Source organism: Lactococcus sp. S64, assembly GCF_016516525.1.
Lineage (GTDB): Bacteria > Bacillota > Bacilli > Lactobacillales > Streptococcaceae > Lactococcus > Lactococcus lactis.
The window spans coordinates 1-57,671 of the sequence record NZ_JACVUQ010000011.1 but is presented as its reverse complement, the minus strand read 5'-3'; the positions used below and the strand labels follow the sequence as shown (position 1 = coordinate 57,671).

The window sequence follows — 57,671 nt, the reverse complement described above, 5'->3', positions numbered from 1 at the left end:
GCTGTTGCTTTACTCACATTCCTGACATCAATTTACGGAGTTAGCTTCTTTACATTCCTTGTCTCAGCCTCTGGTTTAACAGGATTTATTGCTTGGATTGGGATTGCAATTAGCCACTTCCGCTTCCGCCGCGCCTATGTCGCTCAAGGAAAAGATGTTAAAAAATTACCTTATCATGCAAAACTATTCCCATTTGGTCCAATCTTAGCCTTAATTATGACCGTTTTAGTCACACTCGGCCAAGACCCAATGCTTCTTTTTGGTAAAACTTGGGTGCAAGGTGTCATCATGTATGCCGCAATCCCACTCTTCTTCATCCTTTACTTGGGTTATAAATTTAAAAACAAAACGAAACTTATCCCCCTTAAAGAGGTTGATTTAAGTCGTCATAAAGATTAAAAAAAGTCGCTCAATGAGCGGCTTTTTTATTAGTTTAATCATTAATTTCAACTACTTTTTCACCAAAGAGTTCTTTAGCTAAGTTTACCGTTTCATCCGGCTCTTTTTCATCTTCTTCATCTTCCTGAACATTTTCAGATTTTAAATTAGAAACATATTCTGCTCGAACTTCTTGCCAGTCTTGTTCAGCAAGAGAGATAATTTCTGGCGCAAATCCAACAATTGAACTCAAGAGATTCCCACAAAAAAGTTGCAATTCTTCATTTTCACTGACTCTTTTAGCAAGATTCTCATGAGGAAAAGTCACCACAAGGAAATTTTCTGACGCAGCGACAGGGGCTGTATTATTAAGTAAAGCTCGGTCTGCCGGTTTAGTTACCGAAGCAACAAGTTCTGGCCACGCACTTAGAGCAGCTTTTCTAGCTTCATTTGTCGCCTCAGCCAAAGCTTTATAAATTAAATCTTTGTTAATTTGGCGTTTTTTAGATGCTATTGGTTTCGGACTGCCTTTAACTTTTTCTGTCAGTAAATTATTTTGTGAATCTGAATTTACCTGAATTTGACCAGCTGAAATTTGAGCTTTCAATTGATTAATTTCGGTTTTTAAAGTAGCAATTTCGGCTGTCAGCTGATTAGGGATTTCTCCTTGCGAAGCTGTCAGTAAATTATTTTGTCCAATTTCAGCCAAACGCATGGTCATGACGTCTGCCGCAATTTTTGTTTGAGTCGTTTCCTTTATCGTTTTCAAACTTTCAATTGCAACATCAATCCATGAAAAAATTTGACCCCGGTCATACTGAGAATTTTTATCCAAGAGTAAATCCCGAAGGTATGCTAATAAATCTTCCGTAAATCGAAGCATATTTTTTCCTTCAGCAAAAATCTTATCAAGTTCCGTCAGCGCTTTTGCTTCATCATGCTCAAAAAGTGCTGCAACATATGTTACTAAAGCATCTGCAGCAATCGACCCTGTGACAAGTAGTGCATCATTTTCTTCTAATTTTCCTGATGAAAACGATAAGGCTTGGTCTAATAAAGAGAGGGCATCACGCATTCCACCTTCAGCTGCTTTAGCAATAACATCGAGTGCTTTACCGTCGAATTCAAGTCCTTCATCAGCCATTATTTTTGCTAAATAAGTCCGAATATCTCCTGTTGTGATTGATTTAAAAGCAAAACGTTGAACACGCGAGATAATGGTTGCTGGAATTTTTTGTAATTCAGTAGTAGCCAGGACGAAAACAACATTTTCTGTAGGTTCTTCTAGTGTTTTCAAAAGTGCATTAAAAGCCCCTGTTGAAAGCATATGCACTTCATCAATAATATAAACCTTGTAAGTGGCTTGACTAGCTGCGTAAGTTGATTTATCTCGAATTTCTCGAATTTCGTCAACCCCATTATTTGATGCCGCATCAAGTTCAATGACATCATCTAAGCTTCCTTTGGTGATTGAGTCACAAATAAAGCAATTATTGCAGGGCTCTCCATCCACTTGATTAGGACAATTTATTGCCTTAGCAAAAATTTTAGCTGCTGAGGTTTTCCCTGTCCCTCTTGGACCAGAAAAAAGATAAGCATGTGAAATTTGATGATTGACAATCGCATTTTTTAATGTTGTTGCTACAACTTCTTGCCCCACCATTTCATCAAATCTTTGACTTCGATATTTTCTATATAATGCTTGATATGCCATTTTTCTCTTCCAATTTTTTACTTAGTATTCTTTTCATATCCGCTTGTTTCAATAGAAATCTTGCCCAAGACTATAGTTTAAGTCTTTTAAAATTTCAGTTGAAGCATCACGTGATTGAATCAATTCATCAATATCTTGTGATTGATAATTTCTGAGGGCCTGTCTGAGGGCGAACATTCTTGCTCGATTAATCGTTGCCTCATCTGCTTCGGTTGCCGCAAAAAATATTTTACGTGCTTTTTCATCAAAAATCGTCCAAGCAATTGCTAAATCAAAAGCTGGATCACCAATAACAGCTTTGTCAGTAATTTTGACGTTAACTAACTTTCCGTCAGTAACTTTTAAATTTTGCGTAAGCAATTCTCCCAAAACCCAAACAGGTTTCTTGGACCATTTTGTTTTTGCTGCAAAATCAAATTTTTCTTGCAAAAGGTCAGCAGGAACAACTTTTTGATAGACTTTCAAAAGTTCTATCATCTCAGCTTCAAAGAAAATCAAATCAGAACCAGCAAAAGCATTTTCAAAACTAGGTGACTTTGCATCTGTTGTTGGTAGCCGATGTAATTGATAGAGAAAACTTCCTAATTCTTGCGCAAATTCACGAACATCTCCAATATTACCTGGATTTACAGATGTTCCTTCTTTTTTCCCAAAACGGTCAGCAATAAATTTTTTTACTATTTCACTCATTTTTTTCTCCGATACCCTTTAAAATTTTGATTTAACCTACTTCAAAAAATTTAAAATCAGTCATTTCACATAAAATGTTAGCAAATTCTTCAAGATATTTTTGGTCGATTTCATCGTAAAAACCAATTTCTGAACTGTCTAAGTCAAGAACCCCAACTAATTTACCATCTTTAACCATTGGAACAACAATTTCAGACATTGCTCGACCGTCACAAGAAATATAATTTTTGTGTTTCTTTACATTTTCAACAATAATGGTTTGGCGATTTTGAGCTGATTCCCCACAAACCCCTTTGCCCATTATAATTTCAACGCAAGACACAGACCCTTGAAATGGCCCTAAAATTAATTTTTCACCATTGTAGAGGTAGAAACCTGTATAAACTTGCTCAGGCAAAAAGCTCCAAAGTAAACTACTTGCATTGGCTAAGTTTGAAAGTGTATAATTTTGTTCACTAAGAAGCGCTTTTAGTTGCAAATTAAGCAACTCATAACCTTCGATTTTTTCTTCTTTATTCATCTTGTTGCTCCTCAAAAATAATATAATCCATTATATCATTTTTTAAAGGCAAATTTTAGATTAGTTTTGATATAATAAAAACCATGAATAAACTAGAAGAACTTCGGAACAACATTGACCAAGTGGACCAAGAAATCGTTCAGCTTCTTGAGAAACGTATGACAATTGTTCAAGAAATTAGCCAAGAAAAACAAGCACAAAAAATTACTATTTTAGATAACTCTCGCGAACAAGCCGTATTAGATTTGGCTCGCCAAAATATTAAAAATTCTGCTTATCAAGAAACAATCATTAATACTTTTAAAGATATTATGAAAAATTCTCGCCTTTATCAAAGAGAAAACCGTGAACAATAAGAAAAAGTTACTGACAAAAATTCTATCACTCCTATCTGCTTGCTTACGCAACTTACAGACTGAGCGATAATTTTGTCAGTAACTTTTTTTATAATTTAAATTGTCCAGCTAAACTGTCTCGCAACATCATGTATTCTAATTGCGGCAAATCAAGCAGAACCAATTTACTATTTTCTAAAAGATTATTTTCTTTCAAGCTGTTAAGAAAACCTTTAATTTCTGTTGTTCCCAAATAGAGACACTCAACAAAAATAATATGTTTTTCCTTGGTCATCTGACCGATAAATCGCGAAAAATCTTCTGGAGTCAGTGCCTGATCAATATCTGAACGACCAACTACCACTAAATCCTCGTTTTCATCTTTAACTGTAGCAGCAAGCTCTTTAAAGATTCCAGAATTTATCTTTTGATCTTTACTTTCCGCTTCAATAGACTCTTCAATTTCAGCATATGCGCCTCGGTCAATCATCGCGACAGTTGCAATTTCACCATATTTTAAAGCAGTCAGTGAATCTTTCAAATCATTGAGTTCCATATTTTCCTATGCAAATCTACTTTTAGTAAAAAGTATTAAGATTCGCTTCCTTTCTCGCATTAAATTCATAAAACCTATCTCAAGTTTACACTGACTTTGTGAATTTTTCAAAAAATATGGCTCTTTTTGTGATTTCAACTTTGATTTAAAGTTTTATCAGTAAAAAATAAGTGCCATTTGCTATAATAAAACTATAACAAAGAAAGGACTTTTTATTATGAAATTTAAATTTAAAGGAATCAATTATTACGAGGACTCAGAAAACAATTATGTCGGTGCCACAAACACTTGCTCAATCGTCAAAGAATTCGCTGATTTCCAAGCAGCTATTGACTATGTTGCTGAACACAAAGGATTCTTGATTGCCGAAGACGGAAAAACTGCCTTCAACGTTTTGACAATTACTGAAAACAACTAAAATATTTAAATGGTCCAAAAAATCACTGACAGGCTTTGTCAGTGATTTTTTATATCAATTAATAAAGTTCTAAATAGTTATCAATTTCCCATTGCGATACGAATTGTGCATAGCTTGCCCATTCAATGCGTTTTGCTTCAACAAAGTTAACCAAAACATGTTCTCCAAGCGCTTCAGTCACAATTGTATCTTCACGCAATGCTTTAACGGCATTGTGCAAAGTAGATGGCAAATCTGTAATACCATGTGCTTTACGTTCTTCTTCTGTCATTACGTAAATATTTGATTCGATTGCTTCTGGCGCTTCCAATTTATGTTCAACACCGTCAAGACCAGCTGCCAATAGAACAGCCAATGCAAGATATGGATTTGCTGTTGGGTCAACCGCACGAAGTTCAACACGAGTTGACAAACCACGTGAAGCAGGTACGCGAATCAAAGGCGATCTGTTACGTCCAGCCCAAGCGACATAAACGGGTGCTTCATAACCAGGAACCAAACGTTTATATGAGTTAACAGTTGGGTTTGTAATTGCTGTAAAGTTATAAGCATGTTTCAAAAGTCCAGCAATAAAGCTATGTGCAACATCTGAAAGTCCCATATCTCCTGTTGGATCAGCAAAGGCATTGGCACCATCTTCTGTAAATAAAGACATGTTACAATGCATCCCAGAACCGTTGATTCCGTGAACTGGTTTTGCCATAAACGTTGCATGTAAACCATGTTTACGCGCAATTGTTTTAACAACAAGCTTAAAGATTTGAATATTATCACAAGCTTTCAAAGCATTGGCATATTTAAAGTCAATTTCGTGTTGACCGATTGCTACTTCGTGGTGAGAAGCTTCAACTTCAAAACCAAGGTCTGTCAATACATTTACGATTTCACGTCTTGTGTTTCCAGCGAGGTCAGTTGGTGCAAGGTCAAAATAACCACCTTTATCATTCACTTCAAGTGTTGGTTCATCATTTTCATTAAGTTTGAAAAGGAAGAACTCTGGTTCAGGTCCAAGGTTAAAGCTCTTGAAGCCCAATTTTTCCATTGATTTAAGGTTACGTTTCAAGACACCGCGTGGGTCTCCAGCGAAAGGTTCACCTTCTGGAGTGTAAACATCACAAATTACACCTGCCACTTTACCATACTCATCTCCCCAAGGAAAAACAATCCAAGTGTCAAGGTCTGGATAAAGATACATGTCTGATTCATTGATACGAACGAATCCTTCGATTGATGAACCGTCAAACATCATTTTGTTTTCAAACAATTTGTCCAATTGTTCATCTGTAGCTGGAACTTCAACGTTTTTAAGTGTTCCAAGAATGTCTGTAAACATCAAACGCAAGAATTTAATATCCTTTTCTTTGACGTCGCGACGAATGTCTGCTGCTGTGATTGTCATGCTTTACTCTCCTAGTTAAATTTTCGCTGTAAACTTAGTTGACAAATAAAGTAAACTAAACTTACATCCGCGGTTGGGTAAAATGAGTGGGATCAGGAGTTCCGAATCTACCTTGTTGGGCAAATTCGCGTTCAAGTGCATGGTGGACTTCTCCGATAGATAAAGTTTGAGCCTTCTTAGCATCCCTTTTGGCATAAATTTCTTTGATATCTGCAATATTATTACCTTCTTTCAATAAGTCAGCAATATCAAATAGAGCATCTATGTCATTGAGCGAATACATGCGACGATTACCGTCACTTCGCTCCGGGAAAATAAGCTCTTGCTCTTCGTAATAACGAATCTGCCTTGCGCTTAGGTCAGTGAGTTTCATGACAGTTCCTATTGGAAGTACCGCCATAGAGCGTCTTAATTCACGTTCTTTCACCAAATCTCGCCTCCATGCCTTTCATTATAGACCTTGTTATTGGCAAAGTCAAGTTTTAATGTGAGATTTTCTCACATCGGTTTATTTTATTTGAAATATTTTATACAATTTCATCCAATAATCTTTGACAACCCGTCTTAACAAGTTGATAAGTTTCTTGGAAATCGCCCGTGAACCATGGATCTGGAACACCTTGTTCTAAAAGCATCGTGATTTTTTGACTCGTTCCTTCTGGTGCCATTTTTCTAAGATTTTCTAAATTGGATTCATCCATTGCGATAATTTTATCAAATTCATAAAAATCTTCACTACTGATTTTTTGACTTCCTTTTTGAAGGTCAAAAGCAATCTTTTGTTCTTTTAGTTTTGTTTGGGTTCCAGAATGAATTGGATTTCCATGCTCCCAAGAAGAAGTTGCTCGACTTTCAATCAAAAAATTTGATTCATTTCCTGCCTTTTCAACTAAATCTTTCATGACAAATTCTGCCATTGGGCTACGACAAATATTTCCTAAACAGACAAAAACAATCTTTTCCATGACTTCCTTACTTTATATCATTTATAAATTAACTAATTTTGAGCATTTATTCTATTATACCCTATTTCACAAGATATTACTGACAGAATTCTAAAATGAAAAAGTCTGCCAAAATTTGACAAACTTTTTTACTGACAGACGAACTAATCTTTCTGCTTAATTTTTTTCTTTTTTTCCTTCAATTTTTTATAAATTTTATTGTTATCTACCAAAACTTTACTTTCATTATTTTTAAAAGAATTTTGGAGTTGTTCAACCTCCCGAAAAATATCACTTTTAGGTTGAGGGGCAGGTGTAATTACTGACATAAGTTCTCCTTATCTTTCATTCGACTTATCTCTTAATCGGAAACAATTATTAGAAAATATATAAACCAAATAATGTAGTATTCTTTCGCATTAATTCCCTTTCACTAAAAAAATACATCCATATAACCGATTTCTTTTGCCGCTTCATCAAAATTTGTCACCAAAGTCAGTCCTTTTTCGGACAATAGATAAGCTTGGTCACAGAAATGTTCAATTTCCTTGAGATTGTGTGAGGTTAATAAAACAATTTTTTCTTGAGCGATTTTTTTCACTTCTTCATAAACTAGGACTTTTTTGGAAACGTCAAGCCCACTGAATAGCTCGTCAATGATTAAAATATCACAGTCGATAGAAAATGATAAAATTGTCGCAAAAAGCTCTTTCATTCCTAAAGAAAATTGGCCAATTCTCTTTTTCGCAAATTTATCTGCACCAAAAGTAAGACTTAACTCTCTTGCTCTATCCTGTTCACTATTTTTCAAAATTTTAAAATAATCATGCATTTTTAAACTTTCTTCAAAAGATTCTACATCGGGAAGATAAGCGACACGCCCATTTTCTATTTCTCCTTGAGAAAATCCAATTTCTCCTGAAAGAATGCCGAAAAGTGTACTTTTCCCAATCCCATTTCGTCCAATCAGACCGTACAAACCATTTTCAGAAATCTCAAAATTAAGCGGAGCAATGTCTGGTATCTTTAAATTTTTTATTTTTAATATCATGAGATTCTCCTTGTTTTTTGATTTTTAATAATGAAGACAGAAATGAGCAAAAATAATACACTTAAAGAAAGTAGATAGCCAGCCCCGATTAATATAGAATATTTTCCAAAAAGAGCACTAGGATTTCCAAAAAGTTTTAGAGGTTCAAGATAAGAAAGTGGCACAAAACGTCTAATTGAAATTATCCAAGAAACATTTCCTATCATCGAATATCCCATGACAAATAGAGCTATAACCCCAACAACAACCATACTCCGTTTTACAAAAACAGAAATCAAGGCACCTAATGAAGCCAAGAAAAAGATGACAAAAAACAGATAGAGGATACTTCCTAAATCCAAAATTCCATTTGGAATTGTGAGATTAGTCAAAGTAAATCCTGTTTTCAAATCCGAATCACCAAGATAGGCGGGATAATTCCATGCTCCAAAACCATTCACCACCCCAATTACCAGAAAATAAATGATACTAGAAATAATAATCCAAGCAAAGGTCGCTAAAGTTCCAGATAAAACTTTTATAATTAAATTTTTCTGCAAATCAATTCCCGCAAATCGATAAAATCTGTTTTCTTTTGATTCATAACTAGTGGCGACAAGGATTGAAACCATGGAAGCAAATAAGACAATGAATAGACTACTCGTTAAAATTGGAATGAACTGCTGATGAAAATTTCCAAAAGCATGAGATTGCATGGTAGGCATTGCTTCAAAATCTAACTTTCTCTCTTGAACTGTCTTGATATACTTAATTTCTGCTTTCAGGAATTTATCTTGACCAGATGATGATTGGTTACCATTTTGTTTAAAATACAACTGGTCAATTTCTTTTTGTAAATGATAATATTCATTAATGTCATTGACGCCTATAGCTGCGATTTGTTTTTGATAGATGTTATCTTTTTGCTTTAAGTCACTCAATGTATTATTTAGATTATCATCTTCTGCCTTCACTTTTGTGGTTTTTAGGCTTTCTTCAGTAGTTTCAATGTTATCCTGAACTGATTTTTCATTAGTCTGTACCTCTTGAACAAGGCTAGTGATGTTATTTTTAAAAATATTAGTAAAAGAAATTGTATTATATACACTATAAACTATGATTAAGGAAGAAATCAAAGCTAATAAGTATCTGTTTCTTTTGTTTAGAATAAACTTTTTTAATTCAAATTTGAAGTATTTCATTTAATCACCTCTCAATCAAAAATAATCATTAAATAGGAGTAAGTGAGGTAGCTTACTCCTATTCCATCAATAATGATAATAAGTAGTTACTTGTTTTGCCGGTTGACTTTGTCCGACAGAATTTACTACCGTGTAGTAAATTGTACTTGTGGTGGTTGTATAAGAACCTCCATGAAGGATATTCACATAATCATAATAATCCGTTGTTCCTGTAGAAACATTATTTAGATAGTAAGTAACTGAACTTGTTTTTACATAGATGACTTGAGTCGCAGATACAGAAGTTACCCCTATCGCACCTGTCGTAACAAGTAAAGTTGATAAGACAAAGATTTGTTTTTTCAAATTCATTTTCATAATTTACCTCTTTCTGCCCAAATTCAGAAAGAAATTATCTTTTCTGAATCAAGCTGATGATATTTTTCTCATGTTGAGAGCTTCCTTTCATTTTTTACTTTGTTTTCTTGGCTGCGCTCAGTAGCTTGCGAATTTGTCCATTGGTTTTTCCTCGTTTGTTTTTATTTTTGTCTCCTTAACTTTATTGTAGCACCGATTTCGAAAGCACAAAAAAAAGATTCAAATTGAATCTTTTCCTAGAATATCACTTAACCATTGAGGAAAATTATAGTTTTTCACATATTTATCATAGAGTTTTTGGTAGGTTTTTGCTAAATTTATACTTCCTTCCCAATCAAAAATTTCGATGACCTTTTTCATGCTATCAATTCCCAGAAGTCGTTCTTCGCCTTGACCATAAAAAATACAATAATAACCTTTAGTAAAGCGATAAATCAATCTAGAATATGCGTCTTTTTCATGACAATATGCTTTGACCAGAGCCAGACATTCTTGCGCTTCCTTTTCTTTCCCTTCTTGGATACAAGTCACTGCTCCGCGACAGGCGATTTGACAAATAATTTTGCGATAACGTGTGCGATTGGCTAACCTTTGATGATGATGGCTCAAATCTTGAATAATTGCTTTTATCATTTCTGACGAAAATTGCTCAATGGTATCTGACAAAATGAGAAGTTCATAAAAACTAAATATTTCAATTCCTAAAATAAAAGAACTTAACTCAACCACTTCGTTTTCTGGCAACTTTTCTAAGCGTGCTTTGGCACAAAGAGCAATCAAATGTTCGCCAATTTGCTCACATTGCCAGGCAATGTCTTTTAGTTCTTCAATATTATTATTCGTTGCCGCTTGGTCGATTTTACTAAATAATTCTTCGTAAAAACTATGTTTAAAATTATTGAGATAATAATCATATTCAGAAAGTTCCAAGTGAAGAAATTCAAGCAAAGCATCAATTTGATCAAGATTTAAATAACCTTCTCCACTAAAAAAACGAGAGAGACTACTTTTAGGAATTCCTGTTTTTTTGATAATTTCATTTTTCGTGATTTCTTTAGCTTCACAGAGTTCTTGAAGTTTTAAACCATAGTATTGATTAACCATTTGTCTTGTCTCTCCAGTCGTAACTTTATGGTCATATTATATACTTTTTTCATTATTGTTACAACGGCAGGAATTTATGTAATATAAAAAAGCCCGTCAAGCTTTGACAAACTTTTTTACTGACAGATACTAACTGTCAATCTTCTTCATTATAAACGTAACCTAAGTGTTCATAGGCTCTTTGGGTCACCTTACGTCCCTGTTTAGTTCTCATCAAAAATCCTTTTTGAATCAAATAAGGTTCATACATATCCTCGACCGTTTCACGGTCTTCGGCAATGTTTACCGCCAAAGTTCCAATCCCAACAGGACCACCGTGGTACATTTCAATCATTGTGCGGAGAATTTTTTGGTCAATATAGTCCAAACCAGCGGCATCAACATCAAGAATAGACAAGGCCTTATCGGTAATTGCTTTATCCACTCGGCCATCCCCCATTATTTGAGCAAAATCACGCACTCGTTTAAGTAAACGATTGGCAATCCGCGGAGTCCCTCGACTACGTAAAGCAATCTCTAAAGCGGCATTATCAATAACTTCGACTTCAAAAATATCAGCTGTTCTTTTAACAATTTCTTCCAAATCACGCTCTTGATAATACTCCATATGACTTGAAATTCCAAAACGGGCACGCAATGGATTCGAAAGCATTCCAGCTCTTGTTGTTGCCCCAACTAGAGTAAATGGCGGCAAATCTAAATGAACCGAGCGTGAACCATCACCAGAACCAAGCATAATATCAATGTAGAAATCTTCCATAGCGCTATAAAGAACTTCTTCAACTTGCATTGGCATCCGATGAATTTCATCAATAAATAGCACATCGCCAGGTTCCAATTCATTCAAAATCGCAACTAAATCTCCTGGCTTTTCAATGGCAGGACCCGCTGTTTGTTTAATATTAACTCCCAACTCATTGGCAATGACAAATGCCATTGTTGTCTTACCAAGTCCCGGAGGACCAAAAAGTAATACATGGTCCAAAACTTCTTCACGCATTTTTGCTGCTTTAATAAAGATTTCTAATTGTTCTTTGACTTTATCTTGACCAATATATTGATTAAAAAATTGCGGACGTAGAGATTTTTCAATACCGTAATCTTCTTCCATTGGCTCTTTGTTTAATATATCGTTCATCTTATCTTGTAATTCTCCTTTTAGAGATGATTTTTGATGACTTATGAGAAGCTGTCAGTAAATTTTACTGACAGAAAGACTTGAATGACTATTTTTGATGTCTGTCAGTTCTTTCTTCAAACTTTTTTATTTCATCATAAGTTTTAAGGCTGATTTGATATATTCTTCGCTGGTCAGACCTGTTTCTTGAGCTAATTTTTTCTCAATTTTCTTCAATTCTGTTGCTTTATAACCCAAAGCTTGCAGCGCTTCAATCGCTTCTTCCAAAGCAAGATTGCCAGCAGGTCCAGCATCAAGAAGAGAAATACCTACAGTTCCTGTCGCATCAAATTTCCCAGCCAAATCAAGCACCATCTGCATGGCTGTTTTTTTACCAACTCCTGGAAATTTAGTTAAATACTTGATATCACTATTGTCAATAGCAGTGATTAAACCTTCGTTATCAGCCGCCGCAATGATGGCCAGAGCTGATTTTGGCCCAATCCCAGAAACACTGATCAGACGTAAGAATAAAGCTTTTTCGGCCTCGTTAACAAAACCATAGAGACTGTGGGCATCTTCACGAATGACTTGATGAACATAAATTTTTACTTCTGTGTTCATCAAAGCAGACCAAGCGTAAGGGTTAGCTACACTGATAAGATAACCAATTCCTGCTACATCAATTACAATATTTGTTGGGGAAATTTTTACTAATTTTCCATTAAGATATTCAAACATCTTTTTACTTTTCTATTTTTGATTGACAAACTTCCTTATTCAAGTCTGTCAGTAGTTTTTATCTATTTTTTTACTGACCAACTTCGTCATTAATCTGTTTAGTCACTTTTTACTCAAAATCTTTCCACGAAGCTGCTTTTGAACGATGCGTTTCTTGGATTCTCCGGAACATTTTTTGAATGTCATCCCCTGAAAAATGAACAATCGTTGGCCGTCCATGCGCACAACTATAAGGATTTTTACAAGTTGCTAATTCTGCAAGCAATGCTCTAGCTGACTCGGCGTCAAGGGGATGATTAGCTTTAATTGAACTTTTGCAAGCAACCATTGCAGCTAAATCATGACGATATTTTTTGAGTGAAAATTCTTTTGATGAGAGAATAATATCAATCATTTCATTAATTGATTTCTCTATCTCGGTTTCTTTTAACCAGATTGGATGTTCTCTTAAAATGAATTGATTTTCTCCGTATTCTTCTAAGAAAACACCGGCTTCATGCAACAAATCTTTCTTCTCGGCTAAAACAATAAAATCATTTTTGGCTAAAGTGAACAAATATGGTGCAAGTAAAATTTGTTGCTCCATACTGACCTCACCAATTTTATCTTTCCAATACTCATATTTTATTCGCTCTTGAGCCGCATGTTGGTCAACCAAATAAAGTCCTTCTTTGGACTGACAAAGTAAATAAGTCGCATGCAATTGTGCCAAGTATTCAAGCTGCGGAAAAGTTGATGACTGACTTATCTTTGCTTCATTATCAAAATCAATTTCAAAGTTGCTGACAGTATTTTCTAGACTGTTGTCAGTAATTTCAGTTGTACTTTCAACAGTTCTGTCAGTAATTTTTTCATTGACAGCATCTGTATTAAGTTGATTTTCTGTAAAATTATCAAAAGTTTGTTCAGACGAATCATTTGAAGGCTGATTTTTATTGATTTTAAAAGTTGCCTCTTCTCTGACATAAAAATCTTGGCGAACATTATCATAATATAAAGGATTATTTTGCAAAGGAAGTTCCGTTTGAACAGAAAGAGCTTCCTTTTCTTTAGCTCTTCCTTGCAAATTTTCCAAAGCTTCTGGAATCAAAACACCTTCTGATAAAGCCTCATCAATTGCTTTAGAAATTAAAGCCATCAATTCACGCTCTTTAGACAAACGCACCTCTTGTTTTGTCGGATGAACATTAACATCAGCAAGTGTTGGGTCAATTTTAATCGATAAAATAGCAAAAGGGAACCGTCCCACCATCAATCGATTGCCATATCCTTCTAAAATTGCCCGATTCAATAAAAAGTTTTTGATAAATCGACCATTTATTAAAATCGTAATATAATTACGATTAGCCCTTGTCAGCTCTGGTATGCTGACATAACCTGTTAGTTCAAAATCTAAGTCTGAGCCCTTGATTTGACGCATTTTTTTCGCTGTCCCTATGCCATAAATTGCAGCAATAACCTGACGTAAATCACCATTTCCAGCCGTTTTCAAAAATTCTTTACCCTCATTAACTAAAGTAAAGGAAATCTCTGGATGAGCCAGACTCAATCGGTTGATGATGTCTGTGATATGAGAAAGTTCAGCCTGCAAGGACTTGATATACTTGAGTCTTGCTGGTGTATTATAAAAAAGATTAGCAACAGAAATTTTCGTCCCCACGCGCTTAGCAAGCGGTTCTAAAGTTTCGATATTTCCACCTTTAGCAATTAGTTTTGTTCCTGATTCTTCCTCAGCCGTACTTGTTTCAATGGTCATCTGGCTGACAGAAGCGATTGATGGCAGAGCCTCCCCCCGAAAACCAAGTGTTCTAATCCGAAACAAATCTGCCGAATCCTTGATTTTACTTGTTGCATGACGACGTAAAGCCAAAGCCACATCTTCTTTTTCCAAACCCAAACCATTATCAATGACTTCAATTAATCGCAAACCAGCTTCTTCAACATTGATAATAATTTTACTGCTTCCAGCATCAATTGAGTTTTCGACTAATTCTTTGACAACACTAGCAGGCCGCTCAACCACCTCTCCAGCAGCAATTTGATTGGCGAGCGCTTCATTTAGTTCAATAATTTTTCCCACAATAATCTCGCTCTCTTGTTTTTTTAAATTAATTCTAATTATAACACAAAAAGCAAGGGCTCGCTTTTCATTTTTTACTGACAAAAAATGATAGACAAGATGAAAATTGTCTATCATTTTTACATTAATTAGTAGTTTCCAAAATTGCGGTAACTATTATCAAAATTATTATAGCTATTAAAAGCAAAGACTAATACGAAAATAAGAATCAAAATTGCAATCACAAATAATACAATTCCAATGATGAATGCAACGAAACCTGCTCGATTCCAACCGTCCATGACCTTACGGAACTCTTCCTCATCACGATATTTATTATCTCGATTTTCAAGTGCCCATTTTTCGCCATTAAAACCAAAAACGATCATCCATACAATCCCAAAAATCCAACCTACCCACGGTACCAAAGTAAGTAGAATCAAAAGTCCCAAATAAGCGCGATTGGCAATCCCAAACCACATAGTTAAAGCAAAAGCGCCCCAGTTCCATTTAGTTTTAATTTCATCTTGATTTTCTAGTGAACGATTCTGAGGAATATCTGCATAAGCTGATTGTTCGCTCGTTTTCTCTTCGACTTTTGAATCAAGTGGTTCACTAGCAGCAATTACTGGTTCTGCAATTACTGGTTCTGCAATCACTGGTTCACTTACAAAACCTTCTGAAACTTCAGCCTTGGCAACTACTGGCTCATCAAGTACAGGCTCTGAGGCATTCCATTCACTAATATCACTCTTAGTTGTTTCTTCTTGAGAAGCAAGATTCTCAGAATTTAATTCTTCAGTTGGCTCCACTTGAGTCTCTGGAATTTCTTGCCCTTTAAGTTCTTTTTCATTTTCCATGTTTAGCTCCTTTTTATGTTAGCTTCTACTCAATTCATCTTTCAATGAATCTCTTTTTAAGTAATTATAGCCTTTTTTCTTAGCTTATTTACAGAATAAGCCTCGCTACCAAGTTCAAAGTGAATCTTTAAGTTCCCACAAGAAATTCAAAGCCTCTCTTGCAGTCATATTATCAACATTTTGCCTTTTTATCTTTTCAATAATTTCTGAAGAATTTTCGGTAAAATCAAATAAACTAAGTTGTTCTTGTTCATCAGCAACTTTTTTAGCAGGCAAAGGTTTATTTTCTAACTTCTGCAAAATCAAATCTGCTCGCTCTAACAAAGGCTGTGGTAAACCTGCAATTTTCGCCACATGAATCCCATAGGATTTATCAGCTGGTCCCTCTGTTATTTTATGCAAAAAAGTCACATTCCCATTTTGCTCCAAGGTAGCAACATGGACATTATCAAGATGATCGAGCGCTTCATCTAAGTCTGTCAATTCATGATAATGCGTAGCAAACAAGGTCTTTGCCCCAATATGGTCATGAACATATTCAATAATTGCTTGAGCTAGAGCCATCCCATCATAAGTTGCCGTTCCTCGCCCTAATTCATCAAAAATAATCAGGCTGCGACTGCTTGCCTTTTGAATGGCATGATTGGCCTCAGACATTTCAACCATAAAGGTCGATTCCCCTGAAATCAAGTTATCACTGGCACCAATCCGTGTAAAGATGGCATCAAAAATTGGTAAATTGGCTGTTTCTGCTGGAACAAAAGATCCAATTTGAGCCATAATCACCGTCAAAGCAAATTGACGCATGTAGGTTGATTTACCTGACATATTCGGTCCTGTGATGAGTTGAATATCTGTTTGTTCAGGCAGTTCAATATCATTTGGCACATATTCTTGAGCACCCATGACCGCTTCAACGACCGCATGACGACCGCCTTTAATTTCAACAATTCTTGAGCCGTCTGTAAGCGTCGGACGGATATATCCTTGTTTTTCGGCAACGACAGATAGACTTTGTAAACAGTCAATTTCAGCAATTGTTTTGGCTAGAGCTTGTAGTCTGCCAATATATTGCTCCGTTTCAGTCCGAAGGCCCATGAATAAATCATATTCTAGAGATGATGATTTTTCACGCGCTTCCAACATAATTTCTTCAATTTCAGTTAATTCCTGAGAACCAAAACGCTCAGAATTTTTCAAAGTTGCCTTCCGATAAAAATGTTCAGGAACACTATTCAACTGACTTTGAGTAATATGAAAATAATAACCATCCTTACGATTATAATCAATTCGCAGTGTGGAAATTCCTGTCTTGGCTTTTTCATCTGCTTCCAATTTTGCAATCCAAGAAGTCCCATTTTCAAGCGCCTCCCGATATTTATCTAATTGAGCATTGTAGCCTTTTTTAATAATGCCCCCTTCAGTAATCGTTCTTGAGGCATTCTCACTAATAGCTGAATTAATTAAACCAGATAATTCTGGAATTTCGTCTAATTGGCTTTTTAACTCTTCTAATGGAGCTTCATTAAGCATTCCCAAAATATTTTTGATAGCAGGAACATTTGATAAAGAATTAGCCAGCTGCAAAAAATCAACCGGAACAGCCTTACCAAAAGAAACACGTGAAGCCAAACGTTCTAAATCATAGACCCCTTTTAAGGCTTCTATCAAATCGGAACGCTCAAAGAAATGGTCTAAGAAAATTTGAACAATTTCCATTCGTTTTTGAATGGCTGAATTTGAAACCAAAGGACGGTCAATCCACGACCGTAACATTCTGGTTCCCATCGCTGTTTTCGTCTCATCAAGCAACCAATAAAGTGTGCCATGTTTTTTATTTTCTCTTTTATTTGCCGTCAGCTCTAAAGATGATTTTGTCGCAAAGTCCATTTGCAAAAAGTCTTTAATTTCATAATGTTCAACTTCTTGTAAGTGACTCAAATCACGCATTTGTGTTTCTTTGACATAAGCCAACAATTTTGAAGCGACTTGATTTTCTAAGGCGGTCAATCCTGACAAATCTATCAGTAAATTTTCAGGAATTTCAATTTGTTCTGAAATCAAAAGATTCATTTGTCTTTCAAAAACTTTTAACTGACTTTCATCTAAAGTAAAACCAGCTACAATTTCCCGCGCCTTGAGTGAAGCAATTTCTCCTACTACCGCTGAAAATTCGCTGAGCTCTGTCACCTTGAATTCCCCAGTTGATAAGTCCATATAGGAAAGAGCATAATGTTTATCTTTGAAGTCAATTGCCACCAAGAAATTATTATCAACCGAATTTGCAGTGTCAATCGTTGTCCCTGGGGTAATCACCTGTGTTACTGCCCGTTTAACAATTCCGACCGCTTTTTTCGGGTCTTCCATTTGTTCAGCAACAGCCACTTTGTAGCCTAAATCAACCAATTTATCAATGTATTCAGCTGCTGCATGGTGGGGAACACCAGCCATTGGAATTGGATTTTCTGAATTTTTATTTCTTGAAGTCAGGGTTAATTCTAATATTTGGGCAGCATTCACTGCATCATCATAGAAAAGCTCATAAAAATCACCCATCCGAAAGAGCAAGAAAGCATCGGGATAATCTTGTTTGATGTCTAAATATTGTTGCATTCCTGGTGAAATTTTTTCAGCCATTTTTTCTTCCTATCCCATCTAAATTTTACTGACGAAATTCTTAGCATATCCGTAAGAAAATTTAACACTAAATATCCTAAAACAGAAATTCTGTCAGTATTTTTTTATTATATTTTTACTGACAAAAATTCTAGCATCTCCATAAGCAAGCTTACATGGCCTATCCTATGCCAGAATTTCTTGTCAGTACTTTTTATTCACCAGTTTCCAACAAAAGATTTACTTTCTCTTCTAATTCACCAGTGATATATTGAACTAAATCATTGACATCCTCTAATTTTGTAGCATAATCTTCTACCAAAGGATGATGCTTAATCCGTTTTTCAATGACTTGAGCCGACTGTGAAGTCTTTTTGTAAGCCTGTATTTTATCAATTTTTTGATATAAAACAGCCTCTTTTTGTAAAGCTTTCATTTCTTCTTGAGCTTTAAAAAGTTCTTGATTAGCCATTAGTGCTGTTTCAGCTTGTTGAAAATCTTTAACATAATCAAGACTTTTTATTTTTTCAACAAGCAAATCCACTAAGTCATCATAGTGCATCTCAAGCCTCCTTAAAATTTCATTAATTACTAATTATTTCTTTCATTAAAACTCTTAGACTTTATAAAATAATTATAACATATTTGGTAAAGTGACGATACTTCGCTTTATAAATTAGGGTGAAATCTATAAAATATATTTAGTTTTTCAATCACTTCAACTTTTTTATCTATAAAAACAGCCTGAAATGTTCAGGCTGTTTTGCGCTATTTCTCTTATTCTGGACGATGTCCATTTGGCCACCAAAGTTTAATCAAAGCTTGAGTCCCATCATTTTCAAAGCCTTTATCAGCTAATTGCCCATAGAGTTCCTTTGCTCCTCTAGTTGCAGGAAGCTCAAGATTCATTTTTTCTGCCTCAGAAAGTGCAATCCCTAAGTCTTTGATGAAATGCTTAACAAAAAATCCGGCACTATAATCTTCACGGAGAATCCGAGGCCCGTAATTAGCCAAAGACCAAGTAGCACCAGAACCTCCCCCAACAGTATTTAAAACTTTATCCAAATCCAAACCAGCCTTTTGGGCATAAGCTAGAAGCTCAGTCATTCCAGTCATTGTACCCGCAATACAAATTTGGTTAGCCATTTTGGTGTGTTGTCCACTTCCAGCTGCCCCTTGATGAGTAATAGTTTTTCCCATTTTTTCAAATAAAGGCAAAGCTTTCTCATAAGTTTCTGAATCACCACCAACCATAATAGTCAGTGTCGCATTTTTTGCACCCAAATCTCCTCCAGAAACAGGGGCATCAAGTGCGAAAGCTCCAACTTTTTTAGCTTCTTGATAAATTTCTTGTGCTAAAGTTGGCTCAGTCGTCGTCATATCAATAAGAACTTTTCCTGAACAATCATTTTTGAAAATTCCTTCTGCACCAAAATAAACTTCGCGGACGTCCTTAGGATAACCAACAATTGTAATCACAAACTCAGCTTGAGCCGCAGCCTTTTGTGGATTTTCAGCATAAGTTGCACCACGTGCCACAAGACCGTCCGTTTTTGATTTTGTCCGATTATAAACAATTAAATCATGACCAGCGTCCATAAGATGGCCAGCCATTGCAGCTCCCATCACACCCGTACCAATAAATGCTATTTTTGACATTTCTTCTCCTTTATTTAGCAGATTTATAAAATCTGTTTCGTCTAATTTTGGTAATCACGACGTTTACGGGCTTTATCTCCCCGCAACCGTTTGATTTTTCGGTTACGATATTCATCCAATTGATAAGTTTTCAACCATTTTTCAATAGCCACTCGTGAATTTCCTGTTTCTTCGCCAATGCTTGATAAAGAGCGTAAAGGATTTTCATCAATGATTTTCTCTAGTTCTTCTCTTGTTAATCTAGTCATATTTCTCCATCTCTCAAAAAGCTCAAAAGAGCAAAAAACGGCCAGCTTCCAGCCAACCGTCCACTTAATCATGGGGAAGAAGGGATTTGAACCCTCACGCGATTTCTCGCACATGCACCTGAAGCATGCGTGTCTGCCATTCCACCACTTCCCCTACGGATCATAACCTTGTCCTTTTACGTAAGTCGCTAAAGCGACTACTACAAAGGCACTTCCCCTACGGGTCATAACGCTGTCCTTTTACGTAAGTCGCTAAAGCGACTACTATAAAGGCACTTCCCCGGCGGGTCATAACACTTTTCTATAATATCAGTTTAATAGAAAAAATGCAAGTTGAAAATCCGCTATGACGCCCTATTTAAGCACCTCCGTGCCCTACAAACATTGCAACAATTAATATAATCAAAACCAAAGTTGTAATTGCCACATAGAGTTTATCTCCTTCTTTTGCAAAAGCCACAATTGAAGCAACTACTCGCAAAACAGGAGTCAAAATTAAGAGGAATAATCCAGTCATCAACCAAGCCAATGCTTTAAATTCAACTAAACCACTTAAAATTTCATTAAATTTATCTGGCCAAACCCCTTCAGCATAACCAGAATGGCCGCTTAGGAGAAACATCAAAATTCCAATAATAATGACTGTAGTACTAACAAATACACCAATCCTAAGAATTTTTCCGATATTTCGCTCTATTTTGAGTAACTCTTCTTTTGTTAATTCTTTATTTACCATTAGAGCGATACCCCCAATCCTTTAAGCAACATTTGCAATGCCATAATCAAAATAACTGGAATGAAAATCAATCGAATTGTTTTTGCTGGTAACTTAGGCATAATTTTTGAGCCCAAAGCTGCACCGGCAACAATCCCAATAGCAAGCGGACCTGCTAAACTTGGATTAACATAGCCATTGAAAAAATAAACCGTTGCAGAAGCCGCTGCTGTTACCCCAATCATCAAATTTGAAGTCGCTGTTGAAGCTTTTAAAGGCATTTTCATCATTGAATCCATTGCCATGACCTTAAAGACCCCAGAACCAATTCCCAAAAGACCTGACGCAACACCAGCACCAAGCATTACAGCAGCACCACCTGGAACCTTTTCTACTTGATAAGGAATTTCTTTGCCAAGTTGTTTATCGTAATAGCTTGAGTTTAATTTTAACTTCTCAGCTATCTTATCTGACTCAACCTTTTGAACAACTTCCTCACCTTTATGCATTTTCCGCCACATATTGTAGCCTTGGAAAATCAAAAGACAACCAAATAAAATATTTAAAATCGTAGCATCAAAAAATCCTGCTAAAATTGCACCAACTAAACCACCAATTGTGGTAAATATTTCCAAAAACATAGCGGTACGAACATTAATCATATCATCTTTCAGATAAGAAATGGCCGCACCAGAACTTGTTGCAATAACGGCAACAATACTTGCCCCAATGGCATATTTAATATCAACACCAAAAAATGTCGTAATAATAGGCGTGATAATAATTCCACCCCCAAGACCCAAAATTGAGCCAAATACCCCTGCGACGAAACCAAGAAGTAACATCAACAGAGTAAATACTAATAAAGACATGTGTTTCTCCAATCTAATAACCCTATTTTACCAAAAACTTTTTAAAGCTGCTTGTTCCTTTGATTAAGATACTTTATCAAGAACATTTAAATCCTATTCTATTTTTTACAACCCCAATTTATGATATAATTCTTATAAGATTAATGCTTCACAAGAGTTTTTGAGGCAACTTATTGGAGGTTAAAATGAATAGACAAGAACTTGAGACACGACTTCGTCAAGAGCTAGCAATTCCCTTTTATAATGCTAAAATAGCCGAGCGCGATTATAGCGAGTCCGAATTTCAAGAAATGAAAGCTGAACTCAAAGCCGATATTGAACAGTACGCTCATGATTACGTCAATGAAACTAATACAAATGGTTAAATTTTACTGACAGAAATTCTAAATCAGTCTGTCAGTAAATTAATTATTGTTTTTTAAAAAAGGAAAAAATATGACCGAACAAAAACAAGCACTTTTCACCATCTTCGGAGCAACTGGTGACCTCGCTAAAAGAAAGCTCTACCCTTCACTCTTTCGCCTTTTCAAAAAAGGTGAGCTAGCTGACAATTTTGCAGTCATTGGTACCGCTCGCCGTCCATGGACAAACGAATATTATCGTGAAGTTGTTTTAGAGTCTATCAAAGATTTAATGAACTCAAAAACAGAAGCCGAAAATTTCGCCAGCCATTTTTATTATCAAAGTCACGATGTTAGCGACAGCTCACATTACGTTAACTTAAAAGATTTGGGTGAAAAATTGCGTAAACAGTATAAAACTGCTGGCAATCAAGTCTTCTTTTTAGCAATGGCTCCTCAATTTTTTGGCACTATCGCTGAACACCTTAAATCAGAAAATATTTTGACAGGTGAGGGTTTTGAGAGAATCGTCATTGAAAAACCATTTGGAACAAGCTACGATACGGCAAAATCACTTAATGACAGCCTCGCAAAAGTATTTAGTGAAGAACAAATTTTCCGAATCGACCACTACCTTGGAAAAGAAATGATCCAGGCCGTTTCTGCCGTTCGTTTTGCCAATCCAATCTTTGAATCGCTTTGGAATAATCAACACATTGATAACGTTCAGATTACTTTTGCCGAATTTATCGGTGTTGAAGACCGTGGCGGTTACTACGAAACTTCTGGTGCTTTAAAAGATATGATTCAAAACCATGTCTTACAAGTACTCAGCCTCATTGCCATGGAAAAACCTGAAAAATTTGATGAATCTTATATTGTAAAAGAAAAAGTTAAAGCCCTTAATGCAATCCGTCAATATTCTTCTGAGGAAGCTTTAGAAAACTTCGTTCGTGGTCAATATATCGCAGGACGTTTTGACGGTGAAGATTACCTAGGCTATCGCGAAGAAGATTCTGTTGCAACAGACAGTCGAACTGAAACTTTCGCTGCTGGAAAATTTGTCATTGATAATGAGCGTTGGTCAGGCGTCCCTTTCTATGTTCGCTCAGGAAAACGTATGACTGAAAAAGGAACTCGTATTAATATCGTTTTCAAAAAAGATAAAGACAATCTCTTTGCAGAAAATTGCGATGACCAATCCGTTCAAAATGTTTTGACCATTTATATTCAACCAACTGAAGGGTTTTCACTTTCAGTAAATGGAAAAGCGGCTGGTCAAGGCTTCCATTTAGAGCCTTTGCGGTTAAATTTCCGACACGATAGTGAATTTCTTGGAAATTCTCCTGAAGCATATGAAAAACTTTTCCTAGATGTCCTTAATGGAGATGGAACAAATTTCTCACATTGGGAAGAAGCGGCTCGCGCCTGGGAACTTATTGATGTTATTCGAGAAGCTTGGGATAAAGAAACTTCTGAGCTTCCAACTTATGCAGCTCGCACAATGGGACCTAAGGCTGCATTTGACTTACTAGAAAAAAATGGTCACGAATGGGCTTGGCAACCTGATTTATGGTATCAAGAACGTGGTTACTACAATAAATAAAGAAAAAAACCTGTCTTAACGATAGGTTTTTTATCTTTTCCACAAACTTTTACACAGTTTTCCACACATTTGTGGAAAGACTTCACAATTATGTGGAAAACTTTCTGTTTTTATCCGTAAAATAAGATAAAAAAAGGATTTTACTTGTGAATTTATTTTTCCACAGGTAAAATTCTTTTTTGAAATCTTTTTTTATAAACTTGTTTTCCACACAGGCTCACCATCTCGAGCAATCAATTTTTTCCAAACACGTCGTTCACGCCAACGATTCACTTGTGTACTCCAAGAGTCTGATGCAACTAAAGGTTTGACTAAAATACTTCTGACGCCGGCACGATGAGCAGCTCTAATATCCGTCATCAATTGATCACCAACCATAATCACATTTTCAGGACGCTCATCAAGCAATCTCAAGGCTTTTTTTATCCCCCAAGCAAAAGGTTTCATTGCCCGCCAAATATATTGAACACCAAACTTTTCCACAGCACGAGCAACTCTTGCTTGTTTATTATTTGATACAACCACCACTTTTAAACCATTTTCTCGCATATCCAAAAGCCAAGCCAAAAGCTCTGGAGTTCCGTCAGGATTATCCCAGGCAATTAAAGTATTGTCCAAATCCACCATTACGGCACGAACATTCAAGGCTTGCAGACGTTTAGGGTCTAGTTGATAGACAGCTTCCACTAAATAATCAGGCTTATAATTATCAATTTTCATGCCCCTATTATATCAAAAACTTACAGAAATTCCTGTTTTCTTCCCTAAAAATACTGACAAACTTGTCAGCAAAAAAATAGAGAACAAAATTACTGACAGAACAAAAAAAGCCGCCAAAAGCGACTTTTACTTTTATTTTTATTTTTATTTAAACTTATCAAAGAAACCTTTTTTACCTGAACCAGAGACTTCAACACCACTTGCTTTAGCAAAAGCTTGGAGCGCTTCTTTTTGAGCTTGATTCAAATTCTTAGGAGTGACAATATTGATAATAACATATTGGTCACCATTACCAGAACCACGGAGTTTTGGCGCACCTTTACCTTTTAGACGGAAATTAGCCCCTGTTTGTGTTCCAGCAGGAATTTTCAACTTCACATTTCCATGAACAGTCGGAACTTCAATTTCATCACCTAAAGCAGCTTGAACAAAGTCCATTGGCATCTTGTAGTAAATTTCTGCACCATCACGCTCAAATTTGTCTGAAGCTTCCACTTGGAAAACAACATACAAATCACCATAAGGTCCACCATTTACACCAGCATCACCTTGTCCTTGCAAACGCATTTTTTGTCCAGTTTCAACACCAGCAGGTACAGTAACCTTAACAGTATGTGCCACTTTTTCATGACCTGAACCATGACAAGTTTCACATTTCTCTTTGATTTCTTTACCTGTTCCGTTACAAACATCACATGTTACTTGTGTTTGCATCCGTCCAAGTGGTGTATCACGAACAACATTAATTTGTCCACGACCACCACATTTATGACAAGTTTCTGGATGTGTGCCAGCTTTCGCTCCAGAACCTCCACAAGTGTGACAAAGTTCTTCACGATTATATTTGACTTGTTTTTCCACGCCAAAAATAGCTTCTTCAAATTTTAAGTTTATCCGATACTGTAAGTCATCTCCTTGACGGGGTGCATTAGGGTTAACTTGTGCACCACCTCCTCCAAAGAAACTTGAGAATATATCTTCAAAACCACCAAAGCCACCTGAGCTACCGCCGAAACCAGAGAAACCAGAAGCTCCGCCGAAGCCACCGCCACCAAAGCCGCCATTGGCTCCAGCTTCACCATATTGGTCATAAGCAGCACGCTTTTGTTCATCCGAAAGCGTTTCGTATGCTTCTTGAACTTCTTTATATTTTTCTTCAGCACCCTCTTCTTTATTTAAATCGGGGTGATATTTTTTGGACATTTTACGATAAGCTTTTTTTATTTCATCTTGACTGGCATTTTTATCGACACCTAGTCGTTCATAATATTCAGTATTATTCATTTCTAAATTACTCACTTCCTTTACTAAATCAATTTTTCAATAGCACTATTTTACCACGTTTTTTCATTTTTGGCAAAAAAATTAGCACTCTTTTTATAAGAGTGCTAATTACACTATAAAAATTCTATCGCAAATTGATTTGTTCCACTATAAACCGAATCAACTGTAGATTCAGCCAACCAATATTTTCCTTTTATTGGATCAGTAACATGAAACTCATTTTTCTTTTCGTTATACCCATCTAAAATAACAGCATGCGTATTAGCTACAACCTTATAACCGTAATAATCATCGTAAGTGATATTGGGTTCATCAAAATCAATCGTCACCCACATTTCAACTAAATGTTCTGATAAAACAGCATCTTTAATCTCGCTAATACTTTTTCCAGATAAGTCAGCAACTTGGATATTATTTTCTTGAGCAAAACTCATCAAAGCTGTGGGCCAAATCGTTGGAAAACCACCATCCGGGATGTCTTCATCAGACGTCCAAGGATTCCCAGCATAACCACTTCCTGGATCACCTCCCCAACCCACATACGGCAAAGATTCAATCCAATCAGTGACCGTCCTACCCTGAGTTTTATCCAAATAGACCAATGCATTGTAAAAAGAAACAATTTCACATCCCTGGTAGGCTCCGATTGTCATTTGATTAACATCACCAGTTTTCATCAAAACATAATCGTACTTACCCTTACGATCAGTTTGGACAAAAGTTTTTGATGCAGATGTTAATTTTTTATCTTCTTGATTCTTAGGATTTACAATTAAAGTAAAAATAAGTAGACAGGCCACAAGAACAAATAAAATTACGATCCTTTTTTTAAAAAGTTTTTTCTTTTTAATAGTCATCTAATAAATCTTTTTTTCCCATCATAGATATTGTTCGATGTACAGTTTCAGCTTGTGCATCTATTATATTGTACTCTTTTGTCAAATCATAGGCTTCATATAAGACTGACAATTCTGTACAACCTAAAATGGTTACTTCACAATTCATTTCTGACGCGACATCAGACAAAATTTCCTTATAAAGTTCAAAATTAAGATTTCTATTTTCCTTAACTTCTTGATAAATCAAGCGATTTACCTTTTCTTGCAATTGATCATCTGGAATTACCGCTTCATATCCTTGTTCTTCCAAGGCCTTACGATAAACTCCTGTCAAAATTGTTCCTTCAGTCGCTAGCACGGCCACCTTCTTAGCTTTTGGAAAGTGATGGCTAATACTATCAACGGCAATGCGTGGCATATGTAGAATCGGAATTTCTGTTGCTTTTTGCATCTCATCAAAATAATAATGAGCCGTGTTACAAGGAACAACGAAAAATTTTGGTGAAAGTTGACTGTGAATCTTAATATCATCAATCAATTTTTCTTCTGGATTTTCCAATGAAGGATTCTTGATATAATCTGTTCGGTCAGGAATTGTCGCATGATTAACTACGATATAATTCAAATAATCTTGGTCACGATAAGCCTCTGTTCGTTCATTCAGCGTATGAATAAAACTTTCAGTCGCAAGAGTACCCATCCCCCCCAAGATTGTAAAGAAGTTTTCCATTATATCCCCCTGTCCTTCTTATTTAATTTTTATTTGTGAAAGTACGTTTTAAATGCCCTAATATAGCGATGGAATGCATATTTCATCAAAAGATAACGTTTTGGTGAGTTATCCTTAGAATAAAATAGAGTTGTCCCATAGTTTCCTGAATTAATAAAACGACGAATTTCTTCTTTAAAACTAGGATTTACATATTTGAGCAATACTTTTTTAGGAACCCCTAACCAAAGTTTTGAACCTTTTCCATAAATTGTCTCAGTAAAAGGTTCATTGTTAATACGGTCAGCAACTAAATAACGTGTCAAATTGTAACCATTTAAAGTAACATAAAAGGAGCTACGTCCTTGACGTAAGTTAATTTCAAAAAGTTTATAAGAGCCATCACGTGGGTCATATTTCATATCAAAATTAGCAAAGCCTGTATATTCAATTTTTTCAAGAAAATCCTGAATTTGTTGATAAACTTGTTGATTATAATCAGGCAAAATCGCCACATAATTCCCAATCGCTTTTGGACTTGGATCCTCAAGTAAGGGATGACCCAAACACATCATGCGAACTTTATGATTTTTATCTACATAAGCGTTCAGAACACGCATATTTTCATCCCCTCCAGGAATGAAATCTTGAATAATCATCTCATCAGGATAACCAGCTTCATAGCAACGATGCAGCATCAACTTCATTTCTTCGTTAGATGCAATCGTGAACGCTTTTTTCTGTCCTTCAAAGTGCACATCTAAATAAGAAATAGAATTCCCTGGTTTTAAAATCATTGGATAAGGGAAAGTTAACTCATCTACTAAAGTATCTATTTCTGATTTTGGATTAACTAATACCGTTTTTGGATAAGGTAAATTATATTGTTCACAGATATTGTAAAAATCAGGCTTATTTTCTAATTGACGATAAAGCGCGTAGTCAATATAAGGCACTTCAAAAAATTTCGAAAGTTCCTCACGATATTTTGAAGCAAGTAGGGCATAACCGTCCCCACAAGCTACTAAAAGATATTTTTTCTTACTGTCTTTATGTTTACTTGCAAAATCACGAAGCACCTGAATAAAAGTTTCTTCATGGTCAAAATTTTCATGAGTTTGTACTTCAACAATTTTTGAATACTTTGTTGGAGCTAATCCAGAAGCACTTAAAGCCAGAGAAGTAATTCCAAATTCTTCATGAAATGAACGAGCCATTCCATAGACGTTGATATCAGAACCTAACAAGATAGGTTGAAATTTATTTGTTTGTGACACAAAAACCTCCCTTAAAAATTAACCACAGCAGGTTTTTCACCATTGTTGATGAAGTAAACATCATACCAAGTCAAAAATGAATAAATTGTCCAGAGTTTACGACGTGCATCATTTTTATCTGCAAAGTTATCATCCAACATCTTCAAGAGTTTTTCTTGATCGAAGAATTCAGCAACAAAATCTTGTTCAAATAATTGACGAACAACTTTATAATATTTTTCTTCTCGCAACCAGTCTTTAATTGGCACTGGGAAGCCTAATTTTTTACGATTTGACCATTCTTCTGGTAAATGACGACGAGCTGCTTGGCGGAAAGCATACTTTGTATTATGCTCATTCAAAAGATATTTTGTAGGAATTTGTTCCGCTGTATGCATCAATTCAATATCAAGTAGTGGAACACGCAATTCAAGTGAGTGTGCCATTGCCATTTTATCAGCTTTAAGCAGGATATCTCCTGGCATCCATTGGTGCATATCAAGATATTGCATTTTACGAAGTTCAGAACCTTCTGGGGCCTTTTTGTAAGTTTTTCCAACAATATCTTTAACAGTTGGAGCTGCTTTAAATTCTTCTTTCAAAAGCTCTACTGATTCAGACTCATCAAACACTTTCGCTTGACCGATAAAGAAATCTTCAGCAGGCGCAAGTGATTCATAAAGATGTTTTTGACCTTTGAAATGTTTATTTTCAATACCACGAGCAATTGAGAAACGTAAAGATTTTGGTAATTTCTTCAAACCTTCTGCGAAAACACGAACCGCACGAGAATTTGTACTAAATCCATAAGACTCATAACCAGCAAAAAGCTCATCGGCACCTTCACCGCTCATTACAACACGTACATCACGTGCTGCTAATTCTGCGAGGAAGAAGAGTGGCACACAAGAAGGATTTGAATCTGGTTCATCCAAATAATATTGAATTTGTGGGAAATACTTGAACGCTTCATCTCCATGGATTTCACGAGAAGTATTGTTCAAACCAATCATATCAGTCAATTGTTTGGCTTGTTTAGATTCATTGAAAGTTCCTTGACCAAAACCAATAGAATAAGTATGTTCAGGACGAAGCGTTGAAGCAACATAACTAGAATCGACACCACTTGATACAAAAGCTCCAACTTCTACGTCAGCAAATTTATGAGCGTCAACAGAACCCAAAACAGTCTTATCAATCAAATCAATTGATTCTTCCAAGCTCATATCTTTTTCATCAACTTTCATATCCCAATAAGGTTTGATATCCAAGACCCCATCTTTGTAAGTAAAGTAATGACCTTCTTTGATACGAAAAACATTTTTAAAGAAAGTTTCATCAAGAGCAGAGTATTGGAAAGTCATGTAAGGTTTTAAAGCTTCTTTATTTAATTCTTTTTTGAAGTTTGGATGTTTCAAAAAACTTTTAATTTCTGAACCATACATGAAAGTTCCACCCATTTGAGTATAGTAAAGTGGTTTGATACCAAAATGATCCCGAGCACCAAACAATTCTTGTTTTTCTCTATCCCAAATAACAAAAGCGAACATTCCACGAAGCTTTTGAAGAAGTTCTACACCATATTCTTCATAACCATGCAAAAGAACTTCTGTATCAGCATGAGTTGTAAAATCATGACCTTTAGAGATAAGGTCCTCACGTAATTCGCGGAAGTTATAAATTTCACCATTAAAAGTAATCAATTTACTTTTATCTTCATTGAAAATGGGTTGGTCTCCACCTTCAAGGTCAATAATACTCAAACGACGAAAACCAATTGCGGCACCCTCATCAATAAATTCACCTGAACTACTTGGACCACGGTGAACAATAGTATTCATCATTTCTTCTAAAGTTTTTGATTTATCATTTTGATTCATCCGGTCAATAAAGCCGACAATTCCACACATTTGTATCTATCCCCTTATCATTTTTCCTTATTATTATACCACAATAATAAAAAATGATTTGACAGAAGGAAAATTATTCCCCACTATCAAATCACTATTTTTTTATTTATTAAAAATTTGAACTAGTTTGGCATCAAGAATGTTACACCAGACGCACTTACAGTGCGTTCATGTCCCCACCAAGTTGTACCATATCCACCTTCTTTAATGGTAATTGTACCATTTGAGTTAACTGATTTTACAATAGCAACGTGACCGTAAGGTGAATTTGCATATCCAACAAAATCAGCTGAGAAGCTTGATGCGATAACACCAGGTGCAGCTCCTACAACATGGAGTACACCTTGGGCAGGACCATTAGTTGCCCATTGCCCACCATTACCTGGCATGATATTTCTGATGTAGATTCCTTGTGCAGCAAAGTATTGCCATACATAGTCAGTACATCCACCACCAGCATAAGGATTAGCAATTGGTGTGCTATTAATACCTGATGAACTTGAACCACCAGTATTACCAGTACCAGCAGCATTATTGTTACCAGTATTTGTACTTCCACCACCATTAGAGCTATTAGAGCTTGATGAGCTATTAGAGCTTGATGAATTGCTACTTGAGCTGCTTGAATTTGATGATGTATTATTGCTACTTGTGTTTGAACTTGATGAACTTGATTGTGAAGCTTGACTAGATGAAACAGTTGAAGTTGCTTCTTCTACCGCTTTAGTTGTTGCTGCTGTAGAAGCTGCCTGAGCTTTAGCGGCCTCTTTTTGTTGTGCTTCATAAGCTGCTTGTTTTTTAGCTGCTTCTTGAGCTGCTTTTTCTGCGGCTGCTTTTTCATCTAATAAAGATTGTTTTTTATCTTGCGCAGTAGCAATTGTTGCTTGATAATTCAAAGTAGCAACTTTAAGTTCAGCTTGTTGTGAAGTCAACTCTTGAGCTTGAGAATCTAAACTTTGTGAAAGAGAAACGAACTGGTTATAGTTCTTTTTAACAGTTTCTGATTTTTGACTAAGTTCTTTTTGCTCTTTTTCTTGTTGTTCCAACATTTGTTTGTTGGCACTAGAAACTGTAGCAATTGCTGTTACTTTTTGAATAACATCTGTCAAAGATTTTGAATTAACAACAGCATCCATATAGTTTGTTGCTGAGCTGTTAACTTGAGCACTACGTGCTTGAGCTTCCAATGTCTTTGTACGTTCTGCGATACTTTCATTCAATGTTGCAATTTGTGCATTAAGCGCTTTTGCTTCACTTTCGATTTTAGCAATTTGAGCTTTTGTGCTTGCTTGTTTTTGTTGTAAGCTATCAACTTTTGATTGTAAGCTATCAACTTGTGCTTGGGCTTGAGCCTTTGCAGACTGCGCACTTGAAATTGTCGCATCTTGTTTAGCAATATCTGAATTTGTGTCAGCGTAGACCCCTGACAACGGTGCTGCAGCAGAGAGTACCACTGTAGACATTAAAATAGCTGAGATAATCTTTTTTTTCATAACTGTAATTTTTTAATTTTTCCTCCCATTAAGTTCGGTTGAATAAACATATTATACTATTCCTACCCGCCCAAAATATTTCTTTATGGTTACAAAACGCTTTCTAATTGTATCTTCCGTGACTTTTCTTTAATCTGTAAAAGATTTCTAAAGGAAATTGCAAGGCTACAGCCAAGATAATATTAAGCAAAAGTGTAGGTGCTAGCTGGTAAACAACAAAATTAATAAAGTTTAAATGTGCAAATCCAAAAGCTACCATAATGATTGCACTAAAAACTTCAAAAGCCGTCACAATAATAATTGTTGTAAATAACCGTGTCCAGCGATTAGTAAATATGGTTATCTGTATATTATATATAAAAAGAGCAATAAGTGGGAACAATAAGGTCGCAATTCCATAAATCCCTAGATAATAACTATCATATATTGCCCCCAAAACTGCCGCTAAGATGATAATATAGCTTGGTCTGTGCTGAGTGACACTGTACATCAGAAATATCAAAAATAAATGACTCACTGGTACCCACGTCCCGCTGCTAACCCCCGTTAATATATGGGTAATTTGACCGTCCAAAATCATTAGTAAAAAAAGAATAATTGGACTAAAAAATTGAAATGTAAATCGACTCACTACTTAATTCCTTATATTCTAGTTGGTTTTAACAAATTAATGCTTTATTTCCATAAGCAAAATAATAATTAATACTTATCTAGCAAAAACTACTGACCGTCAATTTTGCTTTTGACCACAAAGACGAATCTAATATCATAGAGATTTGTTTCTGGTTTGATATAAACCATTTTACCAAGGCCATCACTATCTTGCTTTTCACCGATAACCTTTCCTATAAGTAAACCACTTGGTGTTCCACCTTGACTACCAGAATTCGTTCCAAGACCACTAGTAAAAACGGAATCTCCATTTTTAAATTTCCCTTGTGAGTCGATATTTTTAACTACATAAGCCTCTTGTTGGGAATCATAGCTGCTCAAAATGCCATAAATAGGTGAGCCGTCACTTTCAATTCTTACAGGAATTTTATTATCAATTCCTTTAGAAGAACTTAAAAGTGCAACTTTTGAACTATTTTTATTCACTTGAGTTACTCGACCAACAACGCCACCATTTGCCATAACAATCATACCTGTTGTCAAGCCATCCTTACTACCGCTATCAATCACTAGTGTATCATTCCATGAAGAAGGCTCACGAGTAATCACATTTGCAGCAACCGTTTGATAATCAGTTAAAGTTTCTTGGAGTTTCAAAGCTTTTTTCAACTCTTTATTTTCTGACTCAAGGCCGCTTAATTTATTATCATCATCTTTTGACTTTGCCAATTGTGTTTTTAAACTTTGGTTTTGTTGGTAGGTATCCATCAGATTCGACAATTCATTAGCCTTGTCTTGAACAAAGTGGATAGGTGCCACAAGTACTCTGTCAATAAAACTTGTCCCATCATTAATGGTTTGGGTCATTGCTGACGGATTACGGTTAGACTTAAAATTTTTGGCAGAGATAAAAATTGCTGACATCGCTGCAATAATGATAATGAGTGCAATAATAATAAGCTTACTTAAGTTAATTTTTTTCACTATTCTATGTTCCCTTCGGTAATATGTTTCAAACTCTCTAAATTAAATTTGAAAGCTCTGTGATTTCACATAGCCCTTTGCATAAGCAAAAGCAATTCTTATATCGTTTATCTCTTTGAACTAATCTTCACTTTCAATCCGATAGTCGTATAAGTTCTTCTTACTCGTACCTTATTTTATCAAATTTGACAGAATTTTGATAGAATAGTAGTAATAAATTTCTGTAAGCGGTTTTTAACTATTTTAAAATAGTTATGTTTATCATAATAATCAGTATTGGGGAGAATTTTTTATGAATCATATTCCAGTTTTCGGTGAAAAAAATGAAGAGAAAAATTATCAGGCAAGATATGGTGTCTATTCGATTGTCGCAAAAGAGAATAAAGAAATTTGTCTCGTCCAGGCACCCAATGGAGCTTATTTTCTTCCTGGGGGAGAAATTGAAGCGGGTGAAGATCAAGAAAAAGCACTTCATCGTGAACTCATGGAAGAGTTAGGAGCTACCGCTGAAATTGGAGAATTTTTAGGGCAAGCAGATGAATATTTTTATAGTTCGCATCGTGATAAATATTATTATAATCCCGCCTATATTTATAATACTAAGAATGTCCGCTTTGATTCCAAACCTCTCGAAGATTTTAACCATATTAGCTGGTTTGACCCAGAAACAGCTATTAGTAAACTCAAACGTGGCTCTCATAAATGGGGAGTTCAAGAGTGGTTAAAGAAATAAAAAATCGTCTGATTGACGATTTTTTATTTACTTATTTATTATTCTTACGCCTTCGTTGCCAGCAACAATCACTTTTTTAACCATGTTATTAAAGAGGCCGTGTTCAACAACTCCAACCATTAAATCAAGCTCTTCAGCAAGTTTTTCTGGTTCTTTAATTTGAGAGATATGAAGGTCAATAATAAAGTGATGCATATCCGTTATCAATCTCTCGTTTTCCTCATTTAGACGCCAAGTTGGAGCATAGCCAGCCGCTTCGAATTTTTTAAAAACTTGTTGTGAGCCATAAGGAATAACTTCTACAGGAATTTTAAAGGACCCTAGATTTTCTGATAATTTACTTTCATCAACAATCCAAATATAGTCTTTTGAGTAGGTTGCAACAATTTTTTCCATTAGAAGTGCTGCTCCACCACCTTTAATACCATTTAGTGAAGAATCAATTTCATCTGCGCCATCAACTGTTAAATCAACATAATCTACTTCGTCAATAGAGGCTAAAGGAATTCCAAGAGCTCTGGCTTGGCTACTTGTTACATTGGACGTTGTTACACCCGTAATTTCCAATTGTTCTTCGGCAATTCTTCGACCCAATTCTTCGACAAAATAGGCTGCTGTTGACCCAGTTCCTAAACCAACGACCATTCCCGATTTAACAAATTCAGCAGCTTTTATGCCGACTTGTTTTTTTAAATTATCCATTTTACCTCCTTGAATACTTTGATATCATGCTGACCTAATTATAACAAAAAAGCTACCTAAAGTAGCTTTTTTATCTGTTTATATTAACTAATATATTCTTCCAAATATTGAGGATTATAAATCATGATCTTATTATCAATCACATCAATTACTTTCTCATCCTTTAAATCGTGGAGAATACGATTGACACTGTTTCTTGTAGAAATACCACAGAAGCCTGCAATATCCTCATTAGTAACTGTGAAATCAATCAAAATTCCATCTTTCTTACGAATGCCAAAATCATCAATTAAACTATGGAGACAAGCACAAACTGCTCCTTTTTTACCATTAATTGTCATTTTTTGAAGAATTTCTAAATTAAGTGCCAATCTTCTTTTATAAAAATCATCAACAACTCTAAATAAATTTAAATCTTCGCGCACCCAATCCCAAAAATCGCTCCGCGAAATTTTATAAAAATTAGCCGTTGGAGATTCCACTCTGACATTAAATAATGCTGAGATTCCATCATTTTGTTTTTCTTCCAATAAAGAAACAAAATCTGGCTGCGCAACATACGCGATATTAAATTCACGACCATCTCTTAAAATATTGCTAATCTTCGCTACACCATCTTTAAGGACATAGATATATTCTGACTCAATTCCTTGATACATAATATAGCTATGCTTTTTACGTGTTACGACACTGACTTTTTTTTGCTCTAGTGTATTGATTAGATATTCAATGTTTACGTTTGCCATTTCTTCCATCTTATTAAAACTCATCTACTCGCTAATTTGTTCATTTATTCGCCTATATAAGGCTGTAGCCATTTCATTATATCATTTTTTATGTAAATCATTAAAATCAAACTTTAGAACTTGATTTTTGATGTTTACCATGAATGAGATAGTATATAATCCAAACAATTACAACTGCGGGAGCACTGTAAAGATACAAATTTCTGAAACCAAGCATACCATTTCCAAGCATTGGAATAATTGCTCCAAGAACAATAGGTCCTCCACCAACACCTAAATCTAAAAATCCAAAGAAGGTAGAAGTTGCAACACCGATACGATCTTTACTTGAATCACGAATAGCAATTGCTTGACCAAATGGTGCAACACCACCGTAACCAAGACCGAAGGCTCCACCAGCAATTAATAAGACAACAAAGCCAATAGCTGGGCTGAAGAAACCGGCTAAGCCAACAAGAAGCATTGCCACTGCAAAGAAAATAAATGTTGGATTGAAAATCCAGTTATCCCCTTTAGTATCGAATAAACGACCTGTGAATGGACGTGAAACAAAGATTAAAACGGCATACATCGTGAAGAATAATGATCCCGCAAGTGGAATTTTAAGATCTGTTGAAAATGAACCCATTCCTGTTAAAATAGCTGAGTCAATAAATCCGGCTAAAAAGGCAATAATTGAAATAGGAAGAGCTGATTTTTCAATATATCGTTCAACACCTTTAGGTTCATGCGCCAGGGCATAGGCACGCTCTTCTGCAGAAAATTCTTTGACACGAACAAAGAAAATTAATATGAAGGTAATAACCAACAAACCAAGAGCAATTCCAAGTAAAGAACCAAAACCAAGTGAAGAGTAAATCATGATTGAAAGGGCTGGACCAACTGCAGCTGCCAAGGTAACAGATAAAGCGTAGTATCCAATTCCTTCACCACGACGTGAAGCAGGGACAACGTGACCTGCAATTGTTCCTGAGGCTGTTGCACCAATCCCAAAACCTGCGCCTTGAATCACTCGAATCAAAAAGAGTAAGGGAATATTAGTTGTCAAATAATAACCAAAAGTTAAAACAAGAAAAATAAGTCCACCAATATAGAGCAATCGCTTCATTCCGATACGTGTGATATTAATACCTGTCCAAACCCGACCAATCAGGGCTCCAATAACAAAAACGCTTGATAAAGAAAGACTAACAACTGTTGATTGATGAAGTTGTTGAAGCGCATAAGTCCCTATTGAGGAGGTTAAGACGTAAAAAACAATATAAAATAAAAAACTAATAAGCGTGTTAATAACGAAAGTAGGAGTAAAAATACTTTCTTTTTTCATGATTTTTTCCATTTCTAAGTAAAAGAGATTCTGCTCTTTTTATGAGTGACTAAGTAAGACTATTATTTTCTAACGATGAGTGTATTGCAAGTGGCATGATTAACAATATAAGATGCAACTGAACCAACAACTACACGCTCTATATAACTAATCCCTGTTGCGCCAATTACAATCAAATCAACATTTTCTTGCTTAGGAATTTTTGTTGCCATTGCTACTTTAGGTGAACCATATTCCAAAAGTGTTCTAACATTTGTTAGTCCTTCATCCAATGCTTCCTTAGCAAATTGTTGCAATAAAAGTTTTGTTCCATTTTCATGCTGTTCTTCGGCAATTGTGTCGTAAGTATTCACGGCAAGAAATGAACGTTTTTCAATAACGTTGGCTAAGATGAGCTCAGCATCATTGCGTTTAGCAACTCTGACTGCTTCATCAAATGCTTTAAGTGATTCTGCTGAACCATCCATACCAACTAAAATTCTTGAATATTTTTGTTCCATGCTAACTGTCCTTATCTAATTAACCGATAGCTGAGATATTTCTTACTTCAAAAGCAAATTTTCCATCTTCAGTTTTTATAAAACCGTGGTGATTTGAAACAAATTCAATTGCTTCATCCATGTTAACGAAGTCTTGAATGACACTGCGTACTTTAGTATCGCCTACATAGTTTGGTGTTGAATTTTCTTCATATGAAGAAAGTCCTTTAAATTCAAATTTCATTTCGAAATTCCTTTCTTAAATAACAATAATTTCTATTTTTGAGAAACGGGAATCTTGTTGTTCTCAAATGTTTTTAAGTTACTCAATTATTTTAAACAAAAGCGATACGAAGCGCGACCACATTTTTTGATACCAAGCATTGATATCCAGTATTGATATTAAGCATTGATACCCATCATTGATAACATTTGTTACTATTTATATAAAAAAATACTGACAGATTTGTCAGTATTTAGTCTTTATTTTTTAATAAGCTTGAGCAGTTTCCATTTCTGACTCTCTTTCTGATTCTTCGACTGAATTGGAAGTAGTGTTCATTCTCTTTTTAGCCGTGGTCATCATTAAGCGGATCCGATTCAATTGATTGACCGCAGAAACTCCTGGGTCATAATCAATGGGAGCGAGATTGGCTCCTGGGTACTGACGACGAAGTTCTTTCATCATTCCTTTACCAACGATATGGTTAGGAAGACAACCAAATGGTTGAAGACAAATGATATTGTTCACCCCTTTTTGCAAGAGTTCAATCATTTCGCCAGTGAGGAACCAACCCTCACCAGTATGATTCCCAATTGAAATCACTTCTTCAGTTGATGCTGCAATATCATAAATTGATTCAATAGAATCAAAGCGTTTTGAGGCTTTCAAGGCTTTATTCATTGGTTTTTCTAACATATTAATAATACCAATGAAAGTTTTAGCCATGAGTTTATTTTTCTTACTAAAGCCAATCTCATCTGCTTTCCAGATTTGATTGTACAAGCTATAGTTCATGAAGCCAATTAAATCAAGAACAACTGCTTCGCCGCCCTCTTCTTCAATTATTGACACAATATCATCATTTGCTGTTTTACTATATTTAACCAAAATTTCACCGACAACACCCACTCGTGGTTTTTGAATATCCAAAAGTTCAATTTGGTCAAATTCGGCAACAATTTTTTTCATGTTACGATTAAATTCAAAAATTGATCCAGATTCTACATTTTTCCGAGCTTTTTCTAACCATTTCGCATGTAATTCATTGACAGAACCTTCAGTGGCTTCATATGGTCGAGTACGATAAACGACTCTTTCAAATAAATCTCCATAAAGAACTGCAATCATAAAGCGCGTTAAAAGTGGAACTGTGAATTTAAATCCTTTTTCTGTTCCTTGATTCCCCATTGATAGGGAAACGACAGGTACTTGTGGGAAACCTGCATCAATTAGAGCTTTACGCAATAAAGGAATATAGTTTGTTGCGCGACATCCCCCACCTGTTTGAGTCATCATGACCGAAGTATTATCAAGGTCATACTCTCCTGACTGGAGAGCTTCAATGAGCTGACCTATTGTAATAATCGCTGGATAACATGAGTCATTATTAACAAATTTCAACCCATTATTGACAGAAGTATTGCTTTCTGGTAGAGAAACGACATTATATCCCGCAGCGGCAAAAGCTGTATCTAATAGCCCTTCTTGGTGAATTGGTGACAACATTGGTAAAAGAAGAGTGTGTTTTTTTGCCATTTCTTTTGTGAAAGCTGGTGTTTCTTGTACTAATTCGTGAACTTCGGTGCTTGCTTCAATATTATGACGCACGCGCTCTGAAACTGCTGCTTTCAGACTACGTAAACGGATCCGAACAGCTCCCATGTTTGATCCTTCGTCAATTTTCAAGACGGTATAAAGCTTATTGTGTCCACGCATGATTTCTTCTACTTGGTCTGTCGTTACGGCATCAAGACCACAACCAAAGGAATTAAGTTGAACAAGTTCTAGATTTTTATTTTTACAAACAACATTTGCAGCTGCATAAAGGCGGCTATGGTAAACCCATTGATTGACCACACGCAGGCCAGAAACTTCGGCTAAATGACTAATAGAATCCTCAGTCAAAACGTGGAAACCTTCTTGAGTGATGATGTCAGCAATTCCATGATTGATTTCTGGGTCCAAATGATAAGGACGTCCAGCGAGAACAATGGCTTTTTCATTATTTAAATTAATTTGCATGAGCAGCTCTTCTGCTTTAAGGCGCAAATCTTCTTTAAATTTATCCATTTCTTCAAAGCCATGTTGGACGGCAGCTTGTACTTCCGTAAGATTGACAGAAATCCCTTGGGCGGTTAAAGCCTTATGAACATTAACAGCTACTCCTTCCGGATTGGCTAGATTAATGAAAGGATGAAGATAATTAACTTGCCCTTCACGAATTTCATCGATATTATTTTTAAGAACTTCAGGGTAAGATTGCACAATCGGACAGTTGAAATGGTTTTGAGCATTTTTTTGTTCTTCTTGTTCAAAAAGGACAGATGGATAGAAGATATTTGGAACGCCTTGTTTAATCAAAGCCATAATATGTCCGTGACTCATTTTGGCCGGATAGCATACCGTATCTGAAGGAATGGTTTCAATTCCCTCTTCAAAGAGTTCTTTATCAGAGCGAGGGCTTAAAACAACACGGAATCCAAGGTCTGTCAGCATCGTGTGCCAAAGCGGATAGTTTTCATACATATTGAGTACACGTGGTATCCCAATTTCTCCTCTGGTTTGTTTTTTCTTGCTTAAGCTATGGTAACGGAAAAGTTTTTTATACTTGTAATCAACTAAGTTAACTTTTTTATCCTTTTTAGCGACTTTAACTTTTGTAGCTTTTTCGGCACCACGTTCGCAACGGTTCCCAGTTACAAACTTATTCCCATCATTAAAGACCGTTAGGGTCATTTTACAGTTATTTTCGCAAAGACCACAGACCATAAATTCTTTATGAGTTGTGAATTTTTCTAATTCATCAAGTTTTAGAATTTCTGATTCTTTATTTGCTTCTTGGTTATCTAAGGAAATCAAAGCACAACCGTAAGCTCCCATTAATCCCGCGATACTTGGACGAACCACTTCGCGCTCAGAAATTTTTTCAAAAGCACGTAGAACGGCTTCATTGTAAAAAGTTCCCCCTTGAACAACGATTTTCTTACCAAGTTCTTCTGGACGTTTTACTTTTATAACTTTATAGAGAGCATTTTTAATGACACTGTATGAAAGACCTGCGGAAATATCTCCAACAGTCGCTCCTTCTTTTTGAACTTGTTTTACTTTTGAGTTCATGAAGACGGTACAACGAGAACCCAAGTTAACTGGATGCTCAGCCAAAAGTGCTTTTTGTGAAAATTCACGAACATCATGTTTTAGTGAATGGGCAAAGGTTTCAATGAATGAACCACAACCAGATGAACAAGCTTCATTAAGTTGAATACTTGATAGAGCACCATCACGAATCCGCATAGCTTTCATATCTTGTCCACCAATATCAAGAATGAAATCTACTCCTGGATTGAAATAATCAGCGGCCTTATAATGAGCCATTGTTTCAACTTCACCATAATCAACATGAAGTCCTGCTTTAATCAGGTGTTCTCCATAACCCGTTACTGTTGATTTTGCAATATAGACGCCCGCTGGAAGTTTAGCATAGACATCTTTTAAAATATTAATGACAGATTCAAGCGGTTCTCCATTGTTAGAACCATAATGGTCATAAAGAATATTTCCTTCATCATCAATAAGAACAACTTTTGTTGTGGTTGAACCGGCATCAATTCCTAAGAAGGCAGCTCCATGATGTTCAGACAGGTTCTTATAGTTAGCTGTTGCTTTGGCATGACGCGTCCGAAATTCATCAAGTTCTGCTTGATTTTCAAAAAGTTTATCCATTGTATCTTGTGGAATTAAGCTGTCTGAATCATCATTTTCTAAACTATGAATTAAATCAGTTGCTGTTTTCTGACTTGTTTCTTCATAGAGCGCAGCTCCCATTGCCACAAAAAGTTGTGGATTTTCTGGGAAGATAATATTTTCTTCTTTTAAATCCAAGGTTTCGATGAAACGTTTGCGTAATTCACTCATAAAGAAAAGCGGACCGCCTAGAAAGGCTACATTTCCTTTGATTTTTCGTCCACTTGCTAAACCAGCAATGGTTTGATTGACAACGGCTTGAAAAATACTAGCAGCAATATCTTCACGACGCACTCCTTCATTTAACAGCGGTTGAACGTCTGTCTTGGCAAAAACGCCACAGCGTGATGCTATCGGATAGAGTTTTTCGTAGTTTTTAGCTAACTCATTGACACCATTGGCATCAACTTTCAAAAGGGCTGCCATTTGGTCAATGAAAGCACCTGTCCCACCGGCACATGTTCCGTTCATACGTAATTCTTGAGTTCCGTTATCAAAAAAGGTCATCTTGGCATCTTCACCACCAAGCTCAATCATCACGTCTGTTTGGGGAATGAATTTTTCAATGGTAATTGATGAAGCGATAACTTCTTGAACAAAAGGAACATCAATGACTTCCGCAAGTCCCATTCCTCCTGAGCCGGTAATGGCTAGTTCTAGATTTAAATCTCCATGTTCTTCTATAAAATCTTTGAATACTTTGATGGTTGCTGCTTTCACATCTGAAAAATGGCGCTCATAGCGTGAGAAAATGAGCTTAAAATTTTCGTCAAAAACGACGAGTTTTACTGTGGTTGATCCAACGTCAATCCCTGTTTTATAAATTTGTGTCAAGATGGTCTCCTAGTTATGTGAGAAATATCACTTGAACAAGTCCGCTAAGTTCTTAATATTTTTTCGGCAAGTTAAATTTGAAATCTAACTTATCTTTTGGAGGCAGAATTTTGATAAAAAGTAATTTAGACGGTCTGTTGCTTATCTTATTATATGTTCATTTTATCATTTGTCATAAGAAAAGCAACCAGCAAAAAGGGCGTGGTTGTCACATAAACGACAATTCAAAACAAGCTGTTGATTATGTTAAAAGACTTTGACATCGAATGACAAAATGTTTTGACTAAATTCTTTAATGACTTTAATCTATTTTTTGATTATAATGGAGTTAAATAGTACAATGTGAAAAATTAGACAAAACAGTCTATCGGGACTGGGTCTTTTTGAAACTGGAAAGATGGGTTTTTATGGTTAAATCAGATGATTTACGTGTGAAACGAACAAGAAAATTGATTAGTCAGGCTTTTTTTGGTTTGTTACGCAAGAAAAAATTTGAAAAGATTTCAATTCAAGAAATTGCCGATTCAGCCATGATTAATCGGGCAACTTTTTATGCTCATTATGCTGACAAACAAGATCTATATGATAGTTTGATTGACCAATTTTTAGCTAGCTTCACTGGCATTTTAGATGAACAAAATTTAGTTGATGGTAACAATGTTCATGTCAAAGAAATTGAAACTGTCTTGAGTCGTTTCTATGAATTTGTTCGCGATAATCCTGAAATTGCACAAATGATTACTGACAGAGCGCATGATCAACGGTTAAAAAATCGATTTCTGGAGATTTTATCTGAACGCTATACCGAGTTATTTGAAAAACTGGAAGTTAGAGAAAAAGATGTTGTGGTTCCCAATGATTTTGTAATTTCTTACATCAGCTCGATTTTGGTGGGAACTTTAGACTGGTGGGTCAGCACTTCTACACAAATGTCTGCTCGAGATTTTGCTCATTTGATTATCAAATTAATTTCTAATGGCCATTTGACCGTCCTTGGGGTCAATATTAATCGCGAAAATTAAAAAAGTTACTGATGAAACTTCTAGGATAGCCGTTGTTTTTTAACTTACGGATACCTTCGAATTTTCATCAGTAACTTTTTATTTTTTCAAATTTTCTATTTCTTCGGTTGTTAAAGGACGATAGGCTCCTAGCGCTAAATCTGAATCCAATGCTAAATTGCCCATCCGAATGCGTTTGAGATAGAGAACGTACATTTCAACAGCTTCAAACATCCGTTTGACTTGATGAAATTTTCCTTCATGAATAATCACACGAATTTCACTAATCCAGCCAGATTGACTCTCTCCTTCGTAAATATTTTCAATGAATAATTCTCCTGGTCGTGCTTTTTCTCCATTTTTTAGAGTCAAGCCCTCAGCAAATTTATTGACAATTTCGTCAGTAACTTTTCCATCAATTCGCGCAAAGTATTCTTTTTCAACATGCTTTTTGGGTTGAGTTAAATCATGTCCCAATGCTCCGTCATTCGTTAAAATTAAAAGTCCCTCAGTATTTTTATCTAAACGTCCGACTGGAAAAATATCCTCACGAAAATCTTTTTCCGATAATAATTGAACAACTGTCTTAAAAAGATTATCTTTTGTTGCAGAAACAAGACCTTGCGGTTTATTTAATAAGTAATAATAATATTCTTGGTAATCTAAAATCTCACCATCAAAGGCGACTTGTCTAGAATTCTTGTCTACTTGAAACCTGCCGTCTCGCTGAACTTCCCCAGCAACTGTCACGCGCCCTTTTTTCAATAGAATTTTGACTTCACTACGGCTTCCGAGGCCACTTTCTGCTAAAAATTTATCTAGTCTCATGTCTTTTATTATATCAGATTTTGCTGACAGGTCTGTCAGTAAAATAATGGAAAAAAAGTTACTGACAGAATTTCTGTCAGTAACTTTTTCTCATTCTTATTCTCCATAAATATCTGCATCTGTCAGCTTAAAAATAATCATTGTTTCTGGTGGATATGCTGCCAATTGATTGGCAAAACTGTCATCATCATCTTTTTTGACTTTTGCTTTGATATTAATGGTCACTTTTTGATGTTCTTCAACAAGTGCGTCATAAAGTGTTTTTAAATCGGCAATATCTTGGCTGCTGGCTTTGGGTAAAATCGTATATTTGGTGTAATCTTTATCAAACCAAGAACCTTCTTTTTCAAAATCAACTGATGAATTTTCACGAATTTGCAATTTAGCTGAGATATCATAATCATAATCTTGCTGTTCAATCATTTTAGCAATTTTTACCATTGATTCATAATCACCACTTGCTTTTAATTTCAAAGTGGCTTTATAAGGAATCCCAGCAAGCTCTAAGCGACCCGCAATCATAAATGGGTCTGGCTCAGTTCCCTTGTCATCAAGTTGAGGTGGAGCAAAATTGACTGAGATTGAATAACCTTTTGTCAGTAATTGCTCATATTGCGTGATGACTTCTTCTAATTCGAGTCCATCAATAAACTCATTAAATGTACGCTCAGTGAGTTTGTTATTTTCAGCGGCTTCTTCTTTTGGATAGATAATTTTTACTTGATAGGTCATATCTACTATTATATCAAGATGTGAGCATAAATTGGGAAAATGCGAAGAAAAAATAGAAAATTTTTTGTTTCTATTTTTAGTCAGCATCAAAATTTATTTTTTTTATCACTTTTTATTGGTGCAAACTCAATTATTATAGATTTTTATTTTTTATAAAAAAATAAATTAAATAGGCTAGGAAATTCAGCCTTTTTGCGTTAAAATAGTCTTTATGACATTAACACAAGAATTTGATACGATTGCGGCGATTTCGACACCGCTTGGTGAAGGAGCAATTGCCATTGTTCGTTTATCAGGGACAGATGCCCTAAAAATTGCTCAATCTGTCTATAAAGGAAAAAATTTAACTCAAGTTGCTAGCCATACGATTAATTATGGCCATATTTTTGAAGAAAAACGTCTCGTTGACGAAGTCATGGTTTCAGTCATGCGTGCGCCTAAAACATTTACACGCGAGGATATTGTTGAAATAAATACGCATGGTGGAATTGCAGTCACACAAGAAATTTTGCAATTACTTTTACGTAATGGCGCAAGACTCGCTGAACCTGGCGAATTTACCAAACGTGCCTTTTTAAATGGACGAATTGACTTGGCTCAGGCTGAATCTGTCATGGATTTAATTCGAGCTAAAACTGACAAAGCTGCCAACATTGCCGTAAAACAACTTGACGGAAGTCTTTCAAAAATGATTAATAACATTCGTCAAGAGATTCTCGAAAGTTTGGCACAAGTCGAGGTCAATATTGACTATCCAGAGTATGATGATGTGGAAACAATGACTTCACAAATGCTCCTTGAAAAAACGGCTCATTTTGAACAGCTTTTGGAAAATCTTTTATCAACAGCTAAACGCGGAAAAATTTTAAGAGAAGGTTTAAAAACGGCGATTATTGGTCGGCCAAACGTTGGAAAATCAAGTTTACTTAATCAATTGCTTCGTGAAGAAAAAGCCATTGTCACTGATATTGCTGGAACAACGCGCGATGTCATTACTGAATTTGCCAATATTGGCGGTGTTCCTCTTGAACTAGTGGATACTGCTGGTATTCGTGAAACAGATGATTTAGTCGAAGCGATTGGGGTTGAACGTTCTAAAAAAGCTTTGGCTGAAGCTGATTTAGTTTTACTCGTTTTAGATGCCTCAAATGAATTGACTGACAAAGATTTAGAGCTCTTAGAACTGTCTAAAAATTCAAATCGCATTGTTCTACTCAACAAAACCGACCTGCCAGAAAAAATTGATAGCACTCAAATTTCTGGTGATTTTATCCGAATTTCAGCTCTTAAAAATGAAAACTTAAATGCTGTTGAAGAAAAAATCAACCAAATTTTCTTTGCCGGTGAAATTGAAGCCAAAGATGCAACGGTATTATCTAATGCCCGCCACATTTCAATTGTTGAAGAAGCTTTGAAGGCTCTTAAAGAAGCAAACTCTGGGCTTGCTCTGGGCTTACCTGTTGATTTAATTCAAGTGGATGTCACACGTTGTTGGCAATTACTTGGAGAAATCACAGGGGAAGCTGCCCCAGATGAATTGATTACACAACTTTTTTCACAATTTTGTTTGGGAAAATAAAAAAGAGTTCAAATGAACTCTTTTTTTTACTGACAGAAATTGGTCAATCATCAAATCATCCCTTTAATTTCTGTCAGACATTTTCTAACAAACTGGTCAGTCATTCCACCGAAATAAGTTCCTTGAAAGTTTCGACCGTTAATCACGATTAATTTTTTATCGACACGATAAGCTCGAACGTATTTGGCAGCTTTTCCTACTTCTTCTTTATCAAATATTTCTTCGATTTCAGTTCCAGCATTTTTAAGTAAAATTTTTAAATTACTTACTGACAGACTTGTCAGTAAAACATCTGGTTCTAAAAGTTGCAAAAGTTGCGGAAATTTCATCTTGAATTGTTCTTGTTGGCTCTTAGCTAAACCTGGCCAAACTGGATGTGTCGCAATTGGGGTAAACAAATCAATATGTAAGGCTCGATTAATTTGATTTTCATATTCTTTATAAGCTGAATCAAAAACAGGTAAAAATTTTGCTAACTGATTGAACCAAGGACTAGGATTGTATTCAAAATACCGATTGAGATTTGACTTGTAAGTTTCCAAATTTACTGACGAAAATTCTGTCAGTAATTTTTCATAACGTTGATTTTCACCAAATTCTGCATAAGAAGCATTTTTACTGACCGTCAGTATTTTTAAGTCTGATTTTTCATATTTGGCTAAGTCACCAAACCACAAAAGTGGCATACTATTTGGAATCAAAACTTCTGACAGCTCAGCCTTATTTTTTAAGTCAATAAAATCTGTCCATGTTTCTAAAATCAAGTGGTCTAATTTTTCATTATCCATTTTACTCATCAATCAAAGCCCCCGTCAACATTAACTTGAGCAATCAAATCAGGAAACTCATCTGCATTTTTAAAAATTTCAACTGCTTCTTTTCTAGCCACTTCTAAAATATTATAATCATTGACTAAATCAGCCGCAATAAATTCTGGAAGTCCTGACTGACGAAGTCCAAAAATCTCTCCAGAACCACGCATTTTCAAATCTTCTTCGGCTAAAATAAAACCATTTTGTGTTTCTGTCATAATTTTCATCCGTTGTTTTCCTGAATCGGACTTAGGATTTGCTACTAAAATGGCATAAGATTTTTTTGTTCCCCGACCAACACGACCACGCAATTGGTGAAGCTGCGAAAGTCCAAAGCGGTCAGCATCCATAATCACCATAATCGTAGCATTAGGAACGTCAACTCCCACTTCAATCACTGTTGTTGAAACCAAAATATCTAATTTTTTAGCCTTAAATTCTTGCATGATTTGGTCTTTTTCATCATTTTTCATTTTTCCATGTAAAAGACCAATTTTGGCAAATAATCCAAAGTATTCATTTAATTCCGCAAAAAGAGCTTCTGCGTTTTTCAGGTCCAACGTTTCACTTTCCTCAATTAAAGGTGAAATAAAATAAACCTGTGAATCTTTAGCAACCTCTGCTTTTATCCAACTTAAAACTTCGGAAAATTGTTCATGTTTGACCCACCTTGTAGTAATGGGTTGACGTCCCTTGGGTAGTTCATCAATAATTGAAACATCCATATCCCCAAAAGCCGTAATCGCAAGCGTTCTTGGAATGGGTGTAGCTGTCATCATTAGAACATCTGGATTTTGCCCTTTTTCTCGTAAAATTTTTCGCTGATTAACTCCGAAACGGTGTTGTTCATCTGTAATCACAAGACCCAAATTATAAAAATCGACCCCTTCTTGAATTAGTGCATGAGTTCCAACTACCATATGTGTATGACCACTAACTAAATCAGCCAAAATCTCGCGGCGCTCTGCCACTTTCAAACCCGAAACCAAAAGTGAAATTTGCAATTCTGGAAAAAGAGCTTTCAAGTTTGCAAAATGCTGACGGGCAAGGATTTCCGTTGGTACCATAATTGCTGCTTGAAAATTCGCCAAACAAGCCGCGTACATGGCAAGGGAAGCAACAACTGTTTTACCAGAACCCACATCACCTTGCAAAAGTCGATTCATGTGATAAGGAGATTTCATATCCGTCAGAATCTCTGACAAAGCGCTTAATTGAGCACCTGTCAGTTCAAAAGGTAATTCAGAAATCTTCTGATCAATTTCTCCTTGCTCAAAAACAACTTCTAATCCTGCTCGGCCCGATTTTTCTTTATTTTTTAAGGCCTGTAATTTCAACTGAAACATGAATAATTCTTCAAATTTTACACGACGTAAAGCCTGCTTATGAGCTTCCATATCTTCAGGAAAATGCATAGCCAAAACGGCTTCTTGCCGGTTCATCAGACGATATTTTTTAATCAAAAATTCTGGTAAGTTCTCAGGTAATTCTGATAGAAGGTCTGATTCAAAAACCTGATGAATTACTTTGACCAATTGACTTTGTTTCATACCAGCTGTCAAATGATAAACAGGTTCTAAGCCATCGTCCACCTGAGCCACAACCTTCATCCCCATCAGTTGTTGCTTTGCCTGCTCCCATTTTCCGTAAACTGCAATTTCCTTACCAACTTCCACTTTGTCAGCCAAATAAGGTTGATTAAAAAAGCTGACAGCAACCACGGCCTCACCTTCTTTAATTTTAAATGAAAGTCGATTACGTTTAAATCCGTAATACTGGACATTAGCTGGTGTCACTACCGTTCCAATAATTGTTGCTTTTTCTCCGTCAACAAGTTCAAAAACCGAACGACTTGCGAAATCTTCATAACGAAAAGGGAAATAAAGCAATAAATCTTGAACCGTGAAAATTCCTAACTTATGGAAATTTTCCACAGATTTCGGTCCCACACCTTTTAAAAATTGCACTGAATCTGTTAATTTCATACTTTTATTATACCAATATATAAGGTTAAATGCTTCAAAAATCAAATATAATTTGCTGACAGAGAATTTATCAGCAAAATTTACTGACAGAAAGCTCTGTCAGTAAAAAAATAATCAGAAATTACTCTGATTATTTTTTATGCTTTCTTAACAACTGAACCCTTCAAAGCAATTGCTCCAAAGCCCGGAATTTTTGAATCAATAAAATGTTCATTTTTCCCTTCTGGATTAATGCGAATGTTTTTCACTTTTGTTCCCTGCTTAATTGGTTTTGGCATTCCCTTAACTGGCAAATCTTGTACAATAACAAGGTCATCCCCAGTTTCTAACTCATTTCCTAAACTATCAAGGACAATAAATTTTCCAGCTGCCTCAATTTCCTCAAGAGTAAATTCATTTCCACATTCAGAACAGCCAAAGCTCGTATCTGATAATTCATAAGTATATTCACTTGAACAATGAATACATTTTGGTGTTTCCATCTTCTCTCCTTTATTAAATCAAAAAAAACCAGCCCGAAGACTGGTTTTTATACCGTTAAAATCGGAAAATTATTTAGCGATTTTAGCGAAGTATGCAAGTGTACGAACAAGGTTTGAAGTGTATGACATTTCGTTATCGTACCAAGATACAGTTTTAACAAGTTGAGCTCCATCAGCTGAAGTAACTTCAGTTTGAGTAGCATCAAAGAGTGAAGAGTTTGAGATACCAACGATATCAGATGAAACGATTTGGTCTTCGTTGTAACCAAATGATTCATTTGAAGCAGCTTTCATAGCTGCGTTGATTTCGTCAACTGTAACTTCTTTGTTAAGGATAGTAACAAGTTCAGTCAATGAACCAGTTGGAACTGGTACACGTTGAGCATGTCCTTGAAGTTTACCTTGAAGTTCTGGCAATACAAGACCGATAGCTTTAGCAGCACCTGTTGAGTTAGGTACGATGTTTTCAGCTGCAGCACGTGCGCGACGGAAGTCTCCACCACGGTGTGGGCCATCAAGAGTCATTTGGTCACCAGTGTAACCGTGAACTGTAGTCATTGTACCAACTTTGATACCGAATTGTTTGTTCAAAGTATCAGCCATTGGAGCAAGACAGTTAGTTGTACATGAACCAGCTGAAATTACTGTTTCAGTTCCATCAAGTACTTCGTGGTTAGTGTTGAAAACGATTGTTTTAACATCAGATCCACCAGGTGCAGTGATAACAACTTTTTTAGCACCGTTAGCGTGCAAGTGTTGTTCAGCTTTTTCTTTAGTTGCGAAGAAACCAGTTGCTTCAAGAACGATTTCTGCACCAACTTCAGCCCAGTTGATGTTAGCTGGGTTAGATTCAGCAGTAACTTTAACGAATTTACCGTTAACTTCAAAACCACCATCTTTAACTTCAACTTTACCATCAAAACGACCTTGAGTTGTATCGTATTTAAGCAAGTGAGCAAGCATTGCTGGATCTGTCAAGTCGTTGATTGCAACAACTTCAACACCTTCAACATTTTGAATACGACGGAAAGCAAGACGACCGATACGACCGAAACCGTTAATACCAACTTTAACTACCATTAGTAGTTTCCTCCTTATAGGGATTAGATTTTATAAAAGGCTTACCTTTTAAATTGACTAAGTTAACAATTTAACTTACTCTTTTATTTTAACACTTTTTTTAAAATTTGCAAACATAAACTCCCTTAGAAAGCGCTCTACAAAAGCAAAAGAAGTCCACTTCTCTTGAAAGCGTTTAACATTAAAAAAGCTCGTACTTTTAAGAATAGTTTCTTCTTCCACTCCTATAAAAAAGCAATAAAAAAATTTACTGATGAAACGCTCAGCAAATTTATGATTTATTTCTTACCAAATAAACGCCCAAAAAAGCCCTTATTATCAGTGGTTTTTAACTGTTCTTGCAAATCCGTAAAAAATTGTTTTTGATCTGTCAAAGCTTTTTCCATTAACTCTTGCTGTTTTTTAATCTGTACATCTTTTTCAGCAATTTGAGCATCTTTTACGTTTAATTGTTGATCTTTGGAGATAAGTTGACTGTTTAAACGTTCAATCTCAGCGTTTTTATCTTTCATCAAAGCGCTAATCATTTCGTAAGCTGCGGATGTTGCATCATCTGTCTTAAGCGCAACCTCAGAACCTTTGTCAGCATTTTCTTCCAGAACCTCTGCCTTGGCAGTCACCACTTTTCCGTATAGTCCTTCAAGTTCATGAATTCCCTCAGCATTAACGACTGTTACATTCTTCTCATTTTTTTCAACAAATTTAGTATCTAGCGACTTAACACGTTTATTCATCGCTTGGCGAGTCACTCCAAAAAGCTCTGCCAATTCACTTACTGTTTTAGTTTTCATATCATCCATAATACCATATTTTCGGCTAATTATACAGATTTTTGTAAAAATTTTATTTGCATATCGTTCCAGTAATTATTAAAAATATATTATAATTATATTATAATGTAAATTTCCAAAAGAAAGGGCTAAAAAATATGAAATATAAAACAGAATCCATTGATAATATAAAAAAATTCTATGATATTAATAGTAAAAGTGGTCTCAGTCCAACTCAAGTCACAAATTCACGAATAAAATACGGTCATAATAACTTTGAAGAACAAAGAGGCCCAAATATTTTTCAAAAACTTCTTCATCACCTCTTAGAAGTCATGAATATCATTCTTATTTTAGTTGGTGTTCTCTCAGCCTATTTGGCTTATATCAGTAATGGAAACTATACTAAAACAATTGTTGTTTTACTTATCGTTGCCATCAACGTTTTCGTTTCAATCTTCCAAGAAAACAGGGCGGAAAATGCACTCGCTGCACTCAAAGAGCTTTCCTCACCAACATCAACTGTTCTTCGTTCTGGAAAACGCCAAACTATTCCTTCAAGTGAATTAGTCTGCGGTGACCTCATTGAGCTGACAGCCGGCGTACAAGTTGGAGCTGATATTCGCTTACTCACAAGTAATAGCCTGCAAGTTGATGAATCTTCACTGACAGGTGAATCAGAACCCATTGACAAGAATGCTGACCTTGATATTACTGACGAAGTTCCTCTTGGAGATCAACTGAACATGGTTTTCTCAGGAACAAATATCCTTAACGGAACAGCCGAAGGAATCGTTGTCGCAGTTGGTTCCGAATCTCAAATGGGACAAATTGCCACACTTATTGGCGAACAAATAAAAGGAAAAACTCCTCTTCAAAAAAGAATCGATAAACTTGCCAAACGCTTAGCAGTCATTGCCTTTGCCGCTGGAATCTTAATCTTTGTCATTAACCTTTTGTATGGAAATGTTCCTTTTGTTGATAATTTAATGACCGCCGTTGTTTTAGGAGTCGCTGCCGTCCCAGAAACACTTCCAGTTATTGTTACACTCAGTTTGATTTACGGTGTAGAAAATATGGCTCAGAAAAAAGCCATTATCCGAAATGTCCCTGCCGTTGAAACTCTTGGAAACGCAACAGTCATCGCTTCTGACAAAACCGGAACACTCACACAAAATCAGATGACCATTCAAAAACTTTGGCTATCTGGACAAGATAGTTGGTCAGGAGGTCAATTATCAAGCTCTGAAGTTTCCTTAATACAAAATTTTGCTTATGCCTCAGACGCCAGTGCACAACTCATTGACGGTGATTGGGAAATCCATGGTGACCCAACCGAAGCAGCAATCATTCGCTTCTTAATTACTCATGATCTCTATGAACCCGAAAAAAATCCAAAACGACTTGCCGAACTCCCTTTTGATAGTTCACGCAAAAAAATGACCGTTGTCATTCAACATCCGCAAGATAATGAAAAATATCTTGTACTGACCAAGGGCGCTTTTGATAGACTTGCACCAAGCAGTCAACATCAAGCACAGCATCCACAGCTCCTTTCTTCAAATAACGAGGAGACTTCCACTTACTTATCAAATGATTTATTGAGTCAAGCCCAAAAAATACATGACATTTTTGCTGACCAAGCCCTACGTGTTCTTGCTCTTTCTTACAAAATCATCGATAAAGTCCCAGAAGATTTAACTGAATTAGAAAATAATCTTACCTTTCTTGGAATCGTGGGAATGATTGACCCTCCACGATTAGAATCAAAAGCCGCTGTTCAAGAAGCAAGGGCTGCTGGTATTAAACCAATCATGATTACAGGGGACCACGCGCTTACAGCAAAAGCAATCGCTCAACAAATTGACATCTATCGTGACGGAGATAAAGTTATTGACGGCTTAACGCTCAAATCAATGACAGATGATGAACTTAGCCAAACGATTGAACAAATTTCGGTCTATGCCCGAGTAAGTCCTGAAGACAAACTTCGTATTGTAAAAATCTGGCAAGAAAAAGAACAAATCGTCGCCATGACAGGAGACGGGGTCAATGACGCACCTAGCTTAAGAGCAGCCGATGTCGGAACTGCAATGGGAATAGCTGGAACAGAAGTTGCAAAATCCGCTTCTGATATCATTCTTGCTGACGACAATTTTGCGACCATCGTCGCTGCCATTCGCGAAGGCCGTCGCGTTTACACCAATATCAAAAAAACAATTTATTACCTTCTCTCAGCAAACGTAGCTGAAATTCTAACAATGCTCATTGGAGCAATTGTCGGTTGGGGAATGCCTTTTACAGGAATTCAACTCCTTTACATCAATGTCCTTGCTGATGGAATTCCCGGATTTGGACTTTCACGTGAAAAAGCCGACAGTCATATCATGGAACAGCCACCTGTTGGAGTCAAAGAAAGTATCTTCTCAAGAGGAGTCAGCTGGCGTATCGCCATTTGTTCTACAGCATTCATCATTACTGCTCTAGTTGGTTTTTATCTTGGTAGGTTTATTGAAATCGCTGGATTGACACCCAACCATCAACTCGGACAAACAATGGCCTTTGTGATATTAACCCTTGCTTCTACGATTAATGTCTATAATGCTAGAAGTAATGAATCTCTCTTCACAAGAGGAATTACCACTAATAAAATGATTTTTGGTACCACCTTATTATCACTAGGAATAACCGTTCTCTTTACAAATGTTCCTATTTTGATGAACATCTTAGAAGTTGCTCCTTTATCAATGACACACTGGCTAATAGCGATCATCTTAGCTTTAATCCCAACCCTTGTCATTGAAATTACAAAAGTGATTCTTAATAAACAAGGGAAAAAATTTATTGGCTAAAAGAAAGGCTCAAAATAACTTGAGCCTTTTTATCTGTCACTTATTCATGGAATTCTACAACCATCTTCACCACTTCATCATAAGAGTCTTGACAGCCATTTTTCACCCAATTTCCTAAAACATAAAATAAACCGGCAGCCATAAAATCGTTCCAAAATTTTTGCTTTGTCCCTAGATAATCAGCCCAAGTCGTTGTTTCATTATAAAAAATAGTCATCTTTTGAGCAAATACCTGAAAAATCAGCGAATAATAATTCCCCTTGACAGCTTTTTCTATTTCTTCTTCTTGTTCAACAAATAGTCCCACCAACTTCTCACTTAAAATAAGTGAGTTAATACTTTCTAGCTCCAAAAGTTCTTTAAGAAATTTATCATAGATTAGCTCAAAATACTCTAATACGACTTCTTCCTTATTTTTGAAGTGCCGATAGAAAGTCATCCGACTCACCCCGGCTTTTTTGCAAACTTCTGTCAATGGTAATTCATTGATTGTATATTTCTCTAAACACAACATCGTTCCTTCAATAATAAAGTCATGAAAATCTTGATATTGCTCTTTTCGCTTCATTTCTGTTACACTTTCATTTTGTTGTCACTTTTAAAGACAAACCGTCCAAAGTTAATTGTAAAAGTTCTTTTTTGCTGTTACACTTGTATCACATAAATATTATAACACAAAGGAAAATTTTATTATGTCAAATCAAGAACCAATAGCAAACTACAAATTTAATTATAAAACAACAGCAAATAAAGTTATGAAAAATATTAATCTTTCAGGAAAAACAATCATCATCACTGGTGGGTATTCTGGTATTGGTTTAGAGATGACCAAACAACTTTCACGTGCTGGAGCAAAAATTATTATCCCCGCCCGAAGAATGGAGGTAGCCAAGAAAAATTTATCTAAAATAAAAAATATTGACATTCTTCCCCTTGACCTCACCAATCCAGAAAGTATTCATCAATTTGCCGAAAGTTTTTTGCAAAATAATTCAAAACTAGATATTCTTATTAATTCCGCTGGATTAATGTACCTTCCTTTAAAAAGAGATTCACGAGGAATAGAATATCACTTTGCCACAAACCATCTAGGCCACTATCAATTAACAATGGAACTTTTACTCGCTTTAAAAAATGCAAAAAACTCAAGAGTTATAAATTTATCCAGTCGTGCTCAACAAATGACACCATTACTAGAAGATTGGAATTTTGAAAAAATAGAAAACTATAATCCCCAAATAGGCTACCAACAATCTAAAACTGCCAACGTTTTATTTTCAATAAAACTAGATGAACTAGGAAAAAAATATGGAATTAGAAGTTTTGCCGTCCACCCTGGTATGATTCCAATGACAAATATTGGTCGTCAAAATTCACCAATTACCCCTTGGCTCCGCTACCTAGCCGACTATTTTAAATTAATTCATATCCCCGTATTTTTTAATGCACTTAAATCCGGCTTTGACCGAAGTAAATATCGCTATTTAAAAACAATCGCTCAAGGTGCCGCAACACCTCTTTGGGCCTCAACAAGCCCTGATTTAGAAGGTAAGGGTGGTCTTTATTGTGAAGACCTTAATATTGCCAGACTTATGACATCAGAAGAAGCTAATAATTTTTCTGGAGGCTTACGTCCGCATGCAATAGACCACAATGACGCAGATAGACTTTGGCAGATTTCAAAAAATATAACAGGTCTGGATTTTGAATAAACCCTTACTATAAAATAAAACTGACCTATTATAAATAGGTCAGTTTATCTATTTTTTCATTAGATGAAACTTATTATACATACTACTTTTGATTAAATAATGTCATTTATATTAAAAATACACAAACTTCTTTGACATGGTATTGATCAAGTGCTAATATTATACTATATATTCAAAATAGTTTGAATATATAGTTTTTTTATAACAAAGGAGATGCTTATGAAGAAGAATTTAAATGAACTTCAAAAATTTATAGTGATGAACCTGCAACACTCACTAAAAATTTTTATAAGAGAACAGCCATGATTTTAAAAAAATACAAACTTAATATTTTAGGAATTCTATTTTTTCTTTTATTAAACATTCTTTATCAATATCCTCTTGTTTTAGTTTTTGCCTATTTCTTTAATAAAAGAATCTTTTTCTTTACCGATTTTTTATATACTAATTCCTCTTGGACCTTACCACTATTAATGACTTTGGTATTAATACTCATTTTTATAATTGCTTGGAAGCTCGGATATCTAAAAAATACACTTAAGAACTGGGATTTAAAGCGTATTTTTTGGCTAATGGGGATTGTGTTTTTCACTTTAGCAACCAATTATCTAGTAACAGTACTTGTCCTAAAAACACAAATTATTTCTTCCGTGACGAGTGATACTGGTATGTCGGATATTTTAGGCCAACTACCAATCCTTTCTCAAAAATATATTTTAGGAATTATTGTTCCACTTTCGGAAGAGCTATTGTTTAGAAGTTATATTTTTGGTTCAATAACTAATAAAAAGGTTGCCTTTCTAATCTCTTCTGTACTTTTCGCTCTTGTCCATACGGGATTTTCTTGGTACTTACTTCCATATCTCATCCTTTCTTTTATTATTACTTGGGTTTATTCAAAAAGAAATAATTTCATCGAGAGCGCGATTGTCCATAGCTCAGTGAATCTTTTTGGTGGATCTGCAATCAAACTACTAGACACATTTTTTAAGCTATTACCTTATTAAAAAATAATGTAAAAAGGAGAACTATGAAAAATTTTATAAACAAACCAAATAATATTAAAAGATGGATCTTATTACTATATTCTATCCTTTCGCTAATTATTATCATCACTTATATTATTTTTAACCATACTTTTTTTAAAGTAGATTGGAAACGGTATGATATAGATGGGACTTACAGGGGAAAGGTGGATGAGATACTAAAACATGGCGTCTTCTGGATAAATGGTAATTTAACAGCAATCAACTCTACACTACTGATTTTACTTCTTGCTGTAGGAGCAGTTCTTTCACTATTAATTTTCTATTTAGCCTGGCATAATCTAGCAACTAGAACATGGACCCCAATTCTGTGCTTAGCAGGATTTTTGATTCCTCTAATCGTTAATGGCGACGGAAATATTCTCAAATCATTGATTATTGGCTATATTTTTATCATTGCTGGAGCAAGCTTCTCAGTTCAGGCTTTACGCTTTTCCTGATTTTAAAAACGCATTTAATATAACAAAAAACTACTGAATTCAATAATTTTCAGTAGTTTTTTATTAACTATAAAATAATCCAATTAATTATATAAAAAAGCTAACAATAGGCATGTTAGCTTTTATGTTATGCCGAAGGCCGGGGTCGAACCGGCACTCCCGTGAAGGAACCAGATTTTGAGTCTGGCGCGTCTGCCTATTCCGCCACTTCGGCGAAACATAACAACTGGGGTAGCTGGATTCGAACCAACGCATGAGGGAGTCAAAGTCCCTTGC

57 protein-coding genes and 2 tRNA genes (1 of these 59 running past the window's edge) are annotated in these 57,671 nt (G+C 35.6%); 12 read left to right on the top strand and 47 right to left on the bottom strand.

What is annotated here, in order from left to right; all coding sequences use genetic code 11:
- Positions 1–399 carry the 3' end of an amino acid permease gene (locus IAE51_RS10675; RefSeq protein WP_017865200.1) on the top strand. It extends 1,068 nt beyond the left edge of the window, so 399 of the gene's 1,467 nt are visible here — the last part of the coding sequence; its start codon lies beyond the left edge, outside the window; its stop codon occupies positions 397–399.
- A gap of 34 nt (positions 400–433) precedes the next feature.
- Here the strand turns inward: IAE51_RS10675 and dnaX are convergent, their stop codons facing one another.
- The 3 genes from dnaX to IAE51_RS10660 are packed head-to-tail and all read right to left on the bottom strand — an operon-like array spanning position 434 to position 3,302.
- The gene (dnaX, locus tag IAE51_RS10670; RefSeq protein WP_058207022.1) at positions 434–2,092 is read right to left on the bottom strand and encodes a DNA polymerase III subunit gamma/tau; all 1,659 of its coding nucleotides are present in this window, start codon (positions 2,090–2,092) and stop codon (positions 434–436) included.
- 48 nt (positions 2,093–2,140) lie between these two features.
- The gene (locus tag IAE51_RS10665) at positions 2,141–2,782 is read right to left on the bottom strand and encodes a phosphotransferase (RefSeq protein ID WP_200095380.1); all 642 of its coding nucleotides are present in this window, start codon (positions 2,780–2,782) and stop codon (positions 2,141–2,143) included.
- Between the two features lie 31 nt (positions 2,783–2,813).
- On the bottom strand, positions 2,814–3,302 hold the full coding sequence (locus IAE51_RS10660) for a GAF domain-containing protein (protein WP_003131959.1): 489 nt from the start codon (positions 3,300–3,302) through the stop codon (positions 2,814–2,816).
- A gap of 83 nt (positions 3,303–3,385) precedes the next feature.
- On the opposite strand from IAE51_RS10660, the gene IAE51_RS10655 reads away from it, so the two are divergent.
- Positions 3,386–3,658, top strand: a complete 273-nt coding sequence (locus tag IAE51_RS10655; RefSeq protein ID WP_003131960.1) for a chorismate mutase — start codon at positions 3,386–3,388, stop codon at positions 3,656–3,658.
- Positions 3,659–3,746: 88 nt separating this feature from the next.
- Here the strand turns inward: IAE51_RS10655 and IAE51_RS10650 are convergent, their stop codons facing one another.
- Positions 3,747–4,193, bottom strand: coding sequence for a hypothetical protein (locus IAE51_RS10650; protein WP_003131961.1), 447 nt, complete (start codon positions 4,191–4,193; stop codon positions 3,747–3,749).
- A 217-nt stretch (positions 4,194–4,410) separates the two neighbouring features.
- Here IAE51_RS10650 and IAE51_RS10645 point away from each other — a divergent pair, with 217 nt between their 5' ends.
- On the top strand, positions 4,411–4,611 hold the full coding sequence (locus IAE51_RS10645) for a hypothetical protein (RefSeq protein WP_003131983.1): 201 nt from the start codon (positions 4,411–4,413) through the stop codon (positions 4,609–4,611).
- 58 nt (positions 4,612–4,669) lie between these two features.
- On the opposite strand, the gene glnA is transcribed toward IAE51_RS10645, so the two are convergent.
- The 19 genes from glnA to IAE51_RS10550 all read right to left on the bottom strand — a co-directional run bounded on the left by glnA (position 4,670) and on the right by IAE51_RS10550 (position 21,534).
- Positions 4,670–6,010 (bottom strand): type I glutamate--ammonia ligase, encoded by a 1,341-nt coding sequence (glnA, locus tag IAE51_RS10640; RefSeq protein WP_003131984.1) that lies wholly within the window; start codon positions 6,008–6,010, stop codon positions 4,670–4,672.
- A gap of 61 nt (positions 6,011–6,071) precedes the next feature.
- Entirely contained in the window at positions 6,072–6,437 is a 366-nt protein-coding gene (locus IAE51_RS10635) for a MerR family transcriptional regulator (protein ID WP_200095379.1), read from the bottom strand.
- 100 nt (positions 6,438–6,537) lie between these two features.
- Positions 6,538–6,975, bottom strand: a complete 438-nt coding sequence (locus tag IAE51_RS10630) for a low molecular weight protein-tyrosine-phosphatase (RefSeq protein ID WP_058211770.1) — start codon at positions 6,973–6,975, stop codon at positions 6,538–6,540.
- Positions 6,976–7,118: 143 nt separating this feature from the next.
- Complete coding sequence (locus IAE51_RS10625) at positions 7,119–7,283, bottom strand: hypothetical protein (protein ID WP_003131988.1); 165 nt, start codon at positions 7,281–7,283, stop codon at positions 7,119–7,121.
- Positions 7,284–7,387: 104 nt separating this feature from the next.
- Entirely contained in the window at positions 7,388–8,005 is a 618-nt protein-coding gene (locus IAE51_RS10620) for an AAA family ATPase (protein ID WP_012898695.1), read from the bottom strand.
- Positions 8,002–9,186, bottom strand: coding sequence for an ABC transporter permease (locus IAE51_RS10615; RefSeq protein ID WP_014570851.1), 1,185 nt, complete (start codon positions 9,184–9,186; stop codon positions 8,002–8,004). Before IAE51_RS10615 ends, IAE51_RS10620 begins: the two co-directional genes overlap by 4 nt.
- A 66-nt stretch (positions 9,187–9,252) precedes the next feature.
- Entirely contained in the window at positions 9,253–9,537 is a 285-nt protein-coding gene (locus IAE51_RS10610) for a hypothetical protein (protein ID WP_233611062.1), read from the bottom strand.
- Between the two features lie 225 nt (positions 9,538–9,762).
- Positions 9,763–10,647 carry an XRE/MutR family transcriptional regulator gene (locus IAE51_RS10605; RefSeq protein ID WP_058203823.1) on the bottom strand — a complete coding sequence of 295 codons (885 nt, stop codon included), beginning with the start codon at positions 10,645–10,647 and terminating at the stop codon, positions 9,763–9,765.
- 136 nt (positions 10,648–10,783) lie between these two features.
- Positions 10,784–11,785, bottom strand: a complete 1,002-nt coding sequence (ruvB, locus tag IAE51_RS10600; RefSeq protein ID WP_003131994.1) for a Holliday junction branch migration DNA helicase RuvB — start codon at positions 11,783–11,785, stop codon at positions 10,784–10,786.
- A 126-nt stretch (positions 11,786–11,911) separates the two neighbouring features.
- A complete protein-coding gene (gene ruvA, locus IAE51_RS10595; protein ID WP_003131995.1) occupies positions 11,912–12,505 on the bottom strand; it encodes a Holliday junction branch migration protein RuvA in 594 nt (197 codons plus the stop codon).
- Positions 12,506–12,614: 109 nt separating this feature from the next.
- Positions 12,615–14,585 (bottom strand): DNA mismatch repair endonuclease MutL, encoded by a 1,971-nt coding sequence (gene mutL / locus IAE51_RS10590; protein ID WP_012898699.1) that lies wholly within the window; start codon positions 14,583–14,585, stop codon positions 12,615–12,617.
- 128 nt (positions 14,586–14,713) lie between these two features.
- Positions 14,714–15,424 carry a hypothetical protein gene (locus IAE51_RS10585; RefSeq protein WP_200095375.1) on the bottom strand — a complete coding sequence of 237 codons (711 nt, stop codon included), beginning with the start codon at positions 15,422–15,424 and terminating at the stop codon, positions 14,714–14,716.
- 114 nt (positions 15,425–15,538) lie between these two features.
- On the bottom strand, positions 15,539–18,061 hold the full coding sequence (gene mutS / locus IAE51_RS10580; protein WP_012898701.1) for a DNA mismatch repair protein MutS: 2,523 nt from the start codon (positions 18,059–18,061) through the stop codon (positions 15,539–15,541).
- 193 nt (positions 18,062–18,254) lie between these two features.
- Positions 18,255–18,602 carry a RicAFT regulatory complex protein RicA family protein gene (locus tag IAE51_RS10575; protein ID WP_012898702.1) on the bottom strand — a complete coding sequence of 116 codons (348 nt, stop codon included), beginning with the start codon at positions 18,600–18,602 and terminating at the stop codon, positions 18,255–18,257.
- Positions 18,603–18,817: 215 nt separating this feature from the next.
- The gene (locus IAE51_RS10570) at positions 18,818–19,699 is read right to left on the bottom strand and encodes an NAD(P)-dependent oxidoreductase (RefSeq protein WP_200095373.1); all 882 of its coding nucleotides are present in this window, start codon (positions 19,697–19,699) and stop codon (positions 18,818–18,820) included.
- 41 nt (positions 19,700–19,740) lie between these two features.
- Positions 19,741–19,947, bottom strand: a complete 207-nt coding sequence (locus tag IAE51_RS10565) for a hypothetical protein (protein WP_003132002.1) — start codon at positions 19,945–19,947, stop codon at positions 19,741–19,743.
- A gap of 71 nt (positions 19,948–20,018) precedes the next feature.
- Positions 20,019–20,101, bottom strand: a tRNA-Leu gene (locus IAE51_RS10560).
- Between the two features lie 204 nt (positions 20,102–20,305).
- Positions 20,306–20,683 carry a DUF1634 domain-containing protein gene (locus tag IAE51_RS10555; protein ID WP_003132003.1) on the bottom strand — a complete coding sequence of 126 codons (378 nt, stop codon included), beginning with the start codon at positions 20,681–20,683 and terminating at the stop codon, positions 20,306–20,308.
- Positions 20,683–21,534: a sulfite exporter TauE/SafE family protein gene (locus tag IAE51_RS10550; RefSeq protein ID WP_021463283.1), complete on the bottom strand. Its 852-nt coding sequence runs from the start codon at positions 21,532–21,534 to the stop codon at positions 20,683–20,685. The genes IAE51_RS10555 and IAE51_RS10550 overlap by 1 nt, the downstream gene beginning before the upstream one ends.
- Before the next feature lie 185 nt (positions 21,535–21,719).
- Between IAE51_RS10550 and IAE51_RS10545 the strand changes: the two genes are divergently transcribed.
- Positions 21,720–21,899, top strand: a complete 180-nt coding sequence (locus IAE51_RS10545; RefSeq protein WP_003132007.1) for a hypothetical protein — start codon at positions 21,720–21,722, stop codon at positions 21,897–21,899.
- 70 nt (positions 21,900–21,969) lie between these two features.
- Positions 21,970–23,481, top strand: coding sequence for a glucose-6-phosphate dehydrogenase (gene zwf / locus IAE51_RS10540; protein ID WP_012898704.1), 1,512 nt, complete (start codon positions 21,970–21,972; stop codon positions 23,479–23,481).
- A 192-nt stretch (positions 23,482–23,673) separates the two neighbouring features.
- On the opposite strand, the gene IAE51_RS10535 is transcribed toward zwf, so the two are convergent.
- From IAE51_RS10535 to mreC, 9 genes are all read right to left on the bottom strand, one after another.
- Positions 23,674–24,201: a YqeG family HAD IIIA-type phosphatase gene (locus IAE51_RS10535; protein WP_003132009.1), complete on the bottom strand. Its 528-nt coding sequence runs from the start codon at positions 24,199–24,201 to the stop codon at positions 23,674–23,676.
- A gap of 144 nt (positions 24,202–24,345) precedes the next feature.
- Positions 24,346–25,485 carry a molecular chaperone DnaJ gene (gene dnaJ / locus IAE51_RS10530; protein WP_014570855.1) on the bottom strand — a complete coding sequence of 380 codons (1,140 nt, stop codon included), beginning with the start codon at positions 25,483–25,485 and terminating at the stop codon, positions 24,346–24,348.
- A 113-nt stretch (positions 25,486–25,598) separates the two neighbouring features.
- Positions 25,599–26,342, bottom strand: coding sequence for a C39 family peptidase (locus IAE51_RS10525; RefSeq protein WP_017865247.1), 744 nt, complete (start codon positions 26,340–26,342; stop codon positions 25,599–25,601).
- Positions 26,332–27,054, bottom strand: a complete 723-nt coding sequence (locus IAE51_RS10520; RefSeq protein ID WP_187398492.1) for an aspartate/glutamate racemase family protein — start codon at positions 27,052–27,054, stop codon at positions 26,332–26,334. The genes IAE51_RS10525 and IAE51_RS10520 overlap by 11 nt, the downstream gene beginning before the upstream one ends.
- 29 nt (positions 27,055–27,083) lie before the next feature.
- On the bottom strand, positions 27,084–28,310 hold the full coding sequence (locus IAE51_RS10515; RefSeq protein WP_200095371.1) for a carboxylate--amine ligase: 1,227 nt from the start codon (positions 28,308–28,310) through the stop codon (positions 27,084–27,086).
- Positions 28,311–28,321: 11 nt separating this feature from the next.
- Positions 28,322–30,199, bottom strand: coding sequence for an asparagine synthase (glutamine-hydrolyzing) (gene asnB, locus IAE51_RS10510; protein WP_015427227.1), 1,878 nt, complete (start codon positions 30,197–30,199; stop codon positions 28,322–28,324).
- Positions 30,200–30,321: 122 nt separating this feature from the next.
- Positions 30,322–31,692, bottom strand: a complete 1,371-nt coding sequence (locus IAE51_RS10505) for a CHAP domain-containing protein (RefSeq protein ID WP_010906400.1) — start codon at positions 31,690–31,692, stop codon at positions 30,322–30,324.
- A gap of 103 nt (positions 31,693–31,795) precedes the next feature.
- The gene (gene mreD / locus IAE51_RS10500; RefSeq protein ID WP_014570856.1) at positions 31,796–32,323 is read right to left on the bottom strand and encodes a rod shape-determining protein MreD; all 528 of its coding nucleotides are present in this window, start codon (positions 32,321–32,323) and stop codon (positions 31,796–31,798) included.
- Between the two features lie 89 nt (positions 32,324–32,412).
- Positions 32,413–33,288, bottom strand: a complete 876-nt coding sequence (gene mreC, locus IAE51_RS10495) for a rod shape-determining protein MreC (RefSeq protein WP_021723246.1) — start codon at positions 33,286–33,288, stop codon at positions 32,413–32,415.
- Between the two features lie 292 nt (positions 33,289–33,580).
- Between mreC and IAE51_RS10490 the strand changes: the two genes are divergently transcribed.
- Positions 33,581–34,021 (top strand): NUDIX hydrolase, encoded by a 441-nt coding sequence (locus IAE51_RS10490; protein ID WP_021723205.1) that lies wholly within the window; start codon positions 33,581–33,583, stop codon positions 34,019–34,021.
- A 27-nt stretch (positions 34,022–34,048) separates the two neighbouring features.
- On the opposite strand, the gene rpiA is transcribed toward IAE51_RS10490, so the two are convergent.
- The 6 genes from rpiA to IAE51_RS10460 all read right to left on the bottom strand — a co-directional run bounded on the left by rpiA (position 34,049) and on the right by IAE51_RS10460 (position 42,067).
- On the bottom strand, positions 34,049–34,723 hold the full coding sequence (gene rpiA, locus IAE51_RS10485) for a ribose-5-phosphate isomerase RpiA (RefSeq protein ID WP_003132023.1): 675 nt from the start codon (positions 34,721–34,723) through the stop codon (positions 34,049–34,051).
- Between the two features lie 83 nt (positions 34,724–34,806).
- A complete protein-coding gene (locus IAE51_RS10480; RefSeq protein WP_012898712.1) occupies positions 34,807–35,493 on the bottom strand; it encodes a Crp/Fnr family transcriptional regulator in 687 nt (228 codons plus the stop codon).
- A gap of 82 nt (positions 35,494–35,575) precedes the next feature.
- Entirely contained in the window at positions 35,576–36,796 is a 1,221-nt protein-coding gene (locus IAE51_RS10475; RefSeq protein ID WP_010906404.1) for an MFS transporter, read from the bottom strand.
- A gap of 62 nt (positions 36,797–36,858) precedes the next feature.
- Positions 36,859–37,296, bottom strand: a complete 438-nt coding sequence (locus IAE51_RS10470) for a universal stress protein (RefSeq protein WP_003132028.1) — start codon at positions 37,294–37,296, stop codon at positions 36,859–36,861.
- Positions 37,297–37,315: 19 nt separating this feature from the next.
- On the bottom strand, positions 37,316–37,519 hold the full coding sequence (locus IAE51_RS10465) for a hypothetical protein (protein ID WP_003132029.1): 204 nt from the start codon (positions 37,517–37,519) through the stop codon (positions 37,316–37,318).
- Between the two features lie 246 nt (positions 37,520–37,765).
- On the bottom strand, positions 37,766–42,067 hold the full coding sequence (locus IAE51_RS10460) for a 2-hydroxyacyl-CoA dehydratase (protein ID WP_168784962.1): 4,302 nt from the start codon (positions 42,065–42,067) through the stop codon (positions 37,766–37,768).
- A 416-nt stretch (positions 42,068–42,483) separates the two neighbouring features.
- Between IAE51_RS10460 and IAE51_RS10455 the strand changes: the two genes are divergently transcribed.
- Complete coding sequence (locus tag IAE51_RS10455; protein ID WP_010906406.1) at positions 42,484–43,098, top strand: TetR/AcrR family transcriptional regulator; 615 nt, start codon at positions 42,484–42,486, stop codon at positions 43,096–43,098.
- A 78-nt stretch (positions 43,099–43,176) separates the two neighbouring features.
- On the opposite strand, the gene IAE51_RS10450 is transcribed toward IAE51_RS10455, so the two are convergent.
- Together IAE51_RS10450 and IAE51_RS10445 are read right to left on the bottom strand one after the other, a co-directional pair.
- Positions 43,177–43,905 carry a pseudouridine synthase gene (locus IAE51_RS10450; protein ID WP_031296592.1) on the bottom strand — a complete coding sequence of 243 codons (729 nt, stop codon included), beginning with the start codon at positions 43,903–43,905 and terminating at the stop codon, positions 43,177–43,179.
- Between the two features lie 96 nt (positions 43,906–44,001).
- Positions 44,002–44,637, bottom strand: coding sequence for a hypothetical protein (locus tag IAE51_RS10445; RefSeq protein WP_003132036.1), 636 nt, complete (start codon positions 44,635–44,637; stop codon positions 44,002–44,004).
- 211 nt (positions 44,638–44,848) lie between these two features.
- Between IAE51_RS10445 and mnmE the strand changes: the two genes are divergently transcribed.
- Complete coding sequence (gene mnmE, locus IAE51_RS10440) at positions 44,849–46,216, top strand: tRNA uridine-5-carboxymethylaminomethyl(34) synthesis GTPase MnmE (RefSeq protein ID WP_003131240.1); 1,368 nt, start codon at positions 44,849–44,851, stop codon at positions 46,214–46,216.
- 50 nt (positions 46,217–46,266) lie between these two features.
- Here mnmE and IAE51_RS10435 read toward each other — a convergent pair whose 3' ends face one another.
- The 5 genes from IAE51_RS10435 to IAE51_RS10415 form a co-directional block, all read right to left on the bottom strand.
- Positions 46,267–47,013 carry a hypothetical protein gene (locus tag IAE51_RS10435; protein WP_200095367.1) on the bottom strand — a complete coding sequence of 249 codons (747 nt, stop codon included), beginning with the start codon at positions 47,011–47,013 and terminating at the stop codon, positions 46,267–46,269.
- Entirely contained in the window at positions 47,013–49,013 is a 2,001-nt protein-coding gene (recG, locus tag IAE51_RS10430; RefSeq protein WP_003131242.1) for an ATP-dependent DNA helicase RecG, read from the bottom strand. The genes IAE51_RS10435 and recG overlap by 1 nt, the downstream gene beginning before the upstream one ends.
- 137 nt (positions 49,014–49,150) lie before the next feature.
- Entirely contained in the window at positions 49,151–49,495 is a 345-nt protein-coding gene (locus IAE51_RS10425; protein ID WP_010906411.1) for a zinc ribbon domain-containing protein YjdM, read from the bottom strand.
- 69 nt (positions 49,496–49,564) lie between these two features.
- Complete coding sequence (gene gap, locus IAE51_RS10420) at positions 49,565–50,575, bottom strand: type I glyceraldehyde-3-phosphate dehydrogenase (RefSeq protein ID WP_003131244.1); 1,011 nt, start codon at positions 50,573–50,575, stop codon at positions 49,565–49,567.
- A gap of 278 nt (positions 50,576–50,853) precedes the next feature.
- Positions 50,854–51,375, bottom strand: a complete 522-nt coding sequence (locus IAE51_RS10415; RefSeq protein WP_003131246.1) for a DUF536 domain-containing protein — start codon at positions 51,373–51,375, stop codon at positions 50,854–50,856.
- Positions 51,376–51,503: 128 nt separating this feature from the next.
- On the opposite strand from IAE51_RS10415, the gene IAE51_RS10410 reads away from it, so the two are divergent.
- Positions 51,504–54,197 carry a cation-translocating P-type ATPase gene (locus IAE51_RS10410; protein ID WP_200095365.1) on the top strand — a complete coding sequence of 898 codons (2,694 nt, stop codon included), beginning with the start codon at positions 51,504–51,506 and terminating at the stop codon, positions 54,195–54,197.
- Positions 54,198–54,237: 40 nt separating this feature from the next.
- Here the strand turns inward: IAE51_RS10410 and IAE51_RS10405 are convergent, their stop codons facing one another.
- On the bottom strand, positions 54,238–54,765 hold the full coding sequence (locus tag IAE51_RS10405) for a TetR/AcrR family transcriptional regulator (protein ID WP_021723196.1): 528 nt from the start codon (positions 54,763–54,765) through the stop codon (positions 54,238–54,240).
- A 124-nt stretch (positions 54,766–54,889) separates the two neighbouring features.
- Here IAE51_RS10405 and IAE51_RS10400 point away from each other — a divergent pair, with 124 nt between their 5' ends.
- The 3 genes from IAE51_RS10400 (at position 54,890) to IAE51_RS12245 (ending at position 57,395) form a co-directional block, all read left to right on the top strand.
- Complete coding sequence (locus IAE51_RS10400; protein WP_033899247.1) at positions 54,890–55,909, top strand: SDR family NAD(P)-dependent oxidoreductase; 1,020 nt, start codon at positions 54,890–54,892, stop codon at positions 55,907–55,909.
- 302 nt (positions 55,910–56,211) lie between these two features.
- Positions 56,212–56,916 (top strand): CPBP family intramembrane glutamic endopeptidase, encoded by a 705-nt coding sequence (locus IAE51_RS10395; RefSeq protein WP_200095363.1) that lies wholly within the window; start codon positions 56,212–56,214, stop codon positions 56,914–56,916.
- 185 nt (positions 56,917–57,101) lie between these two features.
- Positions 57,102–57,395: a hypothetical protein gene (locus tag IAE51_RS12245; protein ID WP_228248797.1), complete on the top strand. Its 294-nt coding sequence runs from the start codon at positions 57,102–57,104 to the stop codon at positions 57,393–57,395.
- Between the two features lie 130 nt (positions 57,396–57,525).
- Here IAE51_RS12245 and IAE51_RS10385 read toward each other — a convergent pair.
- Positions 57,526–57,609: transfer RNA gene (locus tag IAE51_RS10385), tRNA-Leu, on the bottom strand.
- Between the last annotated feature and the right edge of the window lie 62 nt (positions 57,610–57,671).

Excerpts from the sequence above, each read along its gene's own strand:
- dnaX (WP_058207022.1), bottom strand. The coding sequence starts at position 2,092 with ATGGCATATCAAGCATTATATAGAAAATATCGAAGTCAAAGATTTGAT.
- IAE51_RS10665 (WP_200095380.1), bottom strand. The coding sequence starts at position 2,782 with ATGAGTGAAATAGTAAAAAAATTTATTGCTGACCGTTTTGGGAAAAAA.
- IAE51_RS10660 (WP_003131959.1), bottom strand. The coding sequence starts at position 3,302 with ATGAATAAAGAAGAAAAAATCGAAGGTTATGAGTTGCTTAATTTGCAA.
- IAE51_RS10655 (WP_003131960.1), top strand. The coding sequence starts at position 3,386 with ATGAATAAACTAGAAGAACTTCGGAACAACATTGACCAAGTGGACCAA.
- IAE51_RS10650 (WP_003131961.1), bottom strand. The coding sequence starts at position 4,193 with ATGGAACTCAATGATTTGAAAGATTCACTGACTGCTTTAAAATATGGT.
- IAE51_RS10645 (WP_003131983.1), top strand. The coding sequence starts at position 4,411 with ATGAAATTTAAATTTAAAGGAATCAATTATTACGAGGACTCAGAAAAC.
- glnA (WP_003131984.1), bottom strand. The coding sequence starts at position 6,010 with ATGACAATCACAGCAGCAGACATTCGTCGCGACGTCAAAGAAAAGGAT.
- IAE51_RS10630 (WP_058211770.1), bottom strand. The coding sequence starts at position 6,975 with ATGGAAAAGATTGTTTTTGTCTGTTTAGGAAATATTTGTCGTAGCCCA.
- IAE51_RS10625 (WP_003131988.1), bottom strand. The coding sequence starts at position 7,283 with ATGTCAGTAATTACACCTGCCCCTCAACCTAAAAGTGATATTTTTCGG.
- IAE51_RS10620 (WP_012898695.1), bottom strand. The coding sequence starts at position 8,005 with ATGATATTAAAAATAAAAAATTTAAAGATACCAGACATTGCTCCGCTT.
- IAE51_RS10615 (WP_014570851.1), bottom strand. The coding sequence starts at position 9,186 with ATGAAATACTTCAAATTTGAATTAAAAAAGTTTATTCTAAACAAAAGA.
- IAE51_RS10610 (WP_233611062.1), bottom strand. The coding sequence starts at position 9,537 with ATGAATTTGAAAAAACAAATCTTTGTCTTATCAACTTTACTTGTTACG.
- IAE51_RS10605 (WP_058203823.1), bottom strand. The coding sequence starts at position 10,647 with ATGGTTAATCAATACTATGGTTTAAAACTTCAAGAACTCTGTGAAGCT.
- ruvB (WP_003131994.1), bottom strand. The coding sequence starts at position 11,785 with ATGAACGATATATTAAACAAAGAGCCAATGGAAGAAGATTACGGTATT.
- ruvA (WP_003131995.1), bottom strand. The coding sequence starts at position 12,505 with ATGTTTGAATATCTTAATGGAAAATTAGTAAAAATTTCCCCAACAAAT.
- IAE51_RS10585 (WP_200095375.1), bottom strand. The coding sequence starts at position 15,424 with ATGGAAAATGAAAAAGAACTTAAAGGGCAAGAAATTCCAGAGACTCAA.
- mutS (WP_012898701.1), bottom strand. The coding sequence starts at position 18,061 with ATGGCTGAAAAAATTTCACCAGGAATGCAACAATATTTAGACATCAAA.
- IAE51_RS10575 (WP_012898702.1), bottom strand. The coding sequence starts at position 18,602 with ATGCACTATGATGACTTAGTGGATTTGCTTGTTGAAAAAATAAAAAGT.
- IAE51_RS10570 (WP_200095373.1), bottom strand. The coding sequence starts at position 19,699 with ATGTCAAAAATAGCATTTATTGGTACGGGTGTGATGGGAGCTGCAATG.
- IAE51_RS10565 (WP_003132002.1), bottom strand. The coding sequence starts at position 19,947 with ATGACTAGATTAACAAGAGAAGAACTAGAGAAAATCATTGATGAAAAT.
- IAE51_RS10555 (WP_003132003.1), bottom strand. The coding sequence starts at position 20,683 with ATGGTAAATAAAGAATTAACAAAAGAAGAGTTACTCAAAATAGAGCGA.
- IAE51_RS10550 (WP_021463283.1), bottom strand. The coding sequence starts at position 21,534 with ATGTCTTTATTAGTATTTACTCTGTTGATGTTACTTCTTGGTTTCGTC.
- IAE51_RS10545 (WP_003132007.1), top strand. The coding sequence starts at position 21,720 with ATGAATAGACAAGAACTTGAGACACGACTTCGTCAAGAGCTAGCAATT.
- zwf (WP_012898704.1), top strand. The coding sequence starts at position 21,970 with ATGACCGAACAAAAACAAGCACTTTTCACCATCTTCGGAGCAACTGGT.
- IAE51_RS10535 (WP_003132009.1), bottom strand. The coding sequence starts at position 24,201 with ATGAAAATTGATAATTATAAGCCTGATTATTTAGTGGAAGCTGTCTAT.
- dnaJ (WP_014570855.1), bottom strand. The coding sequence starts at position 25,485 with ATGAATAATACTGAATATTATGAACGACTAGGTGTCGATAAAAATGCC.
- IAE51_RS10525 (WP_017865247.1), bottom strand. The coding sequence starts at position 26,342 with ATGACTATTAAAAAGAAAAAACTTTTTAAAAAAAGGATCGTAATTTTA.
- IAE51_RS10520 (WP_187398492.1), bottom strand. The coding sequence starts at position 27,054 with ATGGAAAACTTCTTTACAATCTTGGGGGGGATGGGTACTCTTGCGACT.
- asnB (WP_015427227.1), bottom strand. The coding sequence starts at position 30,199 with ATGTGTGGAATTGTCGGCTTTATTGACCGGATGAATCAAAATGATAAA.
- IAE51_RS10505 (WP_010906400.1), bottom strand. The coding sequence starts at position 31,692 with ATGAAAAAAAAGATTATCTCAGCTATTTTAATGTCTACAGTGGTACTC.
- IAE51_RS10490 (WP_021723205.1), top strand. The coding sequence starts at position 33,581 with ATGAATCATATTCCAGTTTTCGGTGAAAAAAATGAAGAGAAAAATTAT.
- rpiA (WP_003132023.1), bottom strand. The coding sequence starts at position 34,723 with ATGGATAATTTAAAAAAACAAGTCGGCATAAAAGCTGCTGAATTTGTT.
- IAE51_RS10480 (WP_012898712.1), bottom strand. The coding sequence starts at position 35,493 with ATGAGTTTTAATAAGATGGAAGAAATGGCAAACGTAAACATTGAATAT.
- IAE51_RS10475 (WP_010906404.1), bottom strand. The coding sequence starts at position 36,796 with ATGAAAAAAGAAAGTATTTTTACTCCTACTTTCGTTATTAACACGCTT.
- IAE51_RS10470 (WP_003132028.1), bottom strand. The coding sequence starts at position 37,296 with ATGGAACAAAAATATTCAAGAATTTTAGTTGGTATGGATGGTTCAGCA.
- IAE51_RS10465 (WP_003132029.1), bottom strand. The coding sequence starts at position 37,519 with ATGAAATTTGAATTTAAAGGACTTTCTTCATATGAAGAAAATTCAACA.
- IAE51_RS10455 (WP_010906406.1), top strand. The coding sequence starts at position 42,484 with ATGGTTAAATCAGATGATTTACGTGTGAAACGAACAAGAAAATTGATT.
- IAE51_RS10450 (WP_031296592.1), bottom strand. The coding sequence starts at position 43,905 with ATGAGACTAGATAAATTTTTAGCAGAAAGTGGCCTCGGAAGCCGTAGT.
- IAE51_RS10445 (WP_003132036.1), bottom strand. The coding sequence starts at position 44,637 with ATGACCTATCAAGTAAAAATTATCTATCCAAAAGAAGAAGCCGCTGAA.
- mnmE (WP_003131240.1), top strand. The coding sequence starts at position 44,849 with ATGACATTAACACAAGAATTTGATACGATTGCGGCGATTTCGACACCG.
- IAE51_RS10435 (WP_200095367.1), bottom strand. The coding sequence starts at position 47,013 with ATGAGTAAAATGGATAATGAAAAATTAGACCACTTGATTTTAGAAACA.
- recG (WP_003131242.1), bottom strand. The coding sequence starts at position 49,013 with ATGAAATTAACAGATTCAGTGCAATTTTTAAAAGGTGTGGGACCGAAA.
- IAE51_RS10425 (WP_010906411.1), bottom strand. The coding sequence starts at position 49,495 with ATGGAAACACCAAAATGTATTCATTGTTCAAGTGAATATACTTATGAA.
- gap (WP_003131244.1), bottom strand. The coding sequence starts at position 50,575 with ATGGTAGTTAAAGTTGGTATTAACGGTTTCGGTCGTATCGGTCGTCTT.
- IAE51_RS10415 (WP_003131246.1), bottom strand. The coding sequence starts at position 51,375 with ATGGATGATATGAAAACTAAAACAGTAAGTGAATTGGCAGAGCTTTTT.
- IAE51_RS10410 (WP_200095365.1), top strand. The coding sequence starts at position 51,504 with ATGAAATATAAAACAGAATCCATTGATAATATAAAAAAATTCTATGAT.
- IAE51_RS10405 (WP_021723196.1), bottom strand. The coding sequence starts at position 54,765 with ATGAAGCGAAAAGAGCAATATCAAGATTTTCATGACTTTATTATTGAA.
- IAE51_RS10400 (WP_033899247.1), top strand. The coding sequence starts at position 54,890 with ATGTCAAATCAAGAACCAATAGCAAACTACAAATTTAATTATAAAACA.
- IAE51_RS10395 (WP_200095363.1), top strand. The coding sequence starts at position 56,212 with ATGATTTTAAAAAAATACAAACTTAATATTTTAGGAATTCTATTTTTT.